The following is a 57,671-nucleotide window of genomic DNA, read 5'->3' as shown; positions in this document are numbered from 1 at the left end:
CCAGCTTGTCGCGCGCGTATTCCTCGACCCGATCGGTCTCGGCGGCGAAGCCGACGGTGAAGGGCGGCGGTCGCCGGGCCGCGACCTCCGCGAGGATGTCCGGGTTGCGCACCAGCCTCAGGGTCAGCTCGCCGGCGTCCTTCTTGATCTTCTGGCCGAGCGGTTCGGCGGGGCGATAGTCCGCGACCGCCGCCGTCGCGACGAACAGATCGCAGTCGGCCGCGCGCGACAAGACCGCGGCGTGCATCTCCAGGGCCGTCTCGACGCAAACCTGCTCGGCGACGCGCGGCGCGGGCAAGGCCGTGGGGCCGGAGACCAGAACCACGCGCGCGCCCAGATCGGTCAGCGCCTCGGCCAGCGCGAATCCCATCTTGCCCGAGCTGCGATTGCCGAGAAAGCGCACCGGATCGAGCGGCTCGCGGGTCGGTCCGGCGGTCAAAAGCACCCGCGCGCCCGCGAGCGGCGCGCCGGTCGGCGGACGGATGATATCGGCGATCTCCAAGGGCTCCAGCATGCGGCCCGGACCGACGTCCCCGCACGCCTGCCCGCCCTCGGCCGGTCCCAGGATCTGGGCGCCGCGCGAGCGCAGGATATCCAGGTTTCGCTGGGTCGCCGGATGTCGCCACATCGCCTGATTCATGGCGGGGGCGAGCGAGAGCGGGGCCTCGGTCGCCAGGGCCAGGGTCGTCAACAGGTCGTCGGCGATGCCCGCCGCCAGCCGGGCCATCAGATCGGCCGTGGCCGGCGCGATCAGCAGCCGATCCGCCCAGCGCGCCAGCTCGATGTGTCCCATGCCGGCCTCGGCCGCCGGATCCAGCAGCGTGGTGCGCACCGGATGGCCGGAAACCGCCTGGAAGGTCAGCGGACCCACGAAGGCGGTAGCCGCCTGGGTCATGACCACGCGCACCTCGCAGCCGCGCTCCTTGAGACGCCGGGTGAGATCGACCGATTTATAGGCGCTGATGCCACCGCCGACGCCCAAGACCACCCGTGAGCTATTCCGCCGAGCCATGATCGAATCGTGTATCCTTGGGCTGTTTATTGGCCCGTGAGTGTAACCGATGCGCCTGAAGGACGCCGCCGGAGGCGTTCCTCCATCGGCGGATCACAACCCGATCCCCCCGCGCAGGAGACCATCATGACGATCAAGGATTGGCCGGAAGACGAACGGCCCCGCGAAAAGCTCCTGGAACGGGGCGCCGGCGCCCTGTCCGACGCCGAACTGCTCGCGATCTTTCTGCGCACCGGCATTCCGGGCAAGAGCGCGGTCGACCTGGCGCGCGACCTGCTGGCCAGCTTCGGGGGAATCGCGGGACTGCTCGCCGCCGACCGCCGTCGCTTCTGTGACGGCAAGGGACTCGGTTCGGCCAAATACGCCCAACTGCAAGCGGTGCTGGAACTCAGCCGCCGTTACCTGCTCACGCGCATCAGCGACCAGGACGTACTGACCAGTCCCGAGGCCACGCGCGATTATCTCAAGATGCGGCTCTACGGCTCGCCACACGAAATCTTCGCCTGTCTTTTCCTCGACAACCGTCATCGCATCATCCGGTTCGAGGAATTGTTCCGGGGCACCATCGACGGGGCGAGCGTGCATCCGCGCGAGGTTCTGCGCCGCGTACTCGAAACCAACGCCGCCGCCGTGATCTTCGCGCATAACCACCCATCGGGCGTGGCCGAGCCTAGCCAGGCGGACCTGTGCATCACCCAGCGTCTCAAGGACATGCTGGCCCTGATCGATGTCCGGGTGCTCGATCACATCATCGTCGGAGACGGCGAAGGAACCTCTTTCGCCGAGCGCGGATTGCTCTGACCGAAAACCGAACGGATGCTTGGCCGGGAAACCCTGACCACGGCGTCCGATGTCGACGGTCAGGAAATCGCGTCGATACCGCCTCCAACCTCCCCATCCCGCGTCCATCAATCGTTTCATCAATTCAAGAACCCTTCCATCCCTGGAACCGGATGCCGGAAGGATGCCGCGCGACATCCGCGTCGCGCGCGTCGATCCGAGCCCAGTACCCCAGCTTCTTTCCATTCGTCTGTGGCAAAGACTGGGTTCGGGGTATGCTCTTCCTTTAGTCAATGGCGCCCGCTCGCCCCCTTCGTCGTATCGAACCATGCCCCAGTCCGCCGATCCCATCCGTCTTCCCGATCTTCCGCCGGACACCCCGGCCCACCTCGCCGAGATTCGCGGCGGGCGTCATTTGACGCGCCGGCTGCTGGCCTTGGGTCTGCGACAGGGCAGCCCGCTGTGCGTGGTCCAGCGGCGCGGTCAGGGGTTGGTGCTGGCCAGTGGCGGACTGCGGATCGCCATCGGCTCCGGGATCGCCGAAAAGGTCTGGGTGATCCTGGATCCGACGTCCGAGGATGGCGAATCCAGCGCGCCCGAGACGGATGAACCGTTGCTGGACAAGGATCCACTCGCAGAGCCGCGCGCCCTGGATGGTGATCCCGCATGAGCCGCGTGTCGGAAAAATCGAGACAGGACGGGTTCGAGCAACCGCCGCCGCTGACCCTCGCCCTGGCGGGAAACCCCAACTGCGGCAAGTCGGCGCTCTTCAATGCCCTGACCGGTATCCGCCAGACCACGGGCAACTGGCCGGGCGTGACGGTCGAGCGCAAGGAGGGTTTGCTGGAACTGGACGGGCGACGGGTCCGGGTGATCGACCTGCCGGGCATTTATTCGCTGGACGCCAGCTCGCTCGACGAGATGGTCACCCGCGATTATCTGCTGAGCCGCGACGCCGATCTCATCGTCAACGTGCTCGACGCGAGCAGCCTGGAGCGTCATCTCTATCTGACCGTCCAGTTGCTGGAGATGGGCGTGCCCATCGTGCTGGCGCTCAACATGATGGACATCGCCCGCAAGCGGGGCATCCGGATCGACACGGCTCAGTTGTCGGCCGCCATCGGTTGCCCGGTCGTGCCCCTGGTGGCGGTCAGCAAGGAAGGGCTGACGGAGTTGCAGGCGCGTCTGCTGGCGGTCGCGGAGGGTCGCGAGCCGGCCGGGCTGGCCCTGAGGCATGGCGATTGCGTCGAGGAGTCGGTCGCCGACCTCCTGCCCCGGCTCGGCGAGATCCCCGATCGGGCCAATGCCCGGTGGCTGGCCCTCAAGCTGCTGGAGTCGGATCCCATGGCCGAGAAGGCCGTCGGGCCGGAGACCCTGGAGCTGGCCGAGGCTTGCCGCCGTCAGATCGGCGAACGCACCGGTGAGGACGCCGATCTGCACATCGCCGACACCCGTTTCGGCCATGCCCACGCGCTGGCCCAGCGCGTGGTGCGCGAGAGTCATCGGATCGGACGCACGCTCTCCGACCGCATCGACCGGGTGGTGTTGAGCCGGGCATTCGGGATCCCGCTCTTTCTGCTGATGATCTACATCATGTTCATGTTCACCATGAACATCGGCGGCGCCTTCATCGATTTCTTCGATCTGGTCGGTCAGGCGCTGTTCGTGGACGGATTCGGCGTCCTCCTCGACGACGCCGGAGCGCCGGGCTGGCTGAGGCTGATCCTGGCGGACGGGATCGGCGGCGGTTTGCAGGTCGTGGGCACCTTCATCCCCATCATCGCCAGTCTCTACATCGTGCTCTCGGCCCTGGAGGATAGCGGCTACATGGCTCGCGCCGCCTTCGTCATGGACCGATTCATGCGCTCCATCGGGCTGCCGGGCAAGGCGTTCGTGCCGCTGATCGTCGGTTTCGGCTGCAACGTGCCGGCGGTCATGGCGACCCGCACCCTGGAGAGCGAGCGCGAGCGCAAGCTCACCATCCTCATGAATCCCTTCATGTCCTGTGGCGCCCGCCTGCCGGTCTACGCGCTCTTCGCCGCCGCCTTCTTTCCCCAGTCGGGCCAGAATCTAGTGTTCCTGCTCTATCTGACCGGGATCGCCGTCGCCATTCTCTCCGGCATGGCGATGAAGCACACCCTGCTCAAGGGCGACAGCTCGGGACTGCTGATGGAGCTGCCGCCCTATCATCTGCCGACGCTCAAGGGTGTGCTGCTGCGCACCTGGGACCGGGTCAAGCTCTTCCTGCGCGAGGCCGGGCGGGTCATCGTGCTCATGGTGCTGGTGCTCAATGTGCTGGCCACGGTCGGCAGCGACGGTCGTCTGGGCAACCGGGACAGCGACGCCTCCATCCTCGCCGAGGTAAGCCGCGTGGCCACGCCGCTGTTCGCCCCCATGGGCATTCGCGAGGACAACTGGCCGGCGGTGCTGGGGGTCATCTCGGGCGTGCTGGCCAAGGAGGTGATCGTGGGTACGCTGGATTCGCTCTACGGCCGGCTGGCCGCCGAGGCGCACCCGCCCGAGGCGCCCGAGCCCTTCGATCTCTGGCGCGACCTGGGCCGGGCGGGCGCCTCCATCGGCGACAACCTGTCGCTGTTGGGCGCGCGCCTGCTGGATCCGCTCGGGCTCGATATCGGCGATCTGGACGATCGCGCCACCGCGGCGGCCGAGCAGGGGGTTCAGTCGGGCACCTTCGGCGCCATGGCCGAGCGTTTCGACGGCCAGGCCGGTGCCTTCGCCTACCTGCTGTTCGTGCTTCTCTACTTCCCCTGTATCGCGACCATCGGCGCGATCGTCCGGGAGGCCGGTGTGTCCTGGGCCGTCTTCGTCGGTTTCTGGACCACGGGCATCGCCTTCCTGGTCGCGACCCTCTTCTACCAGACGGCCATTTTCGAGCGCGATCCACTAGCGTCCGGACTCTGGATCGGCGGTGGGCTCGGTCTGTTCATCGGCGTTCTGCTCGCACTGCGGCTTTGGGCGCGCAAGGAGGCATCCGGACAGCGTAGCGAGCCGTCCGGGGTCTGAGACCAGCGAGGGAGAGCGATCCACTGGTATGAGTCTCCCCGGAGTTCGCCGTCTCTCCCGATGGCTCGGCGTGCTCGCGGCGCTGGCCCTCGCCTTCGCGCTGGTCATCGGTCCCGCGCGGATCGCCTCGACCACCCCTCCCGATACCCGCGTCCAAACATCGCCCCTGTGGCTCGATCGCGAGGGCCGGCTCCTGCGTCCATTCACCGTCGACGGCGGTCGCTGGCGCCTGCCGGTGACGCTCGATCAGGTCGACCCCGAGTATCTCCGTCTGCTGCTGTTCGCGGAGGACCGCCGCTTTCGCGAGCACAGGGGCGTCGATCCTCGCGCCCTGCTGCGCGCCGCCTGGCAGTGGGTTCGACATGGGCGGATCGTCTCCGGCGGATCGACCCTGAGCATGCAGGTGGCGCGACGGCTCGACGAGCGGTCGACGCGCGAGCTGTCCGGTAAATGGCGGCAGATCCGCGACGCCCTGGCCCTGGAGCGACTGATGGACAAGGACGCCATCCTGACCCTCTACCTGACCCTGGCGCCCTATGGCGGCAATCTGGAGGGGGTGCGCTCGGCGGCGCTGGCCTGGTTCGGCAAGGAGCCGCGACGACTCAGCACCGCCGAGGCCGCCTTTCTGGTCGTCCTGCCCCAGGCCCCGGAGGCGCGCCGGCCCGATCGCGATCCCCAGGCCGCGCGGCGGGCGCGTGACCGCCTGCTGGAGCGGGCGCATCGGGCCGGGGTCATCGACGGCATCGAGCTGGCCGCCGCGCTCCAGGAGCCGGTTCCGACCCGACGCCGCGACTTTCCCAGGCTGGCGGCCCACCTGACCTGGCGGCAGTGGCGCGCGCATCCGGAACTCGCCACGGGGCGCCTGACCATCGATGGCGAGATCCAACGGCGTCTGGAGCGGCTGGCCGCCGAGCGGGTCGAGCCGTTGGGCGAGAAGGTCTCCCTGGCCCTGTTGGTGGCGCGTCACGCCAGCGGCGAGGTGCTGGCCTCGGTCGGCGCGGCGCGGCCCCTGGATACCGAACGGCGCGGCTATATCGACATGACCCGAGCGGTGCGCTCGCCCGGCTCTACGCTCAAGCCGCTGATCTATGGTCTCGCCTTCGAGGACGGTATCGCCCACCCAGACAGTCTGATCGAGGATCGGCCGAGCGGATTCTCCGGCTACGCGCCGACCAACTTCGACCGCGACTATCAGGGAACGGTGAGCGTTCGTCGCGCCCTGCAACTCTCGCTCAACGTCCCGGCGGTGACCCTGCTCGATGCCGTGGGTCCGGCACGTTTGATGGCGCGTCTGCGGCGTGCCGGAATCGCGCCCGTCCTGCCCGACGATTCGCCGCCCGGACTGGCGATCGGACTGGGCGGTCTGGGCGTCACCCTGACGGATCTGGTCCGCCTCTACGCCGCCCTGGCCCGTGGGGGAACGCCCGTCGAACTGCGTGAGACGCTGTCGGGCCAGCCTTCCGGATTCCCCGTCGCCTCGGGTCCGCCGGTGCTCGACGAGCGGGCCGCTTGGTACGTTGGCTCGATCCTGGCTGGCCTGTCCGCGCCCGGTCTGGGGCGATCCGGTCCCATCGCCTTCAAGACCGGCACCTCCTACGGCTATCGCGACGCCTGGGCGATCGGCTTCGATGGCCGGCATGTGGTCGGCGTCTGGGTCGGGCGGCCGGATGGCGCCTCGGTGCCTGGGCTGATCGGGATCGAGGCCGCGGCGCCCATTCTGATCGATGTCTTCGCCCATCTCGGCGACGGCGCGCCCTTGCGTCCGGCGCCGCCGGGGGTGCTGACGGCCGATTCCGCCGGCTTGCCCCCGCCCCTGCGGCGGGTGTCGAGCGGGCGCCAGTCCGGACGATCCGATCCGTCGGGCACGGATCTGGAGATCGCCTATCCACCGCCTGGCGCGCGTGTCGATCTGGGTCTGAAGGCCGGGGCTTCGATGCCGCTGGTGCTCAAGGCGCGGGGGGGCACGCCGCCCTATACCTGGCTGGCGAACGGAAGCCCGATCGGCCGCGAGCCTTTCTCGCGGATCGCGCGCTGGAGCCCGGAAGGTCCAGGTTATGCGACACTGGTCGTGGTCGACGGGCGCGGCGCGGCGGCCCGCGCCACGGTCTGGCTCGAGTGATCCGATCAACGGATTTGAGCACGATACCCATAGGGGTGATAATGACTTAAACGGCATCCGAGGCATCCCGCGATGGACATCCTCGGTCAGGCCATTACCCCGCCATCCTGGCCGCCATTCTCCAAACCACTCACGGTGCGTTTGATGCGAGCCTTTCTCCCCTACCTCGGGCCAGCCCGGATCCTGCTGACGGGTGCCCTCTTTTTGGCGCTGTCCCAGGCCGTCTCCGGAGCGACCGAGTCAACCGCCGATCCGGAGCGCGACGATCTGCTGACCCTCCTGGAGGGCGAGACCCGGCTGGCCACCAAGAGCGGGATGAACGCGGACTTCGTTCCGGGCATCGTCACCATCCTGACCGGGGAGGATCTGCTGACGCGCGGCGCGCGGACGGTCTGGGATTCCATCTCGCTGGTGCCCGGCATGAGTCAGGGCCTCGAAATGACCGGCGAGCGGCTGATACTGAGTCGCGGGGTCGGCCACGGCTATGCCTCGGGCAACGTCAAGCTCATGCTCGACGGCGTCTCGATGAATTCCTCGCTCACCGCGACGGCTAACGTCGTGTTGAACATCCCGATCGAACAGGTGGAGCGTATCGAGGTCATTCGCGGCCCCGGTTCCTCGGTGCATGGCGAGTATGCCTATGCCGGGGTCGTCAATGTCATCACCCGCCAGCACGAGCGGCGCGTCCATCTCCAGGCCGGCGAAGCGGCGGATCACGGCCTGGGCACGATCTGGAGCTGGAGCGATCCCAAGCGCGATCTGAGCCTCTCCATGAATCTGATGGGCCTTGAGGGCGAGGGCGGCGTCGATGTCGACCAGGATGCGCTGAGCCTGATCGGTGAATCCGCGCTTTCCAACGCGCCGGGTGAGTCCAACGAGGCCCATCGCTACCAGGCCGCCTTCGGAACCCTGCGATGGCGTGATGTCCTCGTCGACCTCAAGCTGCTTCAGGACGATTACGGGGATCATTTCGGGATCAACCATTTCCTTCCACCCTCGGACCATAATCTGGCGTCCCGCCATCGGGTTATGACGGCGCGGGTTGGCCGGGATCTTCGCCTCTCGGAGGGCCTGGAGGCCAGGATCCGGCTGGATCTCCTGCGACAGGAGCGCGACCGCGATCGTCTCTATGTGTTTCCGGCGAGCTATCTCGCCGACACGCCGATTTATATGAACCAGGAGTACCAGGAGACCCGTTATGGCGGGTCGGCCGATGTCTTCTGGCGGCCGACGCCCGAGCATGAGTGGCTGTTCGGTCTTGAACTCAGTCAGGTCGAGATCGACCAGGCGAGCTGGGACTGGTCCGGTTTCCCCGCCGAGATCCCCGAGAACTGGCTCGACACGGAGCACGACCGAACCATCGTCGGCCTGGTCGCCCAGGATCAGTATCGTCCGCGCGAATCCGTCACCCTCACCGGTACGCTGCGTTACGACGACTACAGCGACGCGGGCTCCATGCTCAGTCCCCGCGCCGCGGCGGTCTGGCGTATCGACGAGACGAATATCCTGAAATTCCAGTACGCGCGGGCCTTTCGTCCTCCGACCTTCTACGAACTGGAGTACGCCGCCGAGGCGTCGCTGGAGGCGAGCGAGATCGCGACCTATGAGCTTGGGTACATCCTGGCCAAGCCCCGCTGGGACGCGCGCCTTACCCTCTTTCACTCGGACCTGACCGAGCCGATCCTTTTCGACGAGGAGGAGGAGGATGGCTATGTCAACGGCCAGGACGCCCGTCTGCGCGGTGTCGAGCTGGAGTACGGGCATCGCCTGGGCGCCAGTCTCAAGGTCGACGCCAACCTGTCCTATGTCGATGCCACGTACCCCGCGACCGACACGACCCTGTCGGGCGGAGCGCGTCTGCTGGGGAATCTGGCGCTCACCTGGCGACCCCATGAGCGATGGACGGCCGCCCTGCAATTCCGCTATGTCGGCGAGCGTCACCGGGCCGAATCGCAACAGCGCGAAGATCTGGAGGCTTACGGGCTGCTGGACCTCACGCTCGGCTACCGCACGCCGGTCAAGGGCCTTTATTTGAACGCGGGCATCAAGAATCTGGCCGATTCCCAGGTCCATTACCCCGACATCATCACCAGCTACGGCGGGGTCGATCTCATCTATCCGGATGGCTATCCGCGCCTTGGTCGGCGCTGGTGGCTGTCGGTGGGTTACGCCTTCTGAGCCCGCCGACATGACGCGCCGCGCCCCCGCCCTGACTCGATCCCTGCTGCTTGGGCTGTGGCTCTGTCTTCCACTGTCGTTCTTTTTTCATATCGCTCCCGGCGAGACCCAGTCCCTCTGGAGCGAGGACGAGCAGCGCCTGCGCCTGGGACTGAAGATCTTTCCCGCCTGTCTTGGCGCGCTGGAGTCGCTTGAGGAGCGTCTGACCTCCAGTGGCTCCCTGCTGGTGCTGGTGGTGCACCGGGATTCCGAGGCGAGCGCCCGAGAGGCGGCGGCCAGTTTCACGACCATGGCCGAGATTCGCGGTCATCCGATCAAGACGCGGGTAATCACGGCCTCGGCCCTGGATGGCTATGACGGAGTCGCGCCGGGAGGAATCTTCATCGCCAGTCTGGGGCTTGAGCCCAGCCGCCTTCGGGCCTGGTCGGAGCGGCATCGGACACTGGTCTTCTCGCCTTTCGCCGGTGCCGTCGAGGATGGCGCCGTGGCTGGCATCTATGTCGCGGACCGTATCCTGCCCTTCGTCAACCAGGCGCAGGCGCGACGCGCGGGGATTCGCTTCAAGCCATTTTTCCTGGACGTGGCGCGCCGATATGAAGGCGACTGAATCCGCGCTCATCCTGGCCCAACGGCTGTCGCTCCGACTGGAGAGCCATCTGGCGCTGATCTTCGGTCTGCTCGGCGTGATGCTGACCCTTCTGATCGCGCTCCACTGGTTTCTGGTACTGGAGCCGACCCTGCGCGCGGAGGCCGAGAGCCGCGCGAGCGTACTGGCCCAGGCCCAGGTCCAGGGGGTCGAGAAACTGCTTGGGAGCGAGGTGCCACCCGACCGCCTGCGGAGCGAACTGACCACCGCGCTGGGCGACATCCTGCTGTTCAAGGATCCATCGACGGGCGAGCCCTTCATCCATCGAATCAGCCTTCGGATCGACTACGACCTCTTCCAGGCACCCTCGGGCAGTCTCGATCTGGATTTGGGAACCGAGGTCTGCGAGACCTGCTTCGCGGCACGGATCCCGCTTTACGATACGCGCAATCATCTGCTCATCGGAGCCGTGACCTGCTATTCGAGTCGATGGTTCCTGGAGAGCCTGCTAGAGCATCTGCTGTCCAAGCTGTCGTGGGTGGTTGGCCTCATCCTCTTCCTGATCGGCTATGCCTGGCTGCAAACTCATCGTTTTCTGCGTCGTCTGCGCGAGAGCGAGACCAATCTGCGCGGTCTCTTCGAGGCGGCTCCCTTTCCCATGGTCCTCAAGGTCGATGGAGAGGTCGGGATCCGTCAAGCCAACGAGGCGGCCAAACGTTACCTCGATCTGCGCGCCGGACCGACCGGACGCCTGTACAGCGACTCCTGGCTCCGGCTGGTCTCCTCGGGCCTGCCCAGCCTGCCCGGCGAAACATGCGAAACCTCCCTGGTCACGACCAATGGCGGGGTGCGCTGGGCCTTGATCTCGTCCATGCCCATGACCTTTTCCGGCCTGGTCAGCCAGCTCGTTACCCTGGTGGACGTGTCGGAGCTGAAGGCGACCCAGGAGGAACTGCGCGCGGCCTCCTTCACCGACGCGCTGACCGGGCTGTTCAATCGACGTTACCTCTACCAACGCCTCGCCAGTGAAATCGACCTGGTCCAACGCTATGGCCATGCCCTGTCGATCATCCTGTTCGATCTGGATCACTTCAAGATGGTCAACGATACCTTCGGGCATGGGGTGGGCGATGATGTCCTGACGCGCACCGCCGCGGTGCTCAAGGCCAATCTTCGCGACGTCGACGTGGCCGGTCGCTACGGTGGCGAGGAATTCCTGGTGATCCTGCCGCACTCCGGCGCCGCGCAGGCTTGCGAGGTCGCGGAGCGGATCCGTGCGTCGCTCGCGGACATCGTCTGGCCGCTCGCGGATCTGCATGTGACCATCAGCGGTGGCTCCGCGCAGTATGGCGGCGAGACGATCGATGAATTCCTGGATATCGCGGACCGCCGGCTCTATGGGGCCAAGCGGTCCGGACGCAATCGGGTCATGGGCGCCTCGTCCGCGGGCGGCGAACGGGCCTGAGGCGCCCGCTCCAGGCCGGGCCGCGACTCAGCGTTGGTAGCGCTCCAATCCGTAGGATGGGCAGAGCGAGAGCGAGGCCCATCCCGTACGCTCCGAGGCTCAAGATAAAAGGATGGGGCGAGCGCGGCGAGGCCCATCCTCCACGCGCCGATCCTCTCGATTGGGGCACCACCCCACCTATTCTTGGTGGACGCCGGACGGAGAGGTGGCGGCGGTATCCACGCGATTTCCCGACCGTCGACATCGGCCACCGTGGCGGGGATTGCCCAGCCAAGCATCGGTCATGGTCGCACCCCACCCAGTTGAAACGCTTGACAGCGCGAAGGATATCCAAGCTACTAAGCTGGAGGTATATACGATCCCTGGCGCGGGACCGTCCGTTCGTGCCTGGGTCCGAATGATCATCCGGTGATTTCCTGTGACAGCACGCAGCAACGATATCCTTTCGGCCGATGAAATGGACTACATCCGGCAGCTATTCGCCGACTCGGGTCCGGAGTCCGAGCCTGAGGCGAACGATGAGGTGGGTGGATGGCTGCGGGTCTCGGAGGATGCGGCGGGTCTGCTGGAGGCGTTTTCCGAGAGCCCGCGGATCGAGTTGCAGGCCGGATGGAAGGGGCATCGTCTGCGCTTTCCGCTCAAGCCCCGGATGCGCGTGGACAGTGGCGAGATGACCCTTGAAATCGGCGTGCCCGAGATCCTGGAGGGAGGCGACAAGTCCCGCGGTTGGCGGGCGTCTCCCGGTAGCGACGAGATGCGGATCCTGGACCAGAGCGGACGGCTCGAACCCTCGCGGGTCGTGAATCTCTCCTATACCGGGATGGCGATCGAGCAGCGCGCGGATCGTCTGCCGGACGTCAGCCAGCCCTTGAAGGATCTCTGTCTCGTGCTACCGGGCGAGCGTGAATTCGTGCGTCTGCTCGGCTATGTGGTGCGACATACCCAGGTGGACGAGGAGCGGGTTCAGTTGGGCATCCGTTTCGAACCGCTGGAGGAGGATGCCAGGGATCTGCTGGGACGCTACATCCTGCGGCGCCACAAGGAGCTACAGGAGGAGGCCCAGTAGCACCTCGGCCGCCTCCTGTCAGGCCCGCCGTCGGGCCGCCGCCGTCAAACGCTCGCCGATCAGGGCCTGGATCTCGCCTGACTGGCGCTCGATGTCCGAGACCAGCGCGAACTGGATTCGCGCCTTGTCGAGATTCCGGCCAGGCCGATCGACCTTGAAGTATCGGTCTCCCTCCAGATGATCGGTCAGGAAGCGCAATCCCAGCTCGAACGGCATCAAGCGAATCGCGTCGGGGAGACAGGCGATGTCATTCTCGGTTAGAAAACCGCCCGTTGCCTCGCCATAGCCGCTCAGGATCGACTCGCAGATCCCGAGGTCGAAGCGGACCCGCTCTGGGTCCGGATCGCCTTCGCCCCGGTTGTTGCAGCAGGAACGCAGACAGTCCCCCAGGTCATGCTGGACGAGGCCGGGCTGGACGGTGTCCAGATCGATCAGCGCCAGCGCCCGTTGGCCGTCCTCGTCGAAGAGGATGTTGTCGAGTTTGGGGTCGCCGTGAGTGACCCGGAGCGCGATGCGACCCGTCCGGTTCGCCTCCTCCAGAACCTCCGCCAGTCCCCGGCGCTCGTTCACGAAATCCATGAGCGGGCCGATCCCGGCGGACGTTTCCGCCGAAGCGCTGTTCTCGATGGCCGTCAGGAAGCGCTTGAGATAGACCGGCGTGGCATGAAACCCCGGTAGCGAAAGACCGAAACGCTCGATCGGCATGGCGCCGACCCAGCGATGGAAGCGCCCCAGGACTCGGCCGACCTCCCGCCCCTGCTGGCCGTCATGGATCCGCGACAGGCCGATGGCGTTCGGGATGAACTCCATCAGCCGCCAAACCTCGCCCCGCGCATCGCGCGCGAAGCTCTCGCCCTCGCGGGTCGGAATGAGCCTGGGGATTCTCGGCCCGATCGCTCCAGACGGGTCGGGATGGCGCGCCAGAAGCGACAGATTCGCCATGATTCGCTCGGGACTGGGAAACACCCGGCTATTGATGCGCTGAAGGACGTAAGACTGGTCGCCGGCCTCAAGACGATAGGTATCGTTGATCAAACCCTGGCCCAGTGGCCGGATGGGGCCGATCGGCGGCTGGATCGCGAAGCGGTCGGCGAGGCGGGTCAGGGATGGGTCGGTCGGCACGGGAGCTTGGTGGTCTTCGACTAGGGCGATTCCATTGGGAACCTCGGGCACCGAGGTTTTGGTTCGGCGGTTCTCGGCGCCTGGAAACAAGCGGTTTCCAGGTCAGCGAAGGCTGGGGAGCTCTCCGCGAGGGCGCCCCGGAAGACTCTCCAGTCAATCACCCAAGGCTATTGGCGTCGCTGTATCTCACACCCGACGCCTCCTCGGCAAGCCGAATCCTGATCGATCGCGAAACTCCAGGTGTGATCACCAGGCTTGGGTGGCCGTTCTCATGGCTCGACATCCGCGAAGATATATCCCAGTGTCTCCTTACCATGCGAGATTTCATTATCCTTGGATTGCTCCTCCTGAACCCAGATGGCCTTCTCGGTCGCGGATGTTTCATTCCAGCGCAGACCACACGAGTCTCCACCATTCGTGCTTTGCAGGTCGGCGATGAAGGTTGGGGCCTGGGCGAATGAGGTCGTTGCCTTGAGCGAGTAGCGATTATGCGTGACGGCCTTGGGTTTGAGACCTACCTCGTAGCGCAACCCATCGACCTCGCCGGCCGAGTCCTGCCAGGCGATGTAATCGATCCGCTCGGCGGCATGAATCTGTCTGTTCTTTTCCTGTTCACGCATGCCTACGTAAAAACCCTCGGTCTTGATATCGCGGAGTCTGGCGTTGACCGCGTCTTCCTCATTGACGCTCGTGACCGCCGCGAACACGACCGGGGCTCGGCTGAATGTATCGGCGAAGGCTTGATACTGGAATGAATTGGTGGCGGCGGTATTCAATGATCCGGCCTCGACCTGAATTCCGCCAGGTAATTCGTAGGATCCACGCTCGATGGCCATATAGCTCGCCGCCTCCGTGCCGTGCCAGCCTTGGAGATAATCCCATGACTGCACCCGGACCCGGAAACCCTCGCTCGTGATGTCCTTGACGCGGATGATCGCGGGGTTCTTGTCATTATTACCGAGCGCCTTGACGATAACGATGGGATCCTCGAATGACCGCTGATATGGAACCCATTGCCACTCATGATCGATGGTCAGATCGCCGACCTCGATCGGGAAGCCCGATGCGCTCACCTCGGTCGAGTCATCCGCGCCCGTCTCGGGGTTGGCGCCCGTCGTGGAGCCGGCCAGCACATGGATCTGGACCGGCACCGCCGTCGCGGTCCTGGCGTCGCTACCCGTGACCATCAGATTTACGCTGTAGGTTCCAGGATTGGCATAGGTATGCACGGCGTCCCCGGCCGTACTGGTGTTGCCGTCGCCGAAGTCCCATGCCCAGCCCGTGACGGAACCCGTCGACCGATCCGCGAAGACCAGCGTCAGCGGGGCCTGACCCGAGGTGACGCTCGCGCTAAAAACGGCCACGGGCGCGGTCGCTGGATCCGGAGTCGAAGCGGCATCGGCAGGTATGGTGATCGCCAGCTCATTCGAATAATCGCTGCACTGAGTGCTCGCCTGGTCGCAGGCGCGCGCCGCGAAATAATAGGTCGCTCCCGGATTCAATCCCTCGATGCTCGCGCTCGTGGCGGTCGTTCGATAGTTACTCGAATAGTTTCCGCTTTCCATTCCATAGTGAACTTCATAGAAGGCTACGCGCTGATCGTTGACCAGATCCCATTCCAGACTCGCCGTGCTCGCCGAGGCCGCCTGGATGCCGATGAACATCAGCCCCAGGAAAAGAAAGGTGAGCGCCATCGGGATTCCAGTCTTGCGCGGTTCGGCTAACCGGAATGTGTTTCTGGAATCGATTCGTGTGCTCATGATGGCGCTCATTCTGTCCGTCGCTGATCCGTTGTCTTCGAGCGGTCTGGCGTGTTCCGTTTCGCCTGTCTTTTCAAGCGAACTCGATACGGCCGGTCACTCAATACCTGGGACAAGTAAATCAGCCTGGAGGTGCGAAAACCGTGATGAGAGTGCAACAATCACCGAGGCTCTCGGCGGCGCTACGCTAAAGCTAGAGCCGCGTCACATGGAGGTAAACGAGGACTGAGTCGCGAAACGGCACGATAATTGAACCGGGGTCACGAAAGCGATGATTCGGGTGGACCTGGATGAATGAATGTGCTCGCGGGATCAACGCAAGCGCCAGAACGATCAAGCCGGTGATGGCCTGAATGGCGTGATGGCTTGGAATGAGTCATTCCGTGAACGCCAACGGCCCCTTGGGAAGACACACGATGAGTCAAGAAGAATCACGCGGCGAATGGCCGCGTGACTGTCAGGCGATCCCGCGCTCCAATCGCTGGAGGCTGGAGGCTGGAGGCTGGAGGCTGGAGGCGCTCAGTAGAAGCGGCGGACCTCAAGGATCTCGGGGATCTGGCGGAGCTTGGCCATGAGGCGGTCCAAATGTCCGCTGTCGCGGACCTCGACCGTGAAGCGCATGGAGGCGGTGTCGGTGCTGCGCTCAGAGTGGGTGTTGACGCCGAGCACGTCGACGTCGGCGTCCGAGAAGATCGAGGTGACGTCGCGCAGCAGTCCCTTGCGATCGCTGGCGATGACCAGGAAATCGACCGGATAGCTGGAATGGCCGGGCTGATCCGCCCAGCGCGCGCGGATCAGTCGCTCGGCCTCCTCGGCGGGCAAGTGGCGCAGGTTGCCGCAATTCTTGCGGTGAATGGTCACCCCGCGACCGCGGGTGACGAAGCCGACGATGGCATCGTGCGGAACCGGTTTGCAGCACTGGGCCATCTGGGTCATGAGGTCGTCGACGCCCTCGATGACCACGTCCCCCTGGCTCGATGGCTTATGTTTCTGGGGCGCGCGGACTCGCAGTTCCGGTTCCTTGTCCCTCGGCTCCTCGGTCTTGGACTCGCCCACCTGACGGGCGACCTGTCCGAGCGCCAGGTCGCCGCGGCCGATGGCGGCCAGCAGATCCTCGCCGCGCTTGAAATTGAACTTGAGCGCCAGCTCGTCCAGGTGCGGCTTCTCGACGATTCCCAGTCGGGCCAGTTCGCGGTCCAGGAGGGTTCGCCCCTCGTGGAGATGCTGGTCGAAATTCTGCTGCTTGAACCATTGACGCACCCGATTGCGCGCCCTGGCCGTGGTCAGATAACCCTGGTGCGGACTGAGCCAGTCGCGGCTGGGGGCGGCGTTCTTCTGGGTCAGGATCTCGACCGTGTCGCCGCTGCCGAGCACATGATTGAGCGGGACGATGCGATCGTTGACCCGCGCACCGCGACAGCGGTTGCCGATCTCCGAGTGGATGGCGTAGGCGAAATCGAGCGGCGTGGCCCCCTTGGGCAGCTCCACGACCTTGAACTGGGGCGTGAGCACGTAGATATGCACCGGCTCGAACTCGGCCTTGAAGCGCTCCAGGAAGCCGCTGGCGTCATCGCCCTCGTTCTTCAGCTCCAGCCAGTTGCGCATCCAGACCACGCGACGCTGGAACTCGGCGTCGTGTCCCTTGGCCTCCTTGTAGGCCCAGTGGGCGGCGACGCCGAACTCGGCGTGGCGGTGCATCTCGTGGGTGCGGATCTGCACCTCCAGCGACTTGTCCTCGGGGCCGATGACGGCGGTGTGCAGCGAGCGGTACATGTTGCCCTTGGGGGTGGCGATGTAGTCGTCGAACTCCTTGGGGATGTGCTTCCAGAGTCCATGCACGATGCCGAGCGCGGCATAGCAGTCGGCGACGCTGTCGACCAGGATGCGCACCGCGCGCAGATCGAAGATGTCCTCGATGGTCACGCCCTTGCGCTGCATCTTCTTCCAGATGCTGAAGATGTGCTTGGGTCGGCCGGTGATCTCGGCCGCGATGCCGGCCTCGCTGAACTTGTCGCGCAGGGTCTCCATGACGGTCGCGATATAGCGTTCGCGCTCCTCCCGACGCTCCGCGAGCAGATTGGCGACCCGTTTGTAGTCGTCCGGTTGCAGATAGCGGAGCGTCAGATCCTCCAGCTCCCACTTGACCTGCCAGATGCCCAGCCGATTGGCCAGCGGCGCGTAGACGCGCTGGGTATCGCGGGCGATCTTGGCGCGACGCTCCGGCTCCAGATCCTTGATGGCGCGCATCAGATGGACGCGCTCGGCCAGCACCACCAGCACCACGCGCACGTCCTCGGCGATGCCGAGCAGCAGCCGGCGCAGATTCTCCTCGTGCTCCGGCTGGTCCTTGGCGGCGATGATGGCGTCCACGTTGGCGATCTGGCCGATGCGCGCCAGATCGCCGACCATCCGGGCGATGCCGGGGCCGAAATGTTCCAGGAGTTGCGTCTCGGTGATCTCGCCCTGGTCCAGACAGCCATTGAGCAGGGCCGCGACCAGCGTTTCGTCGTCCATCCGCAGTCGCGCCAGGATGTCGGCCGTGGACAGCACATGGCGCACATGGGTCTCGCCGGTCTCGATGCGGCGGTCGCCCCGGCAGCGGGTCAGGGCCTCGCAGGCGCCCGCGATCCGCGCACGATTCTCCTCCGGGTAGTGGCTCTCCAGGCTTTCAAGCCAATGCTGGATCGCGGCCTCGTCGCCGCTATCCTGGTCGGGGAGGTTGTAGACGGGTTTGACCATGGGAAATGACTCCAGACGCCAGCCCTGGGGCTCTGGCGGGAACGGCCGATCGCTTGGACCGAGGGGCTTGGCGCTATGAATCCAGAGCCCTTAGTCCAGAACCAGACTCACCAGTCCATCGGCGAGCTTGGGCTCGAACCAGGTGGATTTCGGCGGCATGACGGCGCCGGCGTCGGCCACAGCCATGAGATCCTCCATACCGGTCGGGTGGAGCGCGAAGGCCAGGGCCATCTCGCCCGAGTCGACCCGCTGGATCAGCCCCTCCAGCCCGCGGATGCCGCCGACGAAGTCGATCCGATCGTCGCGCCGGGGATCCCGGATGCCCAGGATCGGATCCAGGATACGAGTTTGCAGCAGACTAACGTCGAGTGTCGCGACCGGGTCCACGGATTCGGCGAGCGGCGCGGCCGGGGTCAGCCGATACCATTGACCGCTCAGATAGAGACCCAGTTCGCCGGGGCCGGCCGGTTTGACCGGCGTCGCGGAGCGATCGACGACATAATGGGCCGCTAGGCGATCGAGGAAGGCGGGGATGTCCTGGCCGTCGAGATCCCGGACGACCCGGTTATAGTCCAGGATCCGCATCTGGTCGTGCGGGAAGATGACGGCGAGAAAGCCTGAATCGCGGGTCGTGCCGTCCACTGAAGCTCGATTCGCCGCGACCCGCGAGGCGGCGGCGGCGCGGTGGTGACCGTCGGCGATATAGAGACCGTCGAGGGCCTCGAAGGCCGCGGTCAGGCGGTCGATCTCGGCCGAATCCTCGATCGGCCAGAGCTGATGGCGGACGCCGTCCGCGGCACTGATGTCGACCTCGGCGGGCGTGAGGGTGATCCGGGCGAGAGGCTCGTCGATGGCCGGCGTCGCCCGATGGACCAGGAAGACCGGTCCGGTCTGGGCCGCGAGCGCCTCGATCTGACGCACCCGATCGTCCTCCTTCGCCGGACGGGTGAATTCATGCTTCTTGATCCGGCCGGCGTCGTAGGCGGCCACGGAGGCGGACGCGACCAGCCCGGTTTGGGCCTGGCCGCCCATGATCAGTCGATAGACGTAATAGCGCGGCGCCGGGTCGCGGATCAGCACCCCCTCGGCGAGCATCCGATCCAGATTCGCGCGCGCCCTGGCATAGACCTCGGGGGCGTAGGGATCCTGATCCTCCGGCAGATCGGCCTCCGCGCGCGAGACGTGCAGGAAGCTCCAGGGACGACCCACGACCAGGCGTCTGGCCTCGGCGGCGGTCATGACGTCATAGGGCGGCGCGGCCACCTCGGCGGCGCGGCCAGGGGCCGGACGGAGACCGGCGAAGGGGTGGATCAGGGACATGGGTTTGGCTCCTGGGTCGCCGAGCGTCCGATGCGTGCGACATCGGTTGACCGATCTGGCCGCGCGCCCGTCACACGACAGGGGGCGTTGGTCTTTTTTAGAGTGCGCGATGGTATCAGCTTGGCCATGGCCTGCGTAAACCTCCGCACCCTTCGAACCTAATATCCGCATGAGGCCCGACGGACGATCTCAATGAGTCATAACCATTACCTCAAGGATCTGATCCTCTTCCGTAACGACCCCTCGAAGGTGGGGGCCATCCGGGAGGCGGCCGAGCGTGGCGAGCTGGATGCCCTCTACGCCATGGGCCTCATCCATGCCGAGGGGCGCGGCGTGGCGATCGATCTGGTCCAGGCCCATTACTGGCTTTCGCTGGCGATCGAGCGCGGCGATCGCGACGCCGAGCGTCTGCGCGAGATCGTCGGGAGCCAGATGACGGACGAGGAGTTCGCGGCCGCCCAGCGTCTTCGCGCCGGAGGGGCCTTGAGCCGTCTGTCGTCCGACCGGATGCATTGAGACCCCCGACACGCCCGGTCGCCCGAAGGGTCCGCTCCGACCCCATGCCGTCCGGTCCCAGCCCATAAATGGCATCGTGTATCATGCCCAGGCCAAACTGGATGAAGCGCCCACTCAGATGAACAGTCACCGCCAAGAACAGCCGTCGTTCCCGCCACCATTGGACCTGGGCGATGGCCCGGTGATCGCCCTGGCCGCCCATCCCGGCGACGAGGTCTTCGGATGCGGCGGCGCCCTGGCGCGGCATGTCCAGGAGGGGCAAGCGGTTCTCGTGCTGATCGCCGATGGCGCCCGGGATCCGGATGCTTCGGTGGAGACGGCCTCGTTCCTCGCCGAGAGCCGGGCCGCCGGGGCCTGCCTGGGCTACCGGGACATTCGCCCCTGGGGCGAGTCCGACCCGCGCGCGACCTATGACGAGCCGGCGGTCCGCTGGCTCATGGCGCTGATCGAAGAGACCGATCCGGCGATCCTCTATGCCCCCGCCGCCGACGATCCCGATCCGGCGCGCGCCCGGCTGGGGCTGATCGCGCGCGAGTCCGTGCGTCGCTCGGCGACCCGATGTCGCCTGGCCGTCCATGCGATCGGTCGGCCGGGCAAATCCAATCGGCTGCTGGACATCACCCCGGTTCTGGAGCTGAAACGCCGGGCCATGGGCCTCCTGGGATCGCGTCTGGCCGAGTGCGCGCTCGATCGCCAGACCCTCGCACTCAATGGCGTCGACGCCTTCCGTCTGCCAGCGGAAGTCGCGGCGGCGGAAGTCTTTACCGTCGCGAGTGCCGCCGAGATCGCCGATCGGATTCCGGGTCTGGCGTCGCGGATGCTGGAGGACGGAACCGGGCGCGCGGAGCCGGGGCCGCTGGTCTCGGTCCTGGTGCGCACGACCCGCCGCGACACCCTCGGGGAGGCGCTCGATTCGATCGCGGCCCAGACCTATCGCCGGATCGAGGTCGTCCTGATCGACGTGCGGGGCACCAGGGATCTCGGCGGCGCCGAGCGCTGCGGCGAGTTCCCGCTTCGCCTTGCAAGCACCGGCTCGCCGCTCGGGCGCGGCGCGGCCGCCAACCTGGGTCTGGCGTCCGCCTTGGGCGACTTCGTTCTCTTTCTCGACGACGACGACTGGCTCCTGCCCGAGCACATCGCCGGGCTGGTGAGCGCGATCCAGGAATCCCCAGGGGCCTCGGTCGCCTATGCCGGGATCGAGTGTCGGCGCGCGACGCCCCAGGGCGATTGGGAAATCCCGCATGTCTTCAACCAACCGCACGATCCGGTGCGCCTGCTGGTGGAGAACTATCTCCCGATCCATGCCGTGCTCTTCGCCCGCGCCCTGGTCGGCGACGCCCTGCGCTTCGACGAGTCGCTGGAGGTCTACGAGGACTGGGACTTCTGGATTCAGTTGAGCGCGCTGACCCCTTTTATTCATGTCGAGCGGGTCACCGGGGTCTATCGGATCCATCGCTCAAGCGGCTTCGGGGTGCGCCAGGACGGGGACGAACTGGATCGGGGACTGGCGGCCCTGCTCGGCAAATGGCGTCCGCGCTGGAGCCTGGATCAGTTGCGCGGGATCGTCGATCACGCCAAGCACCAGCCCATGTACCGCCAGTTGCGCGACGAGTGCGCCGCCAGGCACCGGGCGCTGAGCGAACAACTGGACGAGGCGCGGCTCGATCGCGAGCAATGGAAGTACCGCCACGCCATCCTCTCGGCGGAGAAGCGCGTCCTGGAGGAGCAGGCTCGCGGACTCCATGAGCGCATCCTGGCCGGGGAGGCGCGTCGACGGCTGGTCGAATCCGCGCGGCTCGCCGACCGCGAACGACTGGGGATCCTCGGGATCGAGACACTGAGCGACGCGATCGAATGCCGGGACGAACTCATCCGCTATCGCTCACTGAACGGTCATCTCCTCAAGGCGACCGCGATGGCGGGGCGGCCCTTCCAATGGCCCTATCGCCTGATCGGCTCGGGCCTCCAGTGGCTCTCCGCCCCCATCTCGCGGGCGCTGTCGCACGCGGTGCATCTCGCCGAGATCACCCGTGCCTACGGTCCGGCCACCGTCGGCCGGGTGCTCGGCGGCCGGTTCAAGTCGGCGTCGGTCCCTTCAGGCCCCAGGATCGGCGATCTCTGGCGGGCGCTCGAGGTCGCCACGCTCAATCCCGAGGCCGACCCTCGCGCGGAGGTGGCCATCCTGATCGATCCCACCCAGGTCAGCGCCGAAACCATCCGGCTGCTGCGCGGGTTGAATCAGGCCAGTCACCTTCCCGCGTTCGAGATACTCGTCCTCTATCCGGCCGGTCATCCGATCGGCCCATTGCTGGAGGCGCGTCTTCCGGACGGTCGGCCTCTGGCCTACGACGCCAGGGGTGGCGCGGTGGCGCGGCTCGCCGCCGCGCTCGATGGGTCGACGGCCGAATGGCTCTTCCTGATGTCCTTCACCGACGCCGCGCCGCGCGACTGGCTGTCGCGACTCCTCGGGACGGCGCGCGATGTCCGTCTGAGCGGCGCGGTGGCGGGCGCGGTCTGCGCCAAGGTCAAGGGCGCCGATGGCCGCCTGGTCGAAGCCGGTCGCCGGCGCTCTCCCGACGGCCGCTCACGTCCGATCGGCGCCGGACGAGACATCCAGGCGTCGGAGTACAACTATCCGCGCGAGGTCGATAGCGCCTCGGAAGCCGGTCTGCTCCTGCATCGGCCGGCCTTGGTGGAGGCACTGGGCGCCGCCGGGGACGGCGATCTGGATGCCCTGCTCGGGGCCATGCGCGCGGGCGGCCGGGCGATCCTCTACGAACCCGAGGTGACCCTGGTGGTCGCCGGCCAGACCGGCGTGCCGACGGGCGAGGTCGAGTCGGCGGATCCGGATCGGCGCCGGGTGCTGGTGCTGGACGCGGTCATGCTGACCCCGGATCAGGACTCCGGCTCGCTGCGCATGTTCAACCTGCTGGAGACCTTTCTCGAACAGGGCTGGCATGTCACCTTCGCCCCCTCCAATCTGGAGTATGTCGAGCCCTACGGACCCCGGCTCCAGCGGCGTGGCGTGGAGGTGCTCGCGGCACCCTGGATCGAGTCGATCCCGGCCTTCCTGCAACGACGCGGGGCCGAGTACGAACTGGTGATCCTGAGCCGGGCCGACGTCGCCAGCCAGTTCATCGACGCCGTCAAGCGGTACGCCCCGCAAGCCCGGATCTGGTTCGACACGGTCGACCTGCATTTTCTGCGCGAGCAGCGCGAGGCCGATCTGCGCGGCGATCCGGCGACGCTCAAGCGGGCCGCCGAGCGCAAACGCCAGGAATTGGACCTGATGGCACGGACCGATCTGACCCTGGTGGTCAGCTCCATCGAGCGGGATCTGCTGGCCGGGGAGACGCCGGACACACGGGTGGAGATCCTGAGCAACATCCATGACCTTCACCCCACGGACGCGACCTTCGCGGAGCGCGACGCCATCCTATTCATCGGCGGCTTCAATCATCATCCGAACGTCGATGCCGTGCGCTACTACCTGGACGAGATCCAGCCCCTGGTCGAGGCCGAACTCGGCCGGATCCCGACCTTCATCATCGGCAGCCGCCCGCCGATCGAGTTGCTGGCCCGAGACGATCCCGACCGGGGCCTGCATGTCACCGGCTATGTCGAGGACGTGACGCCCTACTTCGAGCGCGCGCGTCTGTCCATCGCGCCGCTGCGCTGGGGAGCGGGGGTGAAGGGCAAAATCAACATGAGCATGACCTTCGGCGTCCCGGTGGTCGCCACGCCCTGCGCCGCCGAGGGCATGTCGCTACAGGCCGGGACGGACATCCTGATCGGCGCGGACGCCGCTGCCTTCGCCGCCGCCGTGACGGATCTCTACCGCGACCCGACCCTCTGGGAGTCCGTCGCGCGTCACGGCCTGACGAACATCGAAGAGCATTTCTCGCGCCGGGTGGCCCGCGCCACCCTGGAGCGTCTGCTGACGGAGCGCGACGCATGAAGGTTCTCTTCATCACCCACGGCGAGCCGCTGGATCCCGCGCGCATCGCCTCCGGCAATAGCGTGCGCGCCCATGCGCTCACGCTCGGGCTGGCCGAGGCCGGTCTCCAGGTCGTCCACGTCTATCCCGAGTCCCTGGGGCCGCCGACCGGGCTGATCGCCGAGCGCGGGATCCAGGCCCGCGTCTATCGCGAGCGCGCCGATCTCGCCGCCCTGATCGAGGAGGAGGCCCCGGACGCGCTGATCCTGGGCTACTGGGAGCTGATCGAATGGCTGCCGGAGTCGCTAGATCGGCCCATCGTCCTGGACGTGGTGGCGCCGCGCCTCCTTGAGGCCATGTATCAGGAGCACCTGGATCTCGCCTCCGAGGTCCGGCGCACGCTCGCCTGCTACCGTCGGGCGGATCGTTTTCTGGTCGGCAACCAGCGTCAGGCGAGCTTCCTGATCGCCTGGCTGATCCTGGCCGGATTCGACTGCCGCGCCGCCGCGCCCCTGGATGTGCTGCCCATTTCCGCCGAGGACGCGCGCGAGACGCCCCTGACCCATACGGCGGACGATCGGCTGCGTCTGGTCTCCGGCGGAGTCTCCTGGCCCTGGAGACGCACCGAGGATTGGTTCGATTCCCTGGTCGCGGCGCTAGACCGGCACGGCCAGGGACGGGCCGAGTTGGTGCTCTTCTCGGGCGGCTATGTCTACGCCGCCGACCAGCCCGCCCCGACCCCGAGCGCGCGCGAAGGCGCCTGGCCCGAGACCCTGGTCAAGCGGCATGGACTGCTCCCCTACGGCGAGATGCGGGCCTATCTGAGGTCCGAGTGCCAGATCGGCGTGGAATTGGCCGACGAGAACCCGGAGCGCCGTCACAGTCAGTCGTTCCGCGCCATGGAGTTCCTGGCCAACGGGCTACCCTTGATCTGCAACGGCTACACCGAGCTGGCGGAGCTGGTCCGCGTCTACGATGCCGGCTGGGTCGTCGATCACCCGGAGGAACTCGACGGCGTGATCGGCGAGATCCTGAGTCATCCGGAGCGGGTCGCCATCAAGTCCGCCAATGCCCTGCGACTGATCCAGGAGCGTTTCCATTACGCCCGGACGGTCCGGCCGCTGCTCGATTTTCTCGCCGAACCGCGTCGGGCCAGTCCAGGCGAGCCGCTGATCCGCCTGGATCCCCCGGAGGCATCGGCTGGAGCGGCCCCCGAGCTGGCGCCGGTGACGGAGGAGCCGGCGCCGCCGGCGCCCGTCTCGCCGGCCTCCCGCCGGCCCGCGACGATCGACGCCGCCAAGCGCGTCGCGCGCGCGACGCTCAAGCCGATCCTCAAGGGGTTGGCCCGAGGGATCGGGCGGATCGGCCGCACCGACGCCCTGATCTTGGTCTCGCGCTCGGATATCCGCCCGGCCAATCATGGCGCGGCGGTCAAGATCGACCGCACCGCCTGGGGGCTTTCCTTCGCGGTCAAGGCGGTCTATCTCGTCAGCGACGATCGGGCGATCTACCACGAAGTCCGGCGGGGCCAATTCGTCGAGCGACGCTTTCCGCGCTGGCTGCGGGGACTCGGTCCAGACCGGGAGCGGGTGCGGGCCTTTCTGATCGACTCCGGCATCCCGGCCGACGACGCCTTTCTCTACTACCCGGTCGCCGACTGGAGCTTCATCGTCCGCACCCTCTATCTGGCCATCCGGAGCGGCGCCCGTGTCTACCAGGCCGAGTTCCCCGCCTATGGCCGCGCCACCGTCTGGGCGCGCGACCTGCTCGGCGGTCGCGCGCTGCTGGTCGAGCACAATGTCGAATACCAGCGCCTGGCCGATCAGATTCCGGACCTGCCCCGGCATGGATACGAGATGTTGCGCAAGGTCGAACTGGGCTGGTGCGACCGCTCGGACGCGGTCATCGTCGTCTCCGAGGCCGACCGCCGGCGGCTGGTGGCGGATGGGGTGGATGCTGGGCGGATCCATCTGATTCCGCACGGGGTCGACCTCGACCAGTTCGAGCGGGCCGAACCGCTGGATCTGCACGCGCTCCACGGAATCCCGCGCGAGCAGGCGATCCTGGTCTACCACGGCATCTATCTCTATCCCCCGAACCTGGAGGCGATGCGGGTGATGGCGGACGAAATCCTGCCGCGCCTCGAAGCACTCGGCGTCCAGGCGACCCTGCTGGCGCTCGGCGCCGGCCCGCCGGCGGGCGCCTTGCATCCACGGCTCATCTTCACCGGGCCGGTCGAGTCGGTCGCGCCCTATCTGAAGGGGGCGGATCTCGCCGTGGTGCCGCTCCAGAAAGGCGGCGGCACACGCATGAAGATCCTCGACTATTTCGCCGCCGGGCTGGCGGTGGTCAGCACCGAAAAGGGCGCCGAGGGCATCCCGATCGAGCCGGGTCTCCAGGCCGTCATCGCGACGGACCATGCATCGTTCGCGCGAGCCGTGGCCGATCTCCTGGCCGATCCCGAGCGGCGCGCGCGCATCGGCGCGGCCGGCCGCGCCTTCGTCGCGCCGCTGGACTGGCGGGCCATCGCGGGGCGCTATCTGGAACTGGTCTAAACCCAATAGCTGGAGGCTGACGGCTCCGAGGATCAGTGCACGAACTCCTGTCGCAGCCGCGATTGAACCTTGTGTGCCTGCTTGAGGGCCTCCTTGAGCATGATCCGATGCAGATCGTTGAGATCCTTCGGGTTGACACGGTTCACCGCGTCGAGATCCTGGGTCTGGAGTTGCTGACGGATGCGGAAACGCTGGATCAGATGGAAGGCTTCGATGTCCGCCGCCGTCTCCTCGCTCCGCTGCCCACGCGCGGCACCGGTCGCGCGCAGACGCTCGGCGGTGTTCGTCGCCCCGATCCCCTGCCGCAGCGCCCAGACACGGGCGGCGTCCATGAAATAGCGCGCGCCCTGGAGCTTGAGATCGATGGTGCGCGGGAAGTCGCGATGGCCATCGTAGGTGAACTGTCCGGCCCAGCCGAGCGGGGGGCGGATGTTGATCGCCTGCTCGGCCAGCGCATGGAAGAAGCGACCATGCCCCGGAGCCTCGTTGATCAGCCAGGCGCGCAGTTGATCGGCGGCGTCGCTTTGACCATAGAGCGGGCGAAAGTCGAAAAAGATGGTGCTGCGTAGCGTGGCCCGTGGATCGGGGACACGCAGCCAGTTCGCGAAACGCTGTCGCCATTCGTCCGCGCTCAGACAGCAGTCGGGATGTCCGGCCATGATCTCGCCCCGGCAGCGCTCCATGCCGCAATGGTGCAGCGCCTTGTTGACGTCCTGGGCAAAGGGCAGGAAGGCGTCGCGGATCGACTCCGTGCTCCCCGGATCGGGCACGACGAAGAGCAGCCCATTGTCCTGATCCGAGGCGAAGGTCTGTTCGAGCCGTCCCTCGGAGCCGAACACCAGCCAGCACCAGGGCACGGCTGGCAGGTCGTACTCGTCCTCGATGAGCTCGATGATGCGCATGGCGATCAGGTCATTGAGCCCGGAGATCCACTGACAGAGCGCATCGACCCCCATCCCGGCATGGAAGAGCTCGGCGCCGCGCCGGCGCACCCGGTTCGCGATGATCGCCATGGCGCCGAGGTCGCGCGCGCGGCCAATGGCTGTGATCAGCGACTCGGCGCCACCCGCGCGCAGGCCCAGCATGTCGGCCTGGGTCACCAGCCCGAATAGACGTCCGTCGGCCTCGGTCAGCAGCAGATGGCTGAGACCGCGTTTGGCCATCGTCACCTTGGCGCGATGGGTGGAGGTATCGACGGCCAGTGTCGGCGGGGCGCCGATCATGTGCGCGGCGATCGGATCATCCAGTCCGCCGTCCTCGAAACCGATCGCGTGCAGCAGGTCGCGCAGGGTGACGAGTCCCAGCGGCAGGCCGGACGCGGGATCGACGACGACGGCGGCGTCCTCCTGCCCCTGGCTGCTTCGATAGAGCGTCTCGCGCAGCGTGGTCGCGGGGGTGACGACGAGCGGATTCCGACGGGCGAAGCCGCGCAGCGCGCGCTCGTCGAAGCCGTGCGTAACGGCTTGTTTGGGATTCGTCCCTACATCCTTCTGGCTCATGTTCCGGCTCTGCATCGTCATGGATGGACACTCAAGGATCTGTCGGCTTCCAGCCTTCAGCCACCAGCATTTGGCATCAACCCGTTGGCCATCGCCCGTGGCTGGCCGTGGCTCACCCAGCGGGCGCGGGCTTATGTTCGGAAACCTCGGCAACGGAACGCGGCTGGCGGCTGGTCGCTGACGGCTTTTCCTTCAATCGGCACGCATGAGCAGTCCCCTGACCGTATCGACCAGATCATTGGTGGCGAAGGGCTTGGGCATGTAGGCGTCCGCGCCGAGTGTCAGCCCCTTGTTCCGCGCGATCTCGCGATTCTTGGCGGTCAGCATCAGGATGCGGGTGGCGGCGATGTCCGGATCGGCGCGCACCGCCCGCAGGACGGCATAGCCGTCGAGCTTGGGCATCATCACATCGAGCACGATGAGGTCCGGTCGATCGATCCGTGCCGCCACGAGACCGGCCTCGCCATCGCGGGCGCTGATCACCTCGTGGCCCTCGCGCCGCATGAGAAATTCCACGGCGATGAGGATGTTGGGCTCATCGTCGACGATCAGGACGCGCTTGCTCATGGTGATGCCTCGGATCAGGAGATCCGCTGAATGGGCGGGAAGATCGAAGCCGGGATGGAGCCCCGCTCGGGGAAGGTGCGGCTGAAACTCCAGGCGATCGCCTGGAGTCGCAGGGCGATGTAGGCCGAGACCCCGATCATCGCGATGATCGTCACCAGTCCGCTCGACTCAAATTCGCGCGAGGCATTTCAAGTGGTCAATGGAGTGATGTGACAATGGTTGCATGAGCGATGGCTCGCGCCGATCTCGAAGCCATCCAAACAGGAGGCCAGCCGCAGGGCAAGCCTCCGGTACAGTTACGGAATGATTTACTGATCCATCAGGATCGGAAGACTATCCACATCCTTGACTCACCTTCGGCTTCCTGCCGGTTCTTCCAGATCGTTGGGTTGGGTTTGTCGCGGTCGTGGTCGGGCCACAATTCGATGGCTTGGCCATGGAACCGGTCCGCGTGCTCGGGCGATCCTGATCGGCGGACGTATTGATCAGACTCCTTCCAGCGACCGAACCGACCGTCAGGCTCAAGGCCAGTAGCGATGCGATTTTCCAGAAATTCAATAACCGATAGTTCATTTCGCGATATATTCCATTAAGTTTCAATTGACTCAATTGACATTCGATCCCTTGATGCTGGATTCAGGCCACTATTTCTGAAACCAGATCATCTTGATCAGCAGGAGCAGGGTCAATCCAGTGATCAGGATGAGGCCATGACCAACCGGACCACCCAGGAAATACCCCAGGGCTCCAATCAGCGCCAGGCCGGGTATTGACAGGAGAGAAATCGTCAAGCGATAGGCATTGATATACATATTGATCTCGGTACGGTGCGTCTGGGATGACTGATGGTGTTTTAAATCTCTGGAGGCATCTCAGTGCGGTATCGATGCCAGGTAATCGGCGATCTTGCGAATATCAGTCGATGAGGGTGGCTCACCGCAGCCGGCCACGGCCGGTTCGTGTGTCTTATTGATACCCATCTGGGTGGTCTTGGTGTAGATGTCGTTCGAACTCATGCCAGCCAATGGCGGAACCTGCTCTTTAGCGCCGGTTTTTCCATCCATCCCATGGCAGGAGGCGCACATGAAACTCGCATAGAGGGTCCGCCCCTCGGAAAGATCCGAGTCTGCCTGAACGCTCAACAGTGGAAGGCCGCAGAGGGCCACGAACAGGGTCGGTCTACTCATGATGGCGGCTCCAATCCCGATGTCATTGTTAAAGGCCATATAGCCATCAAGGATGATATTCATACAGGCCCTTGCGGTTATGCCACGGAAATAGCGAGCTGAGCCAAGGGGCGGCATGGATCGGATCGGATGGCTATACCATTTGAATCATGATTAGCATTCCAGACCCAGGACAGGGGAACAACCCACGGGATCTGACCGAATCTGACGGATGCCCGACCCCGAAGATCAGGAACCCGGCCGAGGAGCCGGCGTGAGCCGCGCTCACGGCCAGTGAAGCCATGGACCAAGGTTCAAGGGGGTGGAGCCAGAGGGTCGTGGACGAGCCTGGACAATGCCCGCGGGATGGTCCGCGCGGCCGAGAAGTGATTCATGCCGGCCTGGCTCAGGCTCGATTCGATCGATGCCCGAGCCGCCAGCTTCGATCAAAAAAGATGGACGTAACGCAGTGTCACGCGCGTGCCCTCGGTCCGATTCTCGGCGCCCATTTCCCAGTAGCTGTTGAGAAAAAAGTGGTCCTGCTTGGAGAAGTGATAGACCAGACCTGGACCCAGCCCGAGAATCCGCTCGCGTCCGCCCGGCACCTCACGGCCATCGATCCGGTTGTCGCTGATCTGCTTGAGCGCGTATCCGTTGATGCCAACCCTCAAACGACTCGGCAGCAGCTCATAGGCCCCCGCGAAATTGAGATAGATGGCCTGCCCGGCCTGGGAGTCGTCGGCGTCGAGGATGCTCTTGGGCTCGGGGTTCTCGGCGTTCCAGAGATAGAGCAGGCGCCAGGACAACGACCACTTGGACGGCAGGAAGGCCGTGCCGGACCAGAAGGGATGGAAGGAGAAGACGTTGGCGCCCGGATTGACGGACTCGCCGGGGTCATAATCGCCCGTCGGCAGGAACAGTTGGAATTCGATGCGCTGGAACACCTTGAGTCCATTCGCGCCCTTGATCGGATCGATCTGCACGAAGGGGCTGATGACGATATCGCTGAGCAGCGAGCCATTGCAGGTGATGATTTCGTGATCGCCCGGATCCAACTGAAGGCTGGTCAAGGGCAGGGTCAGACCCAATCCCCATTTGCCGCCAAGGACGGACGGCCGCTCCGGCCGATAGTACTGGAACATGAGCTGGGTCAGGATCACCGTCAGATCGAGCTGGGCCTTTTCCAATTCGACGCTGTCGCCGCGCGTGACGGGTAACCTGAGATCCTCCCCGTTCGGACCTTTCAGTCGTCCGTTCCGGTAGACCTGCACATACTGCTGGATCAGCCAGCGCGGGCCGGCGGGCGGGAGCCCATCGAGAAAGCTGGTATAGCCGAGATTCAATCCGGGCAGTTCGTAAGCGCTGACCGCTTGCGAGATGAGGAGGATCAAGGCCGCCATCCAGACCTGAAACGTCCGTCTGCAAGACGGGCTGAATACTGCATGCGGTTGGGTGACGCTGATCTTCGTGGTCATGATTCTTCTTGTTCTTGGGGTGAGGAACGAACCCCAGCATGACGCTGAACGTGGATGCGGCGTCATCAGGGGAATGAGCCTAACCTCGCCCAAGTGGCGCCGCGAGGACATAACCGAGTCCGTGATGGGTCAGGATGAGGCTGGGGCCGGCATGGCGGTCCGCGATCTTCCGGCGGGTTCGGCGGACCAGGGTCTCGAGCGCACGTTGCGCGCTTTCGTCCTGACGCCCGTAGAGCGATTCGACAAGCACGGCACGCGGCACGGGTTCGCCCTCGCCATTGGCAAGCAGGTCAATCAGCCGGTATTCCCTGGGCGTCAGCTCCAGTTGGTTGCCGTCGGGGAGTTGGAGCGCCCGCTGGCCCGCGAGCAGCCGCCAGACGCCCGGTGCCGTGCGGGGGGGCTGAGTCGCCGTGCCGACGGGCGTTGATGTGCTCTGCCCCCGTCGGTCGGCCAGACTCACAATGGCGGCGGCCAGTTCGCGACCGTTCACCGGCTTGCCGAGAAAGAGGTCGGCGCCAATCGTATAGGAGGCGACGCGGGTGTCGAGCGTATCGCGCGCCGTGATGACGATGATGGCGCTGCTGGTATTGCGGCGTGCGTACTCGACCAGGACCGAGCCGTCCTGATCCGGCAGGCCGAGATCGATCACCGCGACCGCGAAGCTGCCCTCGCCGAGCGCCCGGTAACAGTCGAGGCTGTTGCCCACGGCGGTGACGGCGTGACCGAGGAGCCCAAGATAGTTCGCGAGGCTCTCGCGCAGGAGCGGATCGTCCTCGACCAGGAGGACCGTAATGGGCGGGCTCACGGGATCGAGCCAGGCTGGATGAGCGGGAAGATCAGCCGGATCTCGAAACGCTCGGGCCGGTCGCGCCGCAACTCGACCTGACCGCCCTGGTCAGCGACCAGCTTGTTGACCAGATAGAGCCCCATGCCGAGCCCAGGAATGCCCTGGCTGTTGGCACCGCGCACTGCCTTGGACAGCAGGTCCAAGGCGTCGCGCGCGGGATCGAGCGGACAGTCATTGGCGACCCCGAGCACCGCCTGGCCGTCGCTGGCCGTCAGGGCGACCTCGATCGGCCCCGCGGCTGGACCGTATTTGCGGGCATTGTCGAGCAGGTTGATCAGCGCCGTCTTGAGCAGCGCGGGATCGGCCTGGATGATGGCCGTCTCCGGGGCGCGCAGGTCGATCGACGGGGCTGGCACTGGCCAGCCGGCCCGGACCTCCTCGATCCGTTGCCCCAGCCAGCGCGATAGATCGATGGGCTCCAGGCACAACTGCCGATGCTCGCCCCAGTCGCCGCGCCGTAGCGAACCATCGAACACCTCGCCAAGACGCTGAATCGCCAGGTCCATGTTGCGCAGCCCGTCGCGCCAGTGCGCCGGATCCTGACTGAGCATCAGGATATCCAGATTGGTCTGCATGATGGCCAATGGGGTGCGGTATTCGTGCGTGACCAGATCGATGAACTGGCCCTGCCGATCGCGGATGGCCTGCTCGTGCGTAACCGCTTCCAGGGCCTGACGCGCCCGCTCCAGGGCCTGCTGGTGCGCGTCGCGCAGGGTCTGGTTGCGTGCGTCGAGCACCGAATGCAGGGCCACCAGGCTACCGAGCGAGGCCAGGCGCAGGCTTTGCAGCAAGGGCACGTCCCCGGCGACGCCGCCCAGCAGATCGACCACCCGTTCGGCGGCAAAGGCGGCCCGTAGACGCCGGTTCTCCAGGGTCAGGAAGGCGCTGACCCGCCCCTGGACCACCACCGGCAGCCCGAGCAGCGAGCAAAGCGGCAGACCGGCGAAGTGCGGGTCGGCGGCAAAGCGGCTGTCGAGCACCGCGTCATCCGACACGACGGGCCTCTGGGTCTTCAGCCCCAGGCGCAGCACGCTGGTAGCGACGAGTCCCTGGGTCTCGGCCTCCGCCAGCGTCATCGGCGCCAAGGGTTCGGCGCCTCGGCGCCCACCCTCCAGGCGCCACTGCCCCTCCTCGTCAAGCGCCAGGAAGCGCACGTCGGTCGCGCCGGTCAACTGAGCCACCAGTTCCATGACCCGTGCCACCAATCCGGCCCGCGAGGTTTCGCTCGCCAGGGCCTCGGAAGCGCGCAGCAGGGCCGCCTGATCCAAGTCGTCCGCAGGCTGCCGGGCGGTCTCGTCGGGACGACGGGTGGCGACGAAGGGCCAGGCGCGCCGCATGGCCTCGGTCTTGCCGCTCGCGCCCCACTGACGATAGAGATGGTAGGCCCGCGTCAGGAGCGGGCGGCCGCTGTGCTCCAGCCCGTGGCGCATGTGCAGCAGGCCGGCCCGCTCGACGATGAGCGCGTGGTGCCAGGGGCGTTGATGGGCCTGCGCCCGGCGCATCGCCTGCTCGCTGGCCTGGAACGCCGCCCAGGGCTCGCCCAGTGCGTCGAGCCGTTCGGACTCGATCAGGTCGTGGAGATGGCCGACGTTCATCGGCGCGTCGGCGGCGCGGGCGGCCAGCCAGGTCTGGTTGATGGCGAGCCGCTCCAGCAGGGGCGCGCGCTCGGCGGCGGGCGTCGCGCGCAGGCGTTCGATCAGCGCCAGGGAGTGCAGCGGATTGACCAGGACGGTGGGGTACTTGCCCTGAACGTAATGGGTCAGGGCCACGGCCGGTTCGGCGTGGCGGGCGACGGCGGGCGTGTCGTCGAACAGCACGGCCGCCAGCGCGCGATGGAGATGGAAATAGCAGCAGGCCGTCGGATTGCGCTGGACCTCGTCCTGGAACGCCTGCTCATCGAAATCGACGTCGGCGAATCCGCCAGGCGCCGTGGTGTGGCCTTGTAGCGCGCGAACGAACTGACGATAGACGAGAAAGATCTGCTCGCCATGCCGGTTGCCGATCTTGGCCGCGAGGCGCAGACCGGTCGCAACCTCGGCCTCCAGCTCCTCAAGTCGCTCGCAGGTGTCCAGCAGGGCCGCGAGCAGGGGGAAATAGATGAAGGGGAACAATGGCTGCCCCCCCAGACGGCCCAACTCGCTGATCGCCCGCCGCGCGTGCCCGAGACTGGCTTCGAGCGGATTGCGCCAATGGCTGATATAGCCGATGTAGACAAGCCTGCCAAGCGCGGTCTTGAGATCGGAGCCGCAGGACGCGCCCATCTCCAGTGCGATTCGCGCCAACCGGTCGGCGGCCGCGTAATCGCCGCGAAGAGACATGATGACCGGCCCGATGGAGATAAATGGGCAGATGGCCCCCTCGCAATAGCCCTCTTCGATCCAGAGCCGGCCCCCGCGCAGCGGCAGCCAGGCCACGAGGGTGGCATGGGTGAAATTCGCGGACGGCAGCATGCTTTCCATGAGCTTGGCGGCCCCCGCGAGGCGCGCGCCCGCCAGGTCGGGACTGTCCGGCAATCGTTCGAGCGCGCCGGCCGCGAGATGCCGATAGAAGGTATCCAGCTCTCGACCCAGGGCGCTCTCGGGACGGACGAAAACGCCCGTGCGCCGATCCCCGGATCCACGCAGGCAATAGACATCAGGGGAGCTCGCCCAGACCTCCTGGAGACTCCGGTCGAGATCGTCCAGCGGCACCGGCAGATCGAGCCGCTCCAATAGCCCGCACCCCAGCACGATGGCCTCGCGGTAGAGGGTGCGCTTGGACAGATTGTCGATCTGCGTGCAGGTCGCATCGACCAGTTGTAACGGAGAAGCGACGTGTGCCGCGAGCAGCTCGTAGATCGCATCCGCCTCGATATTGCTTCCCTGACCGAAGAGTATGAGATGCAGCTCGACATGCAATGCCAGTGTCGCGTCAAGGTCGCTCTCCCAGGCGTCCGCCGGCAAGAGATCGATCCCCAGCCGCAGAAACCGCTCGGCGGTGGCGAAGGCACCGGAGCGCTGGGCCTGACGCGCGGCATCGGCAAACAAGTGTCGGGCGACCGAGCGCTCGGCGTCTTCGGTGAGCTGGGACAAGACGAGGGCGTATTGCTCGGCGGCACAGAAGCGATCCTGTGGATCGCCGGCCGTGGCCAGGCGACGCGCGATCCTTTGATGGAGCCGCACCCGTCGGGCCTCGTCGCGGAGCCGGTAAGCGGCCTGCTGCATGCGGTCATGGCAGAAACGCAGCCAAACATCAGGGGCGGCGGCGTGCAGGGCCAGTGCATCGGCGGCGATCAGGATGCCGCGCTCCAGCACGGGCGTCAGCGACTCGGCGAGCGCGCGGGGCGATGCGCCGGTGACGAGCGCCAGCCGGCCCAGACTGACCTCGTTGCCCAGACAGGCGGCGGCCAGCAGGGCATCGGCCGTCTCGTCCGGCAGTTCGGCCAGTCCCGAGGCGAGCAGATCCACCAGGTTGGCGCTAACCGGAGAGTTCAGCAGGGCGGCGTCTTCCCACACCCAGCGCCACTGTTCGCGATCAAGTCGCAGCGCACCCTCCCGATGCAGTGCGTTGATCAACTCAAGCGTGAAGAAGGGGTTGCCTCCGGTCTTGCCATGGAGCCTTGAGGCGAGCGGCCATGCCTCCGCCGGCGACAGGCGGAGCATGGCGACGAGCAGCGTGGCGACCTTCTCCGGGGTCAGATTGTCCAGGACCAGGAGCGACGGCGGAGTACCCGCAACGGTGGGGCGGCGCAGCAGGGCGGTCAGCGGATGGTCGGCATCGACCTCGTGGTCGCGGTAGGCGCCGATCAGCAGCAGGCCACGCATCGCGGTGTCCTCCAGCAGGGCGCCGATCAACGCCAGCGTGGGCGGGTCGGCCCATTGCAGATCGTCGAGGAAGAGCACCAGCGGCTGATCGGGCGTGGCGATCTGGCGCACCAGGGCCACCAGCAGCGTGCGCAGCCGGAGCTGGTTTTCGATGGGGCCGAGCGGCGGCACGGCTGGCTGGGTGCCGAGTAGGGATTCCAGTCCGGGGATCAACTCGAACAGGGCCGCGCCGTCCGCGCCCAGCTCGCTCAGGATCCGCGCCCGCCACGACTCGACCCGGTCGTCGGGTTCCGCCAGCAGCAACTGGCACAACCAGCTCAGACTTCGCGCCGGCGCCAGCAAGGGTCGATCGCGCTGGAACTGTTCGCACTTGCCGCTGACGAACAGTCCCTGATTCAGGGTGACGGACCGGATGATCTCCCGGATCAGTGATGTCTTGCCGATGCCGGCATAGCCGGTCACGAACAGCGCCCGCGTCCCGCCTTCGGTGACGTCCATGAAGGCGGCCATGAGGGACGCCAGCTCCCGGCCGCGGCCATGGAGACGACGCGGCGGACGTGGCGACAGGGGCGGGTCGCGCTCGCGCAGCCGTACCGTGTCGAGCGGTTCATGCGCGGCATTGGCCTGACGCAGGCGCTGAAGATCATGGGCCAGCCCGGCCGCGCTCCGGTAGCGGTCATCGGGCTCCTTGGCCAGCAGGGTCAGGATCACGCGCGCCAGCGGCTCGGGCAGCCAGGGCGCCCGCGCCTGTGGGGATTCCGGGTCACGGGCCAGATGGGCGTGGATCAGGGCGAGCGGATCGGTTTCCGCGAACGGCGGGGCGCCGGTCGCCAGGGCGTAGAGCGTGAGCCCCAGCGAATAGAGGTCGGTGCGATCGTCGATCGGGCGGTTCATGCGCCCGGTCTGCTCGGGCGAGCAGTAGGCCGGGGCGCCGGCCAGCCGACGGTGCCGGGCGAGCCCGGACGGTTCCTCGGCGAAGGTGGTCGACTGGGCGTAGTCGAGCAGCCACACCCGATCATCCTCGGGACCGATCAGGATGCGGTCGGGATCGATGGCGCCGTGGATGACGCCGCGCGCGTGAATAGTCGCGAGGAGCCTTGCCAGCGACTCGCCGATGGCCAGGAAGCGCGCGAGATCGACCCGACCCAGGAGCCCGGCATCGATCAGTGACCGGCCGCCGGGGTCCGACAGGATCAGCTCGGATCGATCGGGATCGAGATGGATCAGGCGCGGACAGCCCGCCACGTCCTGCAAGCGCTCCAGGATGCGCCGCTCGTTCTCCAGGGCCGCGCGCGCCGCGTCCAGATCGACCTGGCCGCTCGATCGCCTGATCAGCCGTGGACCATGCGCCGGGTCGAAACGGCGAACGAAACCAGCGCCTGACGGGGGGGCCTCCTCCGCTTCGGTCATGCCAATCCCCAGGCAAGGCGCGTCACGAACCGGCGACGATGGTCCGCGAAACGAATTGGATCCAAGGGACCGATCGGGACCGTCGAGGAAGATGAATATTCGGGCGCGATCCAGCAAGCGAAGCCGATTGTGACGTAACTTGAACCGATCGAGCTGTACATCGATACGACTGGCGCGCCTCCAGACAGGTGTTGATCCAGGTCACGCCATCCATCGTCGCGCCCCTGTTGCGGACACGGATTATGCTGTTCGCATCGGCGGGCATCAATAAGGATGTCCGGGATCCGCCTAAACAGCGTGGCTCTATTCTCCAGACGCGAGCACGGCATGGACCCGGCATGGACCCGATAAGAGTCGCCTTCCAGGGTTGAAGCTCTTTTCCAGCCGGTTCCAGGTGTGGGGTTAGGCCTCCCGCCGCCAGCACGCGATGCGTGCCCGCCGCGAATGCACCTCCCCTAGGTAGGCGCCTCGTACCCTCTTCGTGGGCTGGAGACTGTTGGGGGTCAGGGTGCGCGATCGTGCCCTGTAGCGATTTCCGATACCCGGTTGGCTTCCATTCGGCGCGGACCGCGGATGGCCCGATCCGGGTGGATTCGCGGCCTCGCTTGTCCTAGCCTAGTCCGGCCAAGATAACGTCAATCAAGGAAACCCCACTCATGCGTAACTGGTTGGGCGCGTTAGCGCTGCTCGTTTCTCTCGATCTCATGGCCGCGATTCCGGCGACCCCGGTGATGTCGGTCTATGAATTCAACGGTCCGATGGAAGTCCCCTATTACGACGCCGATCGCTTCGCCAGCTCCGGAACGGCTTCGCGCGCGGGCACCCTCGCCCAGGGAACCTCGCTGATCCCCTGTCTGGTCATCCGCGATGGCGTTCCGCTAACCGACAAGAGCGGCACGCCCTATGTGGGCTTCGAGATCGTCGTGGATCCGCGCAAGGCGACCCGAGCCTCGACCGAGGTCTTCAAGCGGGCGGTGGCCGAGCGCAAGGGGCTGAAGGTTCGCAATCATCATTGCCCGGCGAACGTGCGCCACGTCATCAGCGTGGGCGATCTCTATGCGCTGGAGAAGGCGCCCTCCTTCGATCCGCCGCGTTCCGGCGGCCGCCGGGACACGGGCGGGGCGAGCGAGCTCGACCGCATCGTGCGGGCCTTTCATGCCTCAAGCCAGTGCGAGCGCGTCAATGAGCGCCTGACGCGCCGCCGGCCGGCCCTGGAGGACGCCTGGAGCGACTTCATCGCCCAACGCTCGGATCTCGGATCCGCGACCACACTCGCCAAGGCCCGGCATCTGGATTACGCGATGCGCACCGCGCTCTACGAGGGTCACCTGGGCCGGGGCTGCAACGCCTATGGCGCCTGCGAGCGCAACATCATCGTCCTCTCGATCCGCAACCGCGCCCTGGGTCAGTGTCAACGCGGCCAGGGATGCTCCTTTCCCGGCGACTTCAAGGGCGTCTCCTCGTCGGTGTCGCAGTACAACATCTGGGACGAGTACCTGACCCAGATCTCGGGCCTGACCTCCTGCTATCTGCGCCCGGACCTGGCCGACCATGACTATTACTCCAAGATCCAGGCCATGCATGCCCAAACCGTCACCGATGCCGAGCGCATTCTGTTTGGCGACGAGTCGGACCTGCGCGCCGTTTTTCCAGGCAGCAGCCTCGCCGATCTCACCAGTATGCGGCACTACTATCACGCCCCGGCCATGGGCAAGTGCTTCCCGAATCAGGATCGCGTGGAGTACATGACGGGGGCGGTGGCGCGCCATGGCGGTGATTTCGCCCTGATCGCCAACGCCCGCATCCAGGTCGGCGCCAAATCCGGTGACGGCTATGCCTTCAAGGACTTCCAGTTCGAGGAGACCCCGGATAGGGACATCATCAGCATCAGCGACAAATATCCGGGCTTTCTCGTCGATGCCCGCAAGGTCTCGCTGCGCGAGCCAGGCTCCTGTCCGGCCTATGGCATCCCGAGCGGCTGCCGTTCGGCCGGTACCGGGCGCTACCGCAAGGTGCCGAACTGGCTGAGTTCCGGCAAGCCGGTGGAGATCCATTGCCGCATCGCCGACCGTGGCGAGTCCTGCAAGGGGGCTGGATCCTCGCGCTCGGTGAGCGTCGGCGGCGTCTGCGACAAGGAGATGCGTCCGGTGGCACGGGTGCCTTGAGGCCGGACGGACTCGCCACCACCAGCCAGCCGGCGCTCATCCGGCTGGCATTTTTTTTGCTTTATCCAGTACGAAAGGGGCCGGAGTGAATCAATGGTCCTCGACGCCACCCATCGCATCAATACGTTGAGTCGAGCGAGGGCCTTGATCGCCTGTCGGTTCCATGGCCTCCCGAGCGGGCTTGTGCGATCTCGAACAAGCCCCCACCGGCTCACCACCGCAAGAGGAAAGAAACGTGTCCAGCACCGCGGAGAAGACAGATCGCTACATCAGTTTCGAGGGAATCGAGTGCGACGAGATCGCGCGCCGCATCCTCGGCTTCATTCGTGACTGCCTCGGCGAATCCGATCGCGCCTCCAACTGGTCGTCCTACTTCGAGCGCGCGGTCGTGGAAAACGAGCGGATCGGCCAGGACGAACTCTTCCTCGTGGGCAGTCAGGTCAACTACATCCGCGAGTTGTTCGAGCACCACGGACACCAGCCGGGACTGGACCTGCTCGACCAGATCGAGGATGAATGCTGTTGATCGGGAGTTAAGGCGAGCGAGAGTTGTCGCTCGCGGGCCTCGGGCGGTTATCATTGGTCGATATCGAGCGAGTTAGGATGTCGTCGTGCAGGCCCTGATCACGTTTTTCGTCGAGCTTTGTTTGCTCCGCCGTCCGCCTCAGGACTTGCCGGCATCCGAGACCCTCCTTGGCCTCGCCCTGATCGCGGACCTGGTGGTTGGCGTCATGGTCGGGATGACCGCCGGGCTGTCCTGGTGGACGAGCTTCCTGCAGGGAGTCGCCGAGATCCTGCTGATGCTGGCCGCCCTCTACGTCGCCCTGAAGCAGCTCAAGCGACTGGAGCGTTTCATTCAGTCGGGCACGGCCTTGCTCGGCAGCGGCGCGCTGCTCGGTCTGGTGGCGATCCTGCCACTCAGTCTCAATCCGACCGGCCAGCAGGAAACCGACCTCGCCGCCCTGGGGGCCTTCCTGCTGCTTGGATTGGTGATTTGGGGCATCGTGGTCACCGGCCATATCCTGCGCCACACCTTCGGTATCACCCTTGGCCAGGGCGCGGCGATCGCCGTGGGTTTCCAGATCATCGCCGTCAGTCTCGTGACCAGTCTGTTCGGCGGCGCCTGAGCCCGAGCCCCGCGAATGACCCGCCCATTCGGACGTCCGTCCAGATATTGGTAAGGATCCCCTTCATGCATCTACACATTCTTGGCATCTGTGGCACCTTCATGGGCGGTATCGCCCTGCTGGCCCGCGCGCTGGGGCATCGGGTCACGGGCTCGGACGCCAGTGTCTATCCGCCCATGAGCACCCAACTGGAGGCGGCCGGGATCGAGCTGATGGAGGGCTACGACGCCTCGCACCTGGACCCGCCGCCCGACGTCGTGGTGGTCGGCAACGCCATGAAGCGCGGCATTCCGGCGGTCGAGGCGATGCTGGACCGGGACATGCGCTATAGCTCGGGACCGGAGTGGTTGCGGGAAAATCTGCTGCGCGATCGCTGGGTGCTGGCGGTGGCGGGCACCCACGGCAAGACGACCACGGCCAGTATGCTGGCCTGGGTGCTGGAGGACGCGGGTCTGGATCCGGGCTTCCTGATCGGCGGGGTGCCGCTGGACTTTGGCCTGTCCGCGCGCCTGGGCTCGGCGCCCTTCTTCGTCGTCGAGGCCGATGAATACGACACCGCCTTCTTCGACAAACGCTCCAAGTTCGTCCACTACGGCCCGCGCACACTCATCCTGAACAACCTGGAATTCGATCACGCGGACATCTTTGATGATCTGGCTCAGATCCAGCGCCAGTTCCATCATCTGGTGCGCACGGTTCCGGGCAGCGGCCTGATCGTCCATCCCGAGGGCTCCCCGGCCATGGACAGGGTGATATCCATGGGTTGCTGGACCCCGCGCGAGACCCTGGGTGATGGAGGCGACTGGACCGCCGAGCTGATCGAACCCGACGGCTCCCGGTTCCGGGTTCTGATCCAGGGGATCGAGGCCGGTACCGTCCACTGGGGGCAGACCGGACTCCACAATGTCCACAATGCCCTTGCGGTGCTGGCGGCCGCGCGTCACGTCGGGGTTCCGGTCTCCGCCGGGGTCGAGGCGCTGGGGCGTTTCCAGGGCGTCAAGCGTCGCATGGAGTTGCGCGGCGAGATCGAGGGTATCCGTGTCTTCGATGACTTCGCCCATCATCCAACCGCGATCGCCACCACGCTGGAGGGACTGCGTCGGCGGGTCGGCGGGCAACGCATCCTGGCGGTGCTGGAGCCCCGTTCCAATACCATGCGGCTGGGTGTGCACAACAGCGAGCTGGCGGCCTCGCTGGGCTCGGCGGATCGCGTCTATCTCCATGCCCCACCCGATCTGGGCTGGGACGCGGGTGCCGTGCTGGCCGGGCTCGGCGAACGTCTGCGCGTGCTGGATGCCATCGATCCCATCGTCGAGCGAGTCGTCGCCGACAGCCAGCCTGGCGACCAGATACTGGTCATGAGCAACGGCGGCTTCGGCGGCATCCATGACAAGCTCCTGAGCGCCTTGCGCCTCAGGTATTTCGCTTGAACCGGATCGCCCGGCGCGGCGTCTCCGGGCCGTCTGGCGCATGACCCATTCAGGTGCCTCCCTCCCGACCACGCCCGCGGGTTGGCCGAGGACGGTCACGGTCGCCTTTACCGGTGCCTCCGGCGCGCGCTATGGACTACGGCTGGTCGACTGTCTGATCCGGGCCGGAATCCGCGTCTATCTGCTGATCTCCCAGGCGGGCCAGGTGGTTCTGAAGATGGAAACCGGGCTGGAGGCGCCGGCGCGGGCGAGCGAGGCCGAGCCCTTCTTCGCCGACCTCTTCCAGGCCAGCGCGGGTCAGCTCAGGGTCTTTGGTCGCCAGGAATGGACCGCCCCCGTGGCGAGCGGGAGCAATCCACCCGAGGCCATGGTGATCTGTCCCTGCACCACCGGCACACTGGCGCGCGTCGCCGCCGGACTCTCCGGCTCACTGATCGAACGCGCGGCGGACGTAGCCCTGAAGGAGCGGCGCCGCTTGATCCTGGTGGTCCGCGAGACCCCTTTCACCAGCATCCATCTTGAGAACATGCTCCGCCTCGCCCAAGCCGGGGCGGTGATCATGCCGGCCAATCCAGGCTTCTACAGCAACCCCACCAGCGTCGACGACATCGTCGATTTCATGGTCGCCCGTGTTCTGGATCACCTGTCCGTTCCCCATGCCTTGATCCAACGCTGGGGCGAGTAGCCGCGAGTGCTCGGAAACCGAGAGGCTGGAGCCCCGGATACCCAAGAGCCGGGCGCGAAGGAGGCGAGCGGAGGTCGAACACCTGGCTGCGTCTTCCTGGCGAAACGGATGATCGTCAAGCCCAGGCGAGCCGTCGTCGAGGATAAAAACCGGATTCACCAGAGGCCTTTCGAGACGCCTTTGGGGTTGACAAGCGAAAAAGTATATAAGAAACTGGTGATGTACTGAAGCTTAGCGCTTCAGTGCACTCCTCCATCCTCCTTTGGTGGTAATTTTAAAGCGCGACAATCGTCGCGCTTTTTTTATGCCTGGAATCGAACCTCTTGCCATCCGCCCGAGGCGACCAGCCGTTGATGATCCTGGCTTGTTTTTCAATCGCTGGAGGCCGTTGTCTCTAGATCCATTCGCTCAAGACGGCGCACCAGGCGATAGGCGACCCAGCCCAGCCCGATGGTCGCGGCGCCGACGGCGGCGACGATCGGGCGTTGCTGAACGGCGTGATAGACCATCCAGCCCATGAGGACGATGAAGCCAAGGCTGGTGAAGGGATGACCCCAGGTTCGATAGGGACGCGGCAGATCGGGTTCGCGCGCGCGCAGCACGAAGACGCCCGCCACGGTGAGCGCGGCGAACACCGAAAGGGTGAAGCCGACATAGCTCACCAGTGCATCGAAGCTGGAGGTGAGCATCATGAGCATGGCCAGCAGCGATTGCAGCGCGACGGCGATGAGCGGGCCACCGCCGTCGAAGCGGCGAGCCAGCAGGCGCATCGCCCGGTAGTCACGCCCCATCGCCTCGTAGATGCGCGGTCCGGTCAGGATGAGGGCACCGACCGTCGAGACCAGACCCAGGGCGATGAGTCCGCTCAGGATCCGGCCGCCCAACTCGCCGAACGCATGGACCGCCGCCACATGTCCCACCCGTTCCTCGGCCCCCGCCAGCTCCGCGGCCGGCGCGGCGCCTAGAAAGACCGTGTTGACGCCGAGATAGAGCAGCATCACCGTCAGGGTTCCCACCACCAGCGCGAGCGGCAGCAGCCGTCCCGGATCGCGCACCTCGCCCGCCACGTAAGCGGCGGCGTTCCAGCCGCTATAGGCATAGGAGACATAGATCAGACCCACCGCGAAGGCCGGCGACAGCACGGCGTCCAGCAGGGCCGGCTCGCCGCTACCGACGAGTCGCGAGGCATCGATGGCGAAAAAACCGCCGAGGATGAACAGCAGGATCAGCAGCGCCTTGCCGAGCGTGAAGAAATCCTGGATCCGGCTGCCGGTCGACAGATGGAGCGAGTGCAGGACCGAGGCGCCGACGACCAGCGCCAGGCCGGAGGCCAGCGGTGGAATCCAGTCGGAACCAAGCGCGAGGTTCAGATACTCGCCGAACGCCATGGCGCTAGCGGCGACCGGCGCGGCGAATCCAACCACCAGCGAGACGAAACCGGCGATGAATCCCAGCGCTGGATGGTAGATGCGCGAGAGCAACCGATACTCTCCGCCGTTGTGCGGCAGCGCGGCGACCAGTTCGGCGTAGGCCAGCGAGCCACAGGCCGCCGCCAGCCCGCCAAGCAGCCAGGCCACCAGCACCGCGGGTTGGGAGCCCAGATCACGGAGCAGGAATCCGGTGGTGGTGAAGACGCCGGTGCCGATCATGGTTGCCACGACGAGCAGGATGGCGGTACGCAGACCGAAGCGGTGTTCCGGGTTGGTGTGTCGTGGCATTGAAATCTTTATTGGTCAGTGGATTGGCGCGCCGGGCGGCTGCTCAGGTTAGCAGATGCGCGAGCGATTTAGCGTCCGTCGTCACTGTCGGATGATCCGCCCATTGGGGTTCCCCGTATCGAGGGATTCATCCAGTTGTCACAGGAACGCAAAGGTTATTCGTTAGATTGCCCGTTTGGCGGGGGTTGGGTTGCATCGGCCCAGTCTCCAACACTCAAGTCGACCCACTCCAGGACGTCGACGCCCGACGAGATTCAGGAGCAAGGCAAGGTGAACCCGAAACATTCGATACCCAGTCTAGTGGCCGCGGCGGCGCTGCTCTCGGCCGGTCTGACGCAGGCCGCGCCATCGGCGAAGTATGTCTTCTTTTTTCTCGGAGACGGGATGGCGAACGCGCAGGTCCAGGCCGCCGAGGCTTATCTGACCGTCAAGAACGGCGGCTCGGCGACCCTGGCCAGCGATCTGCTCGATCCGGCGAACCGGCTGAACATGACCAAGCTACCGGTGCAGGGCATGCAGACCACCTTCGACGCCGGTGCCCTCATGACCGACTCGGCCTCCTCCGCCACCGCCTTCGCGAGCGGTCTCAAGACCAAGAGCGGGGTCATCGGCATGGACGAGACCCTGACCAACAGCTACAAAAGCGTGGCCCAGATCGCCCACGAGCGCGGTCGCAAGGTCGGCGTCATCACCAGCGTCTCGCTCGATCACGCGACCCCGGCCGCCTATTACGCGAGCGTCACCAGCCGTGGACTCATGAATCAGATCGCGACCCAACTGACCGCCAGCGGCTATGACTTCTTCGGCGGCGGCGGGTTTGCCTCGCCCACCGGAGCGGCGCGCGGCGGCGACTCGGAGAACAACATCTGGGATCTGCTGAGCGCCAATGGTTATCAGGTGTTCAACGATCGCGCGTCCATACTCTCGCTCAAGACCAATCGGCCGGGCGCCAAGGTCGTCGCCATCAATCCGACCCTGGACGAGGCCGCCGCCATGCCCTATGCCATCGATCGACCGGAGGCCAATCTCTCGCTGGCCGAGATGACCGAGGTCGCCATCGCCAATCTCTACGAGGGGCCGAGTCAGCGCGGCTTCTTCCTGATGGTCGAGGGCGGCAAGATCGACTGGGCCTGCCACGCCAACGACGCGGTGGCCGCGATCGGCGATACGCTCGACTTCGACGCGGCGGTCGGCAAGGCGCTGGAGTTCTACAGAAAGCACCCGATGGATACGCTCATCATCGTCACCGGCGACCACGAGACCGGCGGCATGACCGTCGGCCACGCGACCACCGGCTACACCGCCTATTACGATCGCCTGTTCGGCCAGACCAACAGCTTCGAGCACTTCGCCGCGAATCAATGGAAGGTGCACAAGGAGACCTATGGGGAGGGTTACGATCGGACCCCCGCCAACAATCTGGAGTCCAACACGGCGATGCTCTCTCTGCTGGATGATACCTTCGGACTCGAATGGGCCAGTCTCAACGACTACCAGAAGCAGAAGCTGGAGGATGCCTACGACCAATCCATGTCCGGAGAGAACGACAACAGCTCGGCCGAGAACAAATATCTCTACGGCAGCTACGAACCCATCATCGTCACCATCACCCACATCCTCAACGAAGTCGCCAGTATCGGCTGGACGTCCTATTCGCACACCGGCGTGCCGACCCCGGTCTATGCCCAGGGCGGGCAGGCCAGTCTCTTCAGCGGTTTCTACGACAACACCGACATCGCCAAGCGTCTGACCCAGGCCATGGGTCTGCGCGAGAGCCTGCCGGTCGCCAGATAACCGCCCCGTCCCAATCCGCCCACCCCACGGCGCCGTCGGCTCGACGGCGCCGTTCTCTTTGGCGATCACCCATGCCCAACTGGAACCGCGACTGGCTGTTCGCGCTGACCATCGCGCTGGTCTGCGTCGGACTATATTTCCTCGACCTCGCGCCCGCGACCCGCGCCGAGCATGGCTGGCACGCGCGCGCCCTGGTCACCGAGGTCGACAACAGTCAGGTGCGCGTGAACCTGATCGTCAAGACGGAGGACCAGTTCCTGAGGGTTCGTCTGCTCGGCGGTCCCCACCAGGGAGAGGAGCTCACGGTCACCAACATGCTGACCGGCAAGCTGGAACTGGACGAATTCTACGAAGCGGGCCAGGTCATCCTCGTCGAGTATGGGTTGAAGGACGGCCGACCCGCGCACGGAACGGCGCGTGGCGTCTATCGTCTGGGCTGGCAGCTCGCGCTGATCGGCGTCTTTGCCGTGCTCCTGGTCGCGGTCGCCGGTGTGACCGGGTTCAAGGCCGCGCTCTCCTTCATCTTCACCGCGCTGGTGCTCTGGAAGCTCTATTTTCCGCTGCTGCTGCTCGGTTATCCCCCCATCCCGTGCGGGCTCGCGCTGGTCGCCCTGCTCACCGCCGTCATCACCTTCTCGGTCGGCGGACTGAGTCGGCGCGGTGTCGCGACCTTTCTGGGCTCCATGCTGGGGGTGCTGCTCACCTGTGGGCTCGCGGTCTGGTTCGCCCAGGTCTTCCACCTGCATGGCGCGCTGCGACCCTTCGCCGAGACCCTGCTCTACTCCGGCTATTACGGGTTGCGCCTGACGGACATCTTCATCGCCAGCATCTTCATCGCCTCCTCGGGCGCGGTCATGGATCTGTCGATGGACATCGCCGCCAGCATGGAAGAGATCAAACACCATCACCCCGGCATCGGACCCATCGCGCATCTCACCTCGGGTCTGCGGGTCGGGCGCGCGGTGGTCGGAACCATGACCACCACCCTGCTGCTCGCCTATTCCAGCAGCCACATTACCCTCTTCCTGCTCTTCATGGCCAAGGGACTCCCCGCCGCCAACATCCTCAATGCCCCCTTCGTCGCGGCCGAGGTGTTGAACATCCTGGTCGGCAGCTTCGGACTGGTCACGGTCGCGCCCTTCACGGCACTCATCGCCGCGCTCCTTCATGGCTGGCCCTCGCGGGAGGTCGCGCGGGTCGTGCCATCGACCGTCGATTCGCGCGCCTAATGCCGCCTGAGCGAGTCGACCAAGCCGCCAAGCGGACAAGCGCGGATTCACGCCTGGATCAAGGCGTCAGTCGCCCCCGCAGCCGCCGCCATCTCCGCCGCCGTCGCCATCGCCATCGCCATCGCCGCTGAACCAGGAATCACCGAAGCCATCCGAGGAACCGTCGAAGGCGGTGCTGGTCATGTCGCCCGCGCAATGGACCGGCTGGCCAGTCGAGGCTCCATCGCGGTCGATCAGGGCCTGACAGTTCAGGGCGTAGCGAAAGCCGCCTGGGATATTGAACTGCCGGTCGAGCGCGAAGAGCAGGGGCAGGCGGGCGGGTTCGCGGGGATCGATGTTCTCCTCACGACAGGCGTGCCACCAGACCCGACGCAGACCGCTGTTGTTCTGGCGGTTCGGTCCCAGGGCGGTGGCCGGCGTGTGGTGCAGAAAGCGTCCGAACGCCCGGTCGCAGAACTGCTGGTAGTGCCGGGTGTGCAGGATGTGCTCGTGCCAGAGGTCATCGACGACCTGCGACGGCATGGATACAGGCTTGCGACCACTCTTGAGATAGGCCAGGAAAAACTGACGCAGTCCGCGCGCGACCAGATGCCGGGCACGTCCGTCGAGTTGGGGATGGCGGGCGCCGAAGCGCTCGATCAGACCGGGCGGGAAGCGGTAGGCGCGGATGAAGGCGACGCGCCGCGCTCGGCGCCGGACCGACCAGACGACGAAGAGCAGGGCCAGCGGAATGAGGACCATCGGGATCGGGGGTAGCTCGCTCATCGAACCCTCGCGTCGCTCGGCGACTCAATTCCGCCAGAAGGTTGGCATGAAGAGGATCAGCAGGGTGAAGATCTCCAGCCGTCCGGCCAGCATGCCGAAGATGCCCAGCCATTTGACCACCGGATCGACGGTGGCGAAGGTCACGGCGACCTCGCCAAGTCCCGGACCACAGAGATTGACGGTGGTGAAAACGGCGCCGAAAGCGGATTCCAGATCCAGTCCCGCCGCCATCATCGCCACGGTCAGCAGTAGACAGGTCACGATATAGAGCACGGAAAAACCCCAGACCGAGAAGAGTACATCCTCCGTGACCAAGCGCTGACCGATCTTGACCGGCGCGAGCGCCCGCGGATGGGCGAGTTGGAATAACTGACGCACCCCCAGCTTGACCAGCAGCATGACCCGCAACACCTTGATGCCGCCCGCCGTGGAGCCGCCGCAGCCGCCAATGAAGGAGATGATCACCAACACCAGCGGGATGTGCAGCGGCCAGTCGCCGAAGGTCGCGGTGCCGAAGCCGGTGCTGGTGAGGATGGAGGCGACCTGAAAGGTTCCGTGCCGTAGGGACTCCCAGCTTCCGGCATAGGCGCCGGACCACTGGAGGCTCGCCGCGATGAAGATAGACCCGCCCAGGAAGGTGAGCCCATAGGCGCGCACCTCCGCGTCGGCCAGATAGGCGCGGATGTTCAAATCGCGCCAGGCGACGAAATGGATGGCGAAATTCACGCCCCCGGCCAGCATGAAGACGATGGCGATGGACTCGATAAGCGGACTGTTGAAGTGGCCTAGACTGGCGTCGTGGGTCGAGAAGCCGCCGGTGGCGACGGTGGTGAAGGCATGACCGATGGCGTCGAAAGGGTCCATCCCCGCCAGCCAGAAGGCCAGCCCACAGGTGGCCGTCAACCCGAAATAGAGCGACCAGAGCGCACGCGCGGTTTCGGCGATGCGGGGCGTCGGCTTCTCGTGCTTGGCGACCCCGGAGGTCTCGGCGCGATAGAGCTGCATCCCGCCCACGCCGAGCAGGGGGAGGATGGCGACGGCCAGAACGATGATTCCCATCCCGCCCAGCCATTGGATCTGCTGACGATGGTAGAGGATGGACTTGGGCAACTGGTCGAGCCCGACGATGACGGTCGCCCCGGTGGTGGTGAAGCCCGAGATGGACTCGAACACCGCGTCGGTCAGGCTCAGATGCAGCCCGAGGATGAAGGGCAGCGCGCCGAACAATCCCAGCAAGGCCCAGAAGAGGGCGACGATGAGGAAACCGTCGCGCACGGACAGTTCGCTGTTCGCCCGCAGGTTCGGCAGCCAGAGCAGCAGACCGCCGCCCGCGGTCAGCAACAGCGAGACCAGGAAAACCAGCCACTGACCGTCCTGGTAGAGCCGCGCCAGGGCGAGCGACGGCAGAAAACTCAGGCTGTAAAGCATCAGCAGAATGCCAAACAGCCGAATGATCGCGCGCCAATGCATCCGAACTTCAATCCTCGCGCAGACGGTTATATGGCGCTAAATTCGGCGCTTGGAACCCTGATGTCGCGAAGAAACGAGGGAAAACGACGATGTGTTTGGTTCGGACACGTCTCCCCCTTGGGTAAAGGGAATCGCCACGCTCGATCACTGAATCCCTGCCCGCTCTTCGCGCCTTCGTGCTTCAAAGGCTCATATTCAGGTTGATCGGCGGCTGACGCAAGGCCGTTTACCGGGAACCGTCCGCGCGCGACGCGACGCCCTCGGCCGGGTGCCGCCTCAGCAAGCTGAACTCCGAGGCGCCGAAACCTTCGCCACAAGCGCTGGCTTCCAGAGGCTCGCATATTAGCAAAATCTGATGTGGCGGCACCGGGTAATCGTGTTGGCAATGTGAGCCTGCCCAACATCACCCAACGACGTCAACCTGAACACACGCCGCTCAACGCACCACGAATTGACTCAACTTCGACAGATTCTTCCAGGCCAAGGCCCCCACTCCGCCAATCCCGTTCGAGCTCAATGCACGGTAATCCTCCGCCGATTTGCGCAGGATATTCCGCAGCGAGCGATTACTGGCGCCGCCTGTACGCATCCTGACCAAAACCTCAGACAGATAGACCACCTGCCGCGCAGTCAACCCCGAAAGTAAGCGCAGCATCAGATCATAATCCGCCGCAATCCGATAACGCGTATCAAACACGCCATTTGCTTCATACCAGGACCGACGCACGTACAGCGTGGGATGCGGGGGCATCCAGCCCCAACGCAAACGCTTTGGATCGAAGGGGCCAGAACTCCAATGTCGCGCCACCCGCGCCGGCTCATCGCGCCACACATAGTCCAGATCACCATAGCAGGCCATCACCGACGGATCGGCAAAGCAGTCCGCCACGCGCTGGAGGACGCGAGGATGCGCCAGGACATCATCGGCGTGCAGGAACCCCAGCACCTCGCCCGTCGCTAGGGCGATCCCTTTATTCAGGGCATCATAGATCCCCCGATCCGGTTCGCTCTGCCAACGCGAAACCGGCGTTCCCGGCCTTGCGCTCTCGGCGCGAATCAAATCGACCGTTCCATCGGACGAACCGCCGTCGATCAGGAGGTACTCCAAAGTAAGCCCCTGCTGAACTCCAACCGATCCAAGCGTTTCCGCGAGAGTCTGAACCGCATTGTAAGAGGCCGTAACAAGCGTAAGCTGCATGGCGAATCGACAATCTCCTGATAGTAAAGACGGGTTTCCCCTAAAATAGTCTCAAGCCCAACACCGAAGTACCTAGCCATGTCTCGCAAACTTCGTCCACAAGTTCTAACCGGCCGAAACAAGCTGGCGCGCGCCGTTTGGGAACTTGTCTGGTTGCTGCTATTCCGTCCCTCCCCCCGGATTTTCCATTCATGGCGCTGCATGCTTGCCCGCCTGTTTGGCGCGCGACTCGGAAAGCGGATCCGTCTCTATCCATCCGCAAGGATCTGGGCACCGTGGAACCTGACGATGGAAGATCATAGTTGCTTAGGGCCGGATGTCGATTGTTACTGCGTCGACAAGATCCAGATCGGGCACCAGGCCGTTGTCAGCCAATATAGCTATTTATGCACCGCAAGCCACGATTACCGCGACAGGGAGTTACCCTTGATATCAGCACCGATCCTGATCGGCGCTCAGGCATGGGTCACGGCGGATGTCTTTGTCGGACCAGGCGTCACAATCGGTGAAGGCGCGGTGGTGACAGCTCGATCAAGCGTCTTTGGAGACATCCCACCCTGGGTGGTTGCAAGAGGTAACCCAGCCACGCCATACAAAGAGCGAACGCTTAATTCGGACGAGCAACGAGTGAAAAATGACTTCGATCCATCCACGGTTTAATTCTCAAGTTGAGTCTTCCGGACGCAACAACACGCGGACCAAAGGCGCGGCTCTCGATGCAAGTCAGTACAGATATCGCTCGTAGTTGTCAACGCATTGCTTGGCAACCGCCGTCCAGGTGTATTTCTCCTTGACCAGTGACTTACCATTACATCCCATGCGCTCACGCAAAGCGTCATCGCTTATCGCAGAGATCAAGGCTTGGGCGATGATCTCCGACACCAAGGGAACCACAAAACCAGCGTTCGAATCCGCTACATCGGGAAAATGGCATGCCTCACTGATCACCACAGGGATACCGCAACTCATGGCCTCTAGGACGGCAAGGCTGGAACCTTCCTGCCGGCTCGGCAAACAAAAGCAACTAGCGCCATGTAATGCGTCATACTTATCCGCCCCATAAACAGCTTCTACCATGTGAACTCGAGTTGTTAATTGGAGTTTCCGAACACGAGCCTGAAACGAATCACGCTCTCCACCATCTGGACCTATGACAACAAGCTGCACACTCTCATTTCTAGCGGCCACGATATGAAAAGCATCGATTAGATAATCTAATCCCTTTTTGTAATGCAAACGCCCAAGAAATAAAATATAAGGATTTTGGCCAAGATATGGATGCCTAGAGCGAAACCGATCTATATCATGTCTTGATTCGTTCTCTTCCATAAATATGCCGTTAGGTATCGTCTCCATCGGAAAAAAAATACCCAAATCCTTGATTGCATTTGATTCATGTGTATTCAGGACATGCAGATAACGCGCATGATCAAGGAACCGGCGATACGCAATGGCGAGGGCAAGGCGTTTCTTGAGGCGACGTTGCGCCATGCTCCAGTGATCCAACATTCCGTGTGGTGTGACAACATAAGGAATACCAGAGCGCTGAGCAAGGCGCGCCCCGACAAATACGAGTTGCTCCCATAGCCCATGAATCTGGAGGATATCGGTGTCTGATAATAGAGGGGAGAGCTTATTCGGGATTCCAAAACCCGTTAGCCTCTCCAGTCGGCTGGCTGCGGGAAGAATATGTACCTTCGTGCGATCGATAAACGGTATCGATGCAAGGGAGTTACGTAGCATTGCGTCGGAGCAATTCCCGCAATAACCAACAACCGATGCATCATGACCAATTGCGGCCTGTGCCGCAGCAAGACGTAATGCGACCGCTGGCGGACCACCCGCCGCAGGATCCAAAGAGTCGACTAAATGCAGAATACGCATCGGTTATCGCCTCGCCAAAAAACGAGCCACCTGTACAAAACTTTCAACCATTGCTTCAAGCGTATATTCTTGCTCGACCAACTTGAGGCAATTCTCCGATAGATCTCGTCGCAAATCCCTATCGCCAATAATCCGCGAACACTGCCGCATCATGTCAGTAACATCACCTTGCCGATAAAAAAAACCAGATTGCCCGTGCCTGAGCGCCTCCACCTCTGGATTTTGCTGTTCGATGTTGTCGTGAGTTACAACCGGGAGGCCATAACCAAAGGCATGAAGAATGCTCAAACCGATATTCGACGGATAACAAAAAACAGTCGCACTCATCATCCACGGAGCAATCTCGTTTTCCACGAAAATAGCGCCGGTAAAGATAACCTTTGATCCAATTCCATACGCAGCCACCATAGATTCGAGCTTAACCCGATCCGCACCATCACCAATAATGACCAGCTTTGCGGATGCACGATCACGCTGAAAAGTGGCAAAACCTTCAATCAACATTTCAAGATGGTTGTCTGGCTCCAGACGGGAAACGAAAAGGATAGTCTGTTCTGGATCAAGCCCATGTTGGGTCCGAAAGGCTTTAAGACATTTAACATACCCGGACCATCGCGATCTGGCGTTTTGGATCGGTGCCTGGTCGATAGCATTCTGCGCCACGAAGACTCGTCGCGCATCATAGCCCTGTTCGATAAGCTCATGGGCAATTGTCTTCGTATAGAGGATCACCGCATCAGTTCTCCGCCCATACCAGTTCCGCAGGAAATCACGAAGGCCATCACCGCGCTTAGAATAGCCGTGACCCCACAAGGCAGTCGGCAACCGCCGGGATTTCGCAAGAGCCAACGCGGGAAACAACGAGAGGTAATGAGCGTCCCATGAAAAGACTATCGCGTCACAATCCCTTTCTAGCACAGCCTTCAACTGATTAAATTGCCATTTAAATGAAATAATTCCTGGTCCAAATTCATGTAAAGGTGCAGGATAACACCTGAAGTTGCATCTATCTGGAAATGATATAAGACTGCCGCAGCTTGATCCAGCCCAAACAGTCAGGTCTATGTCTGGTGACGCCGCAAGTCTCTCGAAAACCGGCACCCGATAAGCTGGAATCAACGGCTGCACGATGGCTAATCTTATCAAGCTTCGTTTAGTTGACATAAAAATCAAGCGAATTCTCATTGCCTAAGAAGTGTATAATTACCACTGCCTTGCGCACAGACCAAACAGATACCATATGAAAGAAGTGAATCGATCGAATCCCTTATGCGCGACTTGTGATTTGCATCTATGGGATGCAGGCATTCATCATATTCCACACACAGCACCTTAACGTTTATGCCTTCGGCAATGAGGTTTTCCAAAATGCGGTATTTCGCCCCTTCTATAGTCAATTAACACTACTTTGTTACCTTCGCGTAGTCGATTGATTATACTGCACTTAACCCATGCGGGCCAGCCGAATACGTAAAGTGTAAATTTATGCAGAAAAGCGACGCTCAGAAAAAGATTGATGCGTTAAAGCAATTACATAATCACCTCGCGTCTCATATTGAAGAATACAGCCACTGCTTTCATAATGAAACGTCAGATGGTCATGAGCTGGGCGAGGCCTATATTCATGCTCTTTTAAAGACAGAAGCGGGCAAGCGTAATATGGAGCGCATGGACGAAGAACTTGAATTGTCTGGCGCTGGCTATCAGCACATTCAACAGTTCATTTTTGACTCAACTTGGTCCGCATCTAACTTGATCAGCGAGATCGCATTGAACACCTCCGAGCTGTATGCGGATCAAGACAATTATCAATGTAGCGATGTCGGTTATATCATCGATGAATCCGCGCATGTCAAGAAAGGGAAGCATTCGGTTGGCGTGGCACGCCAATACGCTGGCGTCATCGGAAAGGTTGAGAATTGCCAGGTTGGCGTGTATGCCAGTTTAGTTTTTAACTCACATAGCACATTAATTAACGAACGACTCTTTCTGCCCGAGTCTTGGACTTCTGATCCTAAACGCTTTGAGAAAGCTGGCATTCCAGAAGAAGCGCGCACGTTCAAAACCAAGCCGCAGCTAGCACTTGAGATGATCACATCCGACCTCGAGGCTGGCGTAGAGTTTAGCTGGGTCGGAAGTGATGGTCTGTACGGTCATGGGCTTGAACTCGGTAACGCCTTAGATAACATGGGGTTAACGTTTTTGCTCGATGTGCATGGCAATCAGAAAGTCGGTGGTGTTCTAAATTTGTGCATAAGCCTATGAAGCCGCCTATTGATGAGCCCTATTCCATATCGTTACAATAGTCATTTTTGTGCTCGCTTGAAGACTCAACAACCACCAGCTAAAGCTGGTGGGTTGAAGTTACGGACTGAAAGTCCGGATACGGGTCGAAAGACCCGTTCAGGGTGCCTCGGTTCGGAAGTTATCCTCTGCCTTTGGCTCACATGATGTCCCAGATACGCCCGACTCATTTCGTCCATCACGGCGTTGGATGTCACGCAAACGCCGCCGCACGCCCAGCCAGGCTTCCCACGCCATGTTTTCTCAGCAGGTCAAGGATCGCATGGTGACCGTCTCCATCATTCGTCGCGTTGGCCACAAGCCGCAAAAGGCTTCAAAGATCAATCACTATGGACTAAAAGTCCATAGTTTGAATTCGGACTGAAAGTCCTTCGTCCGCAGACTTTACTGCGGACTAAAGATGATAAGGAATCGCTACGCGATGCCAGGTTTTGATTGAGAGCTTTCTAACGAAAGATTTTACTAAAAGTCTTGCACTGAAAGTGCATAGTTTTGACTAACGATTGGAACAATAAATCTGACCGCCTAAAGGCGGTGGTTTTAACCTTGCTTCGGACAATAATGCCCTCTTTTGCCTTTTAAAATGTAAACATATATTCGCTGCCGGCCATGGAGAGCGAAGCGAGAACCAGTAGCCCTGGTAGCTGCGGGCATGTGCGTCTTGCCGCAGTGGCAAAGGAGCGAGAGTCCCGTAGTCGCGAAGGCGATATGCAGAGCGGCATTCCACACGCCGTCAAGTCATTCGTCGTTAGGCCGAGCGCAAGCCCGCGCGCGCCCATCGGGCGCGACGCGAGGGGACGCAGCGGCCCAGAGCGAGACGAACTCGGGCGGAGAAGGTGGGTCGCCATGGCGGGAGTCTCGGCGGAGAGGGAACAAACCGTCGGGAGTCACCACGAGCGCAAACACGACACTCCGATGAAATTTTGTTATTTTTGGGATCGGCGTTCATCTGAGTGCGGTAGCGCTTATTGTTTGAATCTCTACTTGCTATCCCAAGGTCGCTTTGATGCTCAGGGCCAGAGTATGTAGTGGCCGCTGTATTCAGACGGACGCCTCCTATAAAATTCAGGAAACAGTATGTTAGCTAAAACGATCGCTTTTCCGCATCGACCTCCACCTATTGGAGGGCCTGGGACTTTTCAGATTTTACTTGAATCCGAAGTGGCAGAGCGTGGTTGGAAGATTTCTTATGCGGAAGATAAGGTAAAAGCAGATGTCGTATTCGTTGTTGGCGGGACTGTGAAACTAGCGTGGCTTATGCGCCAGAAATATGCTGGAGCAAAGATAGTCCATCGACTTGACGGTCTTAACTGGAGGCCATGGCAGCAGTCTAGCCCACTAAGGACGCGAACGATGGCAAGCATACGCAATGTTTTGATGCGTACCATAAGAGATTTGTTTGCAGACTATGTGATTTACCAGAGTGAGTTTATTAAAGATTGGTGGAGAAGTTATTACGGTTTATCTAATAAGATGGAATCGGTAATCTATAATGGGACAAATTTGTCGGTTTTTAGACAACAAACCGTACATATCGATGATTTTGATTTAAGAATAGGATGTGTTGAGGGTACGATTGAGGAAGACGGGGCAACGTTAGAAACGATCATTGGTATTGCTAGTAGAGCAAAGGCAGAAGGCCAAAAATGGCGAATCGATCTATATGGATCTGCGGGCGGGGAGCTAAGCCGTGCTGTTCAAGGTTTAGATAATGTGCATCTGCATGGCAAGTTCCCACGTGACCGCATGCCGGCGATTTACAATAGTTGCAATTTGTTTCTGGTCTTGGAAATCAACCCTCCTTGTCCAAATTCAGTAGTGGAAGCGCTTGCAAGTGGATTGCCAGTGATAGGATACGATACAGGAGCATTATCCGAGATGTTGACACCTAATGGTGGATTAGTTGTTCCTTATGGAAGTAATCCTTGGAGACTTGAGTCACCTAATGTTAGTGGGCTTTACGACGGAATTATGGACATGGCAAAAGATCTTAATTCACGCTCGTTGTCGGCTCGGCGTCTCGCAGAAGAGAAGTTCGACGCTAAATTGATGCTGCAACGCTATATGGATGTGATCGAAGGTATCTAATCGTTAGTCGCTTTTTAAATGGTAGAGGTGAATAAATTGGACAGAATCAACTTAGGTTGTGGGATGAGTCCGACACAAGGCTGGAAGAACTTCGATAATTCGCCGAGTATCAAGTTGAAGAGAGTACTGCCCTTAGCCCGGATTTTATTATCAATCGGAATTATTACTACCGATCAACTTCGATTTGTCATTTTTTGCTGTGATAGCAACATCGAGTGGGCAAATGCTGCCAAGCGCATTCCGGTACCTACTGGCTCGGCGGATGTGGTTTACGCTAGTCATATGTTGGAACATCTCACCTGGGGCGAAGTGGAGTCGTTCCTTGCTGAATCGAAGCGAGTCCTTTGTGCGGGTGGAACTATACGGCTAGCTGTACCGAATATTCGCTTCCATATCGAAAACTACCTTTCCCATGAAGATGCAGATGTTTTCGTTCGCGGCACGGGCCTTGGTAGATTAGAAGAAAACGGCATCCTCAAATCAGCTTACAAGCTGATGGTGGGCGACCGTGGACACAAGTGGATGTATGATGGGCCATCGCTATGTCGCTTACTTGAACGACAAGGCTTCGTTGATGCAGTCATCTTGGGAGCAGGTGAAACTACATTGCCAGAACCTGGGGAACTGAATCTGAGAGAAAGGGTGCCGGAGAGTGTTTTTGTGGAGGCGAAGAAGCTTTGAAATTCTGGCCCTCCTGGATTTTAAGTGGTACCTGGATCCGTTTAGGATCAGAAGTCCAAAACTCGGGCAGAAAGAGTCGTTCGTTAATTAATGTGCTATGTGAGTTAAAAACTAAACTGGCATACACGCCAACCTGGCAATTCTCAACCTTTCCGATGACGCCAGCGTATTGGCGTGCCACGCCAAC

Annotated in this window: 42 protein-coding genes (1 of these 42 running past the window's edge); 22 read left to right on the top strand and 20 right to left on the bottom strand. The window is 63.7% G+C overall.

What is annotated here, in order from left to right:
- Positions 1-1,012, bottom strand: the 5' portion of a protein-coding gene (gene coaBC, locus CKO27_RS12140) for a bifunctional phosphopantothenoylcysteine decarboxylase/phosphopantothenate--cysteine ligase CoaBC (RefSeq protein WP_200375160.1). Its footprint begins 200 nt before the window's first position; 1,012 of the gene's 1,212 nt are visible here — the first part of the coding sequence; its start codon is at positions 1,010-1,012; the stop codon falls past the left edge of the window.
- A gap of 126 nt (positions 1,013-1,138) precedes the next feature.
- Between coaBC and radC the strand changes: the two genes are divergently transcribed.
- The 8 genes from radC to CKO27_RS12100 all read left to right on the top strand — a co-directional run bounded on the left by radC (position 1,139) and on the right by CKO27_RS12100 (position 12,230).
- Entirely contained in the window at positions 1,139-1,813 is a 675-nt protein-coding gene (gene radC / locus CKO27_RS12135; protein ID WP_200375159.1) for a RadC family protein, read from the top strand.
- A gap of 307 nt (positions 1,814-2,120) precedes the next feature.
- Positions 2,121-2,462 carry a FeoA family protein gene (locus CKO27_RS12130; RefSeq protein ID WP_200375158.1) on the top strand — a complete coding sequence of 114 codons (342 nt, stop codon included), beginning with the start codon at positions 2,121-2,123 and terminating at the stop codon, positions 2,460-2,462.
- Complete coding sequence (gene feoB / locus CKO27_RS12125) at positions 2,459-4,816, top strand: Fe(2+) transporter permease subunit FeoB (protein ID WP_200375157.1); 2,358 nt, start codon at positions 2,459-2,461, stop codon at positions 4,814-4,816. The genes CKO27_RS12130 and feoB overlap by 4 nt, the downstream gene beginning before the upstream one ends.
- Before the next feature lie 28 nt (positions 4,817-4,844).
- Positions 4,845-6,935 (top strand): penicillin-binding protein 1C, encoded by a 2,091-nt coding sequence (pbpC, locus tag CKO27_RS12120; protein WP_200375156.1) that lies wholly within the window; start codon positions 4,845-4,847, stop codon positions 6,933-6,935.
- A 72-nt stretch (positions 6,936-7,007) separates the two neighbouring features.
- A complete protein-coding gene (locus CKO27_RS12115) occupies positions 7,008-9,113 on the top strand; it encodes a TonB-dependent receptor plug domain-containing protein (protein ID WP_242470875.1) in 2,106 nt (701 codons plus the stop codon).
- A 10-nt stretch (positions 9,114-9,123) separates the two neighbouring features.
- The gene (locus CKO27_RS12110; RefSeq protein ID WP_200375155.1) at positions 9,124-9,720 is read left to right on the top strand and encodes a YfiR family protein; all 597 of its coding nucleotides are present in this window, start codon (positions 9,124-9,126) and stop codon (positions 9,718-9,720) included.
- On the top strand, positions 9,707-11,164 hold the full coding sequence (locus tag CKO27_RS12105; RefSeq protein WP_200375154.1) for a sensor domain-containing diguanylate cyclase: 1,458 nt from the start codon (positions 9,707-9,709) through the stop codon (positions 11,162-11,164). The genes CKO27_RS12110 and CKO27_RS12105 overlap by 14 nt, the downstream gene beginning before the upstream one ends.
- A 418-nt stretch (positions 11,165-11,582) precedes the next feature.
- Entirely contained in the window at positions 11,583-12,230 is a 648-nt protein-coding gene (locus CKO27_RS12100; protein WP_200375153.1) for a PilZ domain-containing protein, read from the top strand.
- A gap of 18 nt (positions 12,231-12,248) precedes the next feature.
- Here CKO27_RS12100 and CKO27_RS12095 read toward each other — a convergent pair whose 3' ends face one another.
- The 4 genes from CKO27_RS12095 to CKO27_RS12080 all read right to left on the bottom strand — a co-directional run bounded on the left by CKO27_RS12095 (position 12,249) and on the right by CKO27_RS12080 (position 19,171).
- Positions 12,249-13,352: a phosphotransferase enzyme family protein gene (locus tag CKO27_RS12095; RefSeq protein ID WP_338116005.1), complete on the bottom strand. Its 1,104-nt coding sequence runs from the start codon at positions 13,350-13,352 to the stop codon at positions 12,249-12,251.
- 269 nt (positions 13,353-13,621) lie between these two features.
- Positions 13,622-15,112, bottom strand: coding sequence for a PKD domain-containing protein (locus CKO27_RS12090; protein ID WP_200375152.1), 1,491 nt, complete (start codon positions 15,110-15,112; stop codon positions 13,622-13,624).
- Between the two features lie 519 nt (positions 15,113-15,631).
- Positions 15,632-17,851 carry a RelA/SpoT family protein gene (locus CKO27_RS12085; protein ID WP_200375151.1) on the bottom strand — a complete coding sequence of 740 codons (2,220 nt, stop codon included), beginning with the start codon at positions 17,849-17,851 and terminating at the stop codon, positions 15,632-15,634.
- A gap of 90 nt (positions 17,852-17,941) precedes the next feature.
- The gene (locus CKO27_RS12080) at positions 17,942-19,171 is read right to left on the bottom strand and encodes a DUF1015 domain-containing protein (RefSeq protein WP_200375150.1); all 1,230 of its coding nucleotides are present in this window, start codon (positions 19,169-19,171) and stop codon (positions 17,942-17,944) included.
- A gap of 192 nt (positions 19,172-19,363) precedes the next feature.
- On the opposite strand from CKO27_RS12080, the gene CKO27_RS12075 reads away from it, so the two are divergent.
- The 3 genes from CKO27_RS12075 to CKO27_RS12065 all read left to right on the top strand — a co-directional run bounded on the left by CKO27_RS12075 (position 19,364) and on the right by CKO27_RS12065 (position 26,179).
- On the top strand, positions 19,364-19,687 hold the full coding sequence (locus CKO27_RS12075; protein ID WP_200375149.1) for a sel1 repeat family protein: 324 nt from the start codon (positions 19,364-19,366) through the stop codon (positions 19,685-19,687).
- A gap of 118 nt (positions 19,688-19,805) precedes the next feature.
- Complete coding sequence (locus CKO27_RS12070) at positions 19,806-23,645, top strand: glycosyltransferase (RefSeq protein WP_200375148.1); 3,840 nt, start codon at positions 19,806-19,808, stop codon at positions 23,643-23,645.
- Complete coding sequence (locus CKO27_RS12065) at positions 23,642-26,179, top strand: glycosyltransferase (RefSeq protein ID WP_200375147.1); 2,538 nt, start codon at positions 23,642-23,644, stop codon at positions 26,177-26,179. Before CKO27_RS12070 ends, CKO27_RS12065 begins: the two co-directional genes overlap by 4 nt.
- Before the next feature lie 32 nt (positions 26,180-26,211).
- Here the strand turns inward: CKO27_RS12065 and CKO27_RS12060 are convergent, their stop codons facing one another.
- The 8 genes from CKO27_RS12060 to CKO27_RS12025 all read right to left on the bottom strand — a co-directional run bounded on the left by CKO27_RS12060 (position 26,212) and on the right by CKO27_RS12025 (position 36,946).
- Positions 26,212-27,678: a DUF294 nucleotidyltransferase-like domain-containing protein gene (locus tag CKO27_RS12060; protein ID WP_200375146.1), complete on the bottom strand. Its 1,467-nt coding sequence runs from the start codon at positions 27,676-27,678 to the stop codon at positions 26,212-26,214.
- A gap of 192 nt (positions 27,679-27,870) precedes the next feature.
- The gene (locus CKO27_RS12055; protein ID WP_200375145.1) at positions 27,871-28,245 is read right to left on the bottom strand and encodes a response regulator transcription factor; all 375 of its coding nucleotides are present in this window, start codon (positions 28,243-28,245) and stop codon (positions 27,871-27,873) included.
- A gap of 14 nt (positions 28,246-28,259) precedes the next feature.
- Positions 28,260-28,400, bottom strand: coding sequence for a hypothetical protein (locus CKO27_RS12050; protein ID WP_200375144.1), 141 nt, complete (start codon positions 28,398-28,400; stop codon positions 28,260-28,262).
- A gap of 489 nt (positions 28,401-28,889) precedes the next feature.
- Positions 28,890-29,057 carry a hypothetical protein gene (locus tag CKO27_RS12045; protein WP_200375143.1) on the bottom strand — a complete coding sequence of 56 codons (168 nt, stop codon included), beginning with the start codon at positions 29,055-29,057 and terminating at the stop codon, positions 28,890-28,892.
- 60 nt (positions 29,058-29,117) lie between these two features.
- On the bottom strand, positions 29,118-29,495 hold the full coding sequence (locus tag CKO27_RS12040; protein ID WP_200375142.1) for a c-type cytochrome: 378 nt from the start codon (positions 29,493-29,495) through the stop codon (positions 29,118-29,120).
- Between the two features lie 362 nt (positions 29,496-29,857).
- Positions 29,858-30,886: a SphA family protein gene (locus tag CKO27_RS12035; protein ID WP_242470874.1), complete on the bottom strand. Its 1,029-nt coding sequence runs from the start codon at positions 30,884-30,886 to the stop codon at positions 29,858-29,860.
- Positions 30,887-30,965: 79 nt separating this feature from the next.
- Complete coding sequence (locus tag CKO27_RS12030) at positions 30,966-31,691, bottom strand: response regulator (RefSeq protein ID WP_200375141.1); 726 nt, start codon at positions 31,689-31,691, stop codon at positions 30,966-30,968.
- Positions 31,688-36,946, bottom strand: coding sequence for an AAA family ATPase (locus CKO27_RS12025; RefSeq protein WP_200375140.1), 5,259 nt, complete (start codon positions 36,944-36,946; stop codon positions 31,688-31,690). The genes CKO27_RS12030 and CKO27_RS12025 overlap by 4 nt, the downstream gene beginning before the upstream one ends.
- Positions 36,947-37,602: 656 nt before the next feature.
- Between CKO27_RS12025 and CKO27_RS12020 the strand changes: the two genes are divergently transcribed.
- The 5 genes from CKO27_RS12020 (at position 37,603) to CKO27_RS12000 (ending at position 42,353) form a co-directional block, all read left to right on the top strand.
- The gene (locus CKO27_RS12020; protein WP_200375139.1) at positions 37,603-39,111 is read left to right on the top strand and encodes a hypothetical protein; all 1,509 of its coding nucleotides are present in this window, start codon (positions 37,603-37,605) and stop codon (positions 39,109-39,111) included.
- A gap of 235 nt (positions 39,112-39,346) precedes the next feature.
- Positions 39,347-39,637, top strand: coding sequence for a N(2)-fixation sustaining protein CowN (cowN, locus tag CKO27_RS12015; RefSeq protein ID WP_200375138.1), 291 nt, complete (start codon positions 39,347-39,349; stop codon positions 39,635-39,637).
- Positions 39,638-39,722: 85 nt separating this feature from the next.
- Positions 39,723-40,238 carry a hypothetical protein gene (locus CKO27_RS12010; protein ID WP_200375137.1) on the top strand — a complete coding sequence of 172 codons (516 nt, stop codon included), beginning with the start codon at positions 39,723-39,725 and terminating at the stop codon, positions 40,236-40,238.
- Positions 40,239-40,303: 65 nt separating this feature from the next.
- Positions 40,304-41,668 (top strand): UDP-N-acetylmuramate:L-alanyl-gamma-D-glutamyl-meso-diaminopimelate ligase, encoded by a 1,365-nt coding sequence (mpl, locus tag CKO27_RS12005; protein WP_200375136.1) that lies wholly within the window; start codon positions 40,304-40,306, stop codon positions 41,666-41,668.
- Between the two features lie 40 nt (positions 41,669-41,708).
- Entirely contained in the window at positions 41,709-42,353 is a 645-nt protein-coding gene (locus tag CKO27_RS12000; protein ID WP_200375135.1) for a flavin prenyltransferase UbiX, read from the top strand.
- A gap of 371 nt (positions 42,354-42,724) precedes the next feature.
- Here CKO27_RS12000 and CKO27_RS11995 read toward each other — a convergent pair whose 3' ends face one another.
- Positions 42,725-44,071 (bottom strand): APC family permease, encoded by a 1,347-nt coding sequence (locus CKO27_RS11995; RefSeq protein WP_200375134.1) that lies wholly within the window; start codon positions 44,069-44,071, stop codon positions 42,725-42,727.
- Positions 44,072-44,341: 270 nt separating this feature from the next.
- Here CKO27_RS11995 and CKO27_RS11990 point away from each other — a divergent pair, with 270 nt between their 5' ends.
- A complete protein-coding gene (locus CKO27_RS11990; RefSeq protein ID WP_200375133.1) occupies positions 44,342-45,865 on the top strand; it encodes an alkaline phosphatase in 1,524 nt (507 codons plus the stop codon).
- A gap of 71 nt (positions 45,866-45,936) precedes the next feature.
- Positions 45,937-47,094 carry a YibE/F family protein gene (locus tag CKO27_RS11985; RefSeq protein ID WP_200375132.1) on the top strand — a complete coding sequence of 386 codons (1,158 nt, stop codon included), beginning with the start codon at positions 45,937-45,939 and terminating at the stop codon, positions 47,092-47,094.
- Between the two features lie 66 nt (positions 47,095-47,160).
- Here CKO27_RS11985 and CKO27_RS11980 read toward each other — a convergent pair whose 3' ends face one another.
- From CKO27_RS11980 to CKO27_RS11970, 3 genes are all read right to left on the bottom strand, one after another.
- Complete coding sequence (locus CKO27_RS11980; protein ID WP_200375131.1) at positions 47,161-47,859, bottom strand: glycine-rich domain-containing protein; 699 nt, start codon at positions 47,857-47,859, stop codon at positions 47,161-47,163.
- A 24-nt stretch (positions 47,860-47,883) separates the two neighbouring features.
- The gene (locus tag CKO27_RS11975; protein WP_200375130.1) at positions 47,884-49,329 is read right to left on the bottom strand and encodes a TrkH family potassium uptake protein; all 1,446 of its coding nucleotides are present in this window, start codon (positions 49,327-49,329) and stop codon (positions 47,884-47,886) included.
- Between the two features lie 436 nt (positions 49,330-49,765).
- Entirely contained in the window at positions 49,766-50,527 is a 762-nt protein-coding gene (locus CKO27_RS11970; protein ID WP_200375129.1) for a glycosyltransferase family 2 protein, read from the bottom strand.
- A gap of 78 nt (positions 50,528-50,605) precedes the next feature.
- On the opposite strand from CKO27_RS11970, the gene CKO27_RS11965 reads away from it, so the two are divergent.
- Complete coding sequence (locus CKO27_RS11965; RefSeq protein ID WP_200375128.1) at positions 50,606-51,187, top strand: WcaF family extracellular polysaccharide biosynthesis acetyltransferase; 582 nt, start codon at positions 50,606-50,608, stop codon at positions 51,185-51,187.
- A 63-nt stretch (positions 51,188-51,250) separates the two neighbouring features.
- On the opposite strand, the gene CKO27_RS11960 is transcribed toward CKO27_RS11965, so the two are convergent.
- Together CKO27_RS11960 and CKO27_RS11955 are read right to left on the bottom strand one after the other, a co-directional pair.
- Positions 51,251-52,411 carry a glycosyltransferase gene (locus CKO27_RS11960; protein WP_200375127.1) on the bottom strand — a complete coding sequence of 387 codons (1,161 nt, stop codon included), beginning with the start codon at positions 52,409-52,411 and terminating at the stop codon, positions 51,251-51,253.
- Between the two features lie 3 nt (positions 52,412-52,414).
- Positions 52,415-53,539: a glycosyltransferase gene (locus tag CKO27_RS11955; RefSeq protein WP_200375126.1), complete on the bottom strand. Its 1,125-nt coding sequence runs from the start codon at positions 53,537-53,539 to the stop codon at positions 52,415-52,417.
- A 357-nt stretch (positions 53,540-53,896) separates the two neighbouring features.
- On the opposite strand from CKO27_RS11955, the gene CKO27_RS11950 reads away from it, so the two are divergent.
- The 3 genes from CKO27_RS11950 (at position 53,897) to CKO27_RS11940 (ending at position 57,484) form a co-directional block, all read left to right on the top strand.
- Positions 53,897-54,676 carry an IS701 family transposase gene (locus tag CKO27_RS11950; RefSeq protein WP_200375125.1) on the top strand — a complete coding sequence of 260 codons (780 nt, stop codon included), beginning with the start codon at positions 53,897-53,899 and terminating at the stop codon, positions 54,674-54,676.
- A 1,116-nt stretch (positions 54,677-55,792) separates the two neighbouring features.
- Positions 55,793-56,803: a glycosyltransferase family 4 protein gene (locus CKO27_RS11945; protein WP_200375124.1), complete on the top strand. Its 1,011-nt coding sequence runs from the start codon at positions 55,793-55,795 to the stop codon at positions 56,801-56,803.
- 63 nt (positions 56,804-56,866) lie between these two features.
- Complete coding sequence (locus CKO27_RS11940; RefSeq protein WP_200375123.1) at positions 56,867-57,484, top strand: class I SAM-dependent methyltransferase; 618 nt, start codon at positions 56,867-56,869, stop codon at positions 57,482-57,484.
- On the opposite strand, the gene CKO27_RS25285 is transcribed toward CKO27_RS11940, so the two are convergent.
- A complete protein-coding gene (locus CKO27_RS25285) occupies positions 57,405-57,665 on the bottom strand; it encodes a transposase (protein WP_420825828.1) in 261 nt (86 codons plus the stop codon). The two genes, CKO27_RS11940 and CKO27_RS25285, sit on opposite strands and share 80 nt — an antisense overlap.
- Between the last annotated feature and the right edge of the window lie 6 nt (positions 57,666-57,671).

It is taken from the genome of Thiocystis violacea (assembly GCF_016583575.1).
GTDB classification, from domain to species: Bacteria; Pseudomonadota; Gammaproteobacteria; order Chromatiales; family Chromatiaceae; genus Thiocystis; species Thiocystis violacea.
The sequence above is the reverse complement of the archived record's forward strand: the minus strand, read 5'-3'. Positions and strand labels throughout refer to the sequence as shown.

Coding starts and splice junctions, on each gene's coding strand:
- radC (WP_200375159.1), top strand. CDS start 1,139: ATGACGATCAAGGATTGGCCGGAAGACGAACGGCCCCGCGAAAAGCTC.
- CKO27_RS12130 (WP_200375158.1), top strand. CDS start 2,121: ATGCCCCAGTCCGCCGATCCCATCCGTCTTCCCGATCTTCCGCCGGAC.
- feoB (WP_200375157.1), top strand. CDS start 2,459: ATGAGCCGCGTGTCGGAAAAATCGAGACAGGACGGGTTCGAGCAACCG.
- pbpC (WP_200375156.1), top strand. CDS start 4,845: ATGAGTCTCCCCGGAGTTCGCCGTCTCTCCCGATGGCTCGGCGTGCTC.
- CKO27_RS12115 (WP_242470875.1), top strand. CDS start 7,008: ATGGACATCCTCGGTCAGGCCATTACCCCGCCATCCTGGCCGCCATTC.
- CKO27_RS12110 (WP_200375155.1), top strand. CDS start 9,124: ATGACGCGCCGCGCCCCCGCCCTGACTCGATCCCTGCTGCTTGGGCTG.
- CKO27_RS12105 (WP_200375154.1), top strand. CDS start 9,707: ATGAAGGCGACTGAATCCGCGCTCATCCTGGCCCAACGGCTGTCGCTC.
- CKO27_RS12090 (WP_200375152.1), bottom strand. CDS start 15,112: ATGAGCACACGAATCGATTCCAGAAACACATTCCGGTTAGCCGAACCG.
- CKO27_RS12085 (WP_200375151.1), bottom strand. CDS start 17,851: ATGGTCAAACCCGTCTACAACCTCCCCGACCAGGATAGCGGCGACGAG.
- CKO27_RS12080 (WP_200375150.1), bottom strand. CDS start 19,171: ATGTCCCTGATCCACCCCTTCGCCGGTCTCCGTCCGGCCCCTGGCCGC.
- CKO27_RS12075 (WP_200375149.1), top strand. CDS start 19,364: ATGAGTCATAACCATTACCTCAAGGATCTGATCCTCTTCCGTAACGAC.
- CKO27_RS12070 (WP_200375148.1), top strand. CDS start 19,806: ATGAACAGTCACCGCCAAGAACAGCCGTCGTTCCCGCCACCATTGGAC.
- CKO27_RS12065 (WP_200375147.1), top strand. CDS start 23,642: ATGAAGGTTCTCTTCATCACCCACGGCGAGCCGCTGGATCCCGCGCGC.
- CKO27_RS12060 (WP_200375146.1), bottom strand. CDS start 27,678: ATGAGCCAGAAGGATGTAGGGACGAATCCCAAACAAGCCGTTACGCAC.
- CKO27_RS12055 (WP_200375145.1), bottom strand. CDS start 28,245: ATGAGCAAGCGCGTCCTGATCGTCGACGATGAGCCCAACATCCTCATC.
- CKO27_RS12045 (WP_200375143.1), bottom strand. CDS start 29,057: ATGTATATCAATGCCTATCGCTTGACGATTTCTCTCCTGTCAATACCC.
- CKO27_RS12040 (WP_200375142.1), bottom strand. CDS start 29,495: ATGAATATCATCCTTGATGGCTATATGGCCTTTAACAATGACATCGGG.
- CKO27_RS12035 (WP_242470874.1), bottom strand. CDS start 30,886: ATGACCACGAAGATCAGCGTCACCCAACCGCATGCAGTATTCAGCCCG.
- CKO27_RS12025 (WP_200375140.1), bottom strand. CDS start 36,946: ATGACCGAAGCGGAGGAGGCCCCCCCGTCAGGCGCTGGTTTCGTTCGC.
- CKO27_RS12020 (WP_200375139.1), top strand. CDS start 37,603: ATGCGTAACTGGTTGGGCGCGTTAGCGCTGCTCGTTTCTCTCGATCTC.
- mpl (WP_200375136.1), top strand. CDS start 40,304: ATGCATCTACACATTCTTGGCATCTGTGGCACCTTCATGGGCGGTATC.
- CKO27_RS12000 (WP_200375135.1), top strand. CDS start 41,709: ATGACCCATTCAGGTGCCTCCCTCCCGACCACGCCCGCGGGTTGGCCG.
- CKO27_RS11995 (WP_200375134.1), bottom strand. CDS start 44,071: ATGCCACGACACACCAACCCGGAACACCGCTTCGGTCTGCGTACCGCC.
- CKO27_RS11985 (WP_200375132.1), top strand. CDS start 45,937: ATGCCCAACTGGAACCGCGACTGGCTGTTCGCGCTGACCATCGCGCTG.
- CKO27_RS11980 (WP_200375131.1), bottom strand. CDS start 47,859: ATGAGCGAGCTACCCCCGATCCCGATGGTCCTCATTCCGCTGGCCCTG.
- CKO27_RS11975 (WP_200375130.1), bottom strand. CDS start 49,329: ATGCATTGGCGCGCGATCATTCGGCTGTTTGGCATTCTGCTGATGCTT.
- CKO27_RS11970 (WP_200375129.1), bottom strand. CDS start 50,527: ATGCAGCTTACGCTTGTTACGGCCTCTTACAATGCGGTTCAGACTCTC.
- CKO27_RS11965 (WP_200375128.1), top strand. CDS start 50,606: ATGTCTCGCAAACTTCGTCCACAAGTTCTAACCGGCCGAAACAAGCTG.
- CKO27_RS11960 (WP_200375127.1), bottom strand. CDS start 52,411: ATGCGTATTCTGCATTTAGTCGACTCTTTGGATCCTGCGGCGGGTGGT.
- CKO27_RS11950 (WP_200375125.1), top strand. CDS start 53,897: ATGCAGAAAAGCGACGCTCAGAAAAAGATTGATGCGTTAAAGCAATTA.
- CKO27_RS11945 (WP_200375124.1), top strand. CDS start 55,793: ATGTTAGCTAAAACGATCGCTTTTCCGCATCGACCTCCACCTATTGGA.
- CKO27_RS11940 (WP_200375123.1), top strand. CDS start 56,867: ATGAGTCCGACACAAGGCTGGAAGAACTTCGATAATTCGCCGAGTATC.